Origin of the sequence: Methylobacterium sp. C1, from assembly GCF_001854385.1 — a bacterium.
Taxonomy (GTDB): Bacteria; Pseudomonadota; Alphaproteobacteria; order Rhizobiales; family Beijerinckiaceae; genus Methylobacterium; species Methylobacterium radiotolerans.
In genome coordinates this window covers 4,168,467-4,224,562 of the sequence record NZ_CP017640.1, presented here as the reverse complement: position 1 = coordinate 4,224,562, position 56,096 = coordinate 4,168,467, and the positions used below count along the sequence as shown (strand labels likewise).

General features: G+C 71.6%; 51 protein-coding genes (2 of these 51 cut by a window edge). 23 read left to right on the top strand and 28 right to left on the bottom strand.

The genetic code is table 11. From position 1 onward, the window contains the following. Positions 1–283 carry the 3' end of a flagellar hook basal-body protein gene (locus tag BKE41_RS19520; protein WP_012320624.1) on the top strand. It extends 509 nt beyond the left edge of the window, so the window shows 283 of its 792 coding nt (coding positions 510–792); its start codon lies off the left edge, out of view; its stop codon occupies positions 281–283. A gap of 10 nt (positions 284–293) precedes the next feature. On the opposite strand, the gene BKE41_RS19515 is transcribed toward BKE41_RS19520, so the two are convergent. The 3 genes from BKE41_RS19515 to BKE41_RS19505 form a co-directional block, all read right to left on the bottom strand. Next, on the bottom strand, positions 294–1,829 hold the full coding sequence (locus tag BKE41_RS19515) for an efflux transporter outer membrane subunit (protein ID WP_029360236.1): 1,536 nt from the start codon (positions 1,827–1,829) through the stop codon (positions 294–296). Between the two features lie 152 nt (positions 1,830–1,981). Then, positions 1,982–5,131 (bottom strand): CusA/CzcA family heavy metal efflux RND transporter, encoded by a 3,150-nt coding sequence (locus BKE41_RS19510; protein WP_070999999.1) that lies wholly within the window; start codon positions 5,129–5,131, stop codon positions 1,982–1,984. A 16-nt stretch (positions 5,132–5,147) separates the two neighbouring features. Next, positions 5,148–6,470: an efflux RND transporter periplasmic adaptor subunit gene (locus BKE41_RS19505; RefSeq protein ID WP_012320621.1), complete on the bottom strand. Its 1,323-nt coding sequence runs from the start codon at positions 6,468–6,470 to the stop codon at positions 5,148–5,150. 293 nt (positions 6,471–6,763) lie between these two features. Here BKE41_RS19505 and BKE41_RS19500 point away from each other — a divergent pair, with 293 nt between their 5' ends. The 3 genes from BKE41_RS19500 to BKE41_RS19490 all read left to right on the top strand — a co-directional run bounded on the left by BKE41_RS19500 (position 6,764) and on the right by BKE41_RS19490 (position 12,549). Further along, positions 6,764–7,771 carry a GTP-binding protein gene (locus tag BKE41_RS19500; RefSeq protein ID WP_012320620.1) on the top strand — a complete coding sequence of 336 codons (1,008 nt, stop codon included), beginning with the start codon at positions 6,764–6,766 and terminating at the stop codon, positions 7,769–7,771. 113 nt (positions 7,772–7,884) lie between these two features. Then, positions 7,885–9,159, top strand: coding sequence for an O-antigen ligase family protein (locus BKE41_RS19495; protein WP_070999998.1), 1,275 nt, complete (start codon positions 7,885–7,887; stop codon positions 9,157–9,159). A gap of 54 nt (positions 9,160–9,213) precedes the next feature. Further along, positions 9,214–12,549 carry a GAF domain-containing hybrid sensor histidine kinase/response regulator gene (locus BKE41_RS19490; protein WP_071000722.1) on the top strand — a complete coding sequence of 1,112 codons (3,336 nt, stop codon included), beginning with the start codon at positions 9,214–9,216 and terminating at the stop codon, positions 12,547–12,549. 33 nt (positions 12,550–12,582) lie between these two features. On the opposite strand, the gene BKE41_RS19485 is transcribed toward BKE41_RS19490, so the two are convergent. From BKE41_RS19485 to maiA, 4 genes are all read right to left on the bottom strand, one after another. Next, on the bottom strand, positions 12,583–12,897 hold the full coding sequence (locus BKE41_RS19485; RefSeq protein WP_024829175.1) for a hypothetical protein: 315 nt from the start codon (positions 12,895–12,897) through the stop codon (positions 12,583–12,585). Then, positions 12,894–13,205 (bottom strand): EthD family reductase, encoded by a 312-nt coding sequence (locus tag BKE41_RS19480; RefSeq protein WP_012320616.1) that lies wholly within the window; start codon positions 13,203–13,205, stop codon positions 12,894–12,896. Before BKE41_RS19480 ends, BKE41_RS19485 begins: the two co-directional genes overlap by 4 nt. A gap of 65 nt (positions 13,206–13,270) precedes the next feature. Further along, complete coding sequence (locus BKE41_RS19475) at positions 13,271–14,602, bottom strand: NAD(P)/FAD-dependent oxidoreductase (RefSeq protein ID WP_024829176.1); 1,332 nt, start codon at positions 14,600–14,602, stop codon at positions 13,271–13,273. 140 nt (positions 14,603–14,742) lie between these two features. After that, on the bottom strand, positions 14,743–15,390 hold the full coding sequence (maiA, locus tag BKE41_RS19470) for a maleylacetoacetate isomerase (RefSeq protein ID WP_029359836.1): 648 nt from the start codon (positions 15,388–15,390) through the stop codon (positions 14,743–14,745). 154 nt (positions 15,391–15,544) lie between these two features. On the opposite strand from maiA, the gene moaB reads away from it, so the two are divergent. After that, positions 15,545–16,102: a molybdenum cofactor biosynthesis protein B gene (gene moaB / locus BKE41_RS19465; protein WP_012320613.1), complete on the top strand. Its 558-nt coding sequence runs from the start codon at positions 15,545–15,547 to the stop codon at positions 16,100–16,102. Between the two features lie 7 nt (positions 16,103–16,109). On the opposite strand, the gene BKE41_RS19460 is transcribed toward moaB, so the two are convergent. Beyond that, positions 16,110–17,558 carry an amino acid permease gene (locus tag BKE41_RS19460; protein ID WP_070999997.1) on the bottom strand — a complete coding sequence of 483 codons (1,449 nt, stop codon included), beginning with the start codon at positions 17,556–17,558 and terminating at the stop codon, positions 16,110–16,112. 149 nt (positions 17,559–17,707) lie between these two features. Beyond that, positions 17,708–18,238 (bottom strand): hypothetical protein, encoded by a 531-nt coding sequence (locus BKE41_RS19455; RefSeq protein ID WP_012320611.1) that lies wholly within the window; start codon positions 18,236–18,238, stop codon positions 17,708–17,710. Positions 18,239–18,395: 157 nt separating this feature from the next. Between BKE41_RS19455 and BKE41_RS19450 the strand changes: the two genes are divergently transcribed. After that, positions 18,396–19,511 (top strand): PA0069 family radical SAM protein, encoded by a 1,116-nt coding sequence (locus BKE41_RS19450; RefSeq protein WP_070999996.1) that lies wholly within the window; start codon positions 18,396–18,398, stop codon positions 19,509–19,511. Positions 19,512–20,255: 744 nt separating this feature from the next. After that, positions 20,256–22,358 carry a HAMP domain-containing methyl-accepting chemotaxis protein gene (locus BKE41_RS19445; protein ID WP_070999995.1) on the top strand — a complete coding sequence of 701 codons (2,103 nt, stop codon included), beginning with the start codon at positions 20,256–20,258 and terminating at the stop codon, positions 22,356–22,358. 15 nt (positions 22,359–22,373) lie between these two features. Here the strand turns inward: BKE41_RS19445 and BKE41_RS19440 are convergent, their stop codons facing one another. The 3 genes from BKE41_RS19440 to BKE41_RS19430 are packed head-to-tail and all read right to left on the bottom strand — an operon-like array spanning position 22,374 to position 24,983. Further along, on the bottom strand, positions 22,374–23,072 hold the full coding sequence (locus BKE41_RS19440; protein WP_012320608.1) for a ribonuclease HII: 699 nt from the start codon (positions 23,070–23,072) through the stop codon (positions 22,374–22,376). A 38-nt stretch (positions 23,073–23,110) separates the two neighbouring features. Beyond that, positions 23,111–24,157, bottom strand: coding sequence for a glycosyltransferase family 1 protein (locus tag BKE41_RS19435; protein WP_012320607.1), 1,047 nt, complete (start codon positions 24,155–24,157; stop codon positions 23,111–23,113). A gap of 10 nt (positions 24,158–24,167) precedes the next feature. Further along, a complete protein-coding gene (locus BKE41_RS19430) occupies positions 24,168–24,983 on the bottom strand; it encodes a UDP-2,3-diacylglucosamine diphosphatase (RefSeq protein ID WP_024829183.1) in 816 nt (271 codons plus the stop codon). Between the two features lie 519 nt (positions 24,984–25,502). On the opposite strand from BKE41_RS19430, the gene BKE41_RS19425 reads away from it, so the two are divergent. The 8 genes from BKE41_RS19425 (at position 25,503) to BKE41_RS19390 (ending at position 36,108) form a co-directional block, all read left to right on the top strand. Beyond that, positions 25,503–26,711, top strand: a complete 1,209-nt coding sequence (locus BKE41_RS19425) for an aminotransferase class V-fold PLP-dependent enzyme (RefSeq protein ID WP_012320605.1) — start codon at positions 25,503–25,505, stop codon at positions 26,709–26,711. A gap of 103 nt (positions 26,712–26,814) precedes the next feature. Further along, entirely contained in the window at positions 26,815–27,759 is a 945-nt protein-coding gene (locus tag BKE41_RS19420) for a D-2-hydroxyacid dehydrogenase (RefSeq protein ID WP_012320604.1), read from the top strand. A 179-nt stretch (positions 27,760–27,938) separates the two neighbouring features. Continuing rightward, a complete protein-coding gene (locus BKE41_RS19415; protein WP_012320603.1) occupies positions 27,939–28,802 on the top strand; it encodes an NADP-dependent methylenetetrahydromethanopterin/methylenetetrahydrofolate dehydrogenase in 864 nt (287 codons plus the stop codon). 10 nt (positions 28,803–28,812) lie between these two features. Continuing rightward, positions 28,813–29,454: a methenyltetrahydrofolate cyclohydrolase gene (fchA, locus tag BKE41_RS19410; RefSeq protein WP_070999994.1), complete on the top strand. Its 642-nt coding sequence runs from the start codon at positions 28,813–28,815 to the stop codon at positions 29,452–29,454. A gap of 434 nt (positions 29,455–29,888) precedes the next feature. Continuing rightward, complete coding sequence (locus BKE41_RS19405; RefSeq protein WP_012320601.1) at positions 29,889–31,067, top strand: malate--CoA ligase subunit beta; 1,179 nt, start codon at positions 29,889–29,891, stop codon at positions 31,065–31,067. 16 nt (positions 31,068–31,083) lie between these two features. After that, entirely contained in the window at positions 31,084–31,974 is an 891-nt protein-coding gene (gene sucD / locus BKE41_RS19400; protein WP_010687110.1) for a succinate--CoA ligase subunit alpha, read from the top strand. Positions 31,975–32,197: 223 nt separating this feature from the next. Continuing rightward, the gene (locus BKE41_RS19395) at positions 32,198–34,948 is read left to right on the top strand and encodes a phosphoenolpyruvate carboxylase (RefSeq protein WP_070999993.1); all 2,751 of its coding nucleotides are present in this window, start codon (positions 32,198–32,200) and stop codon (positions 34,946–34,948) included. Positions 34,949–35,136: 188 nt separating this feature from the next. After that, entirely contained in the window at positions 35,137–36,108 is a 972-nt protein-coding gene (locus tag BKE41_RS19390) for a CoA ester lyase (RefSeq protein WP_012320599.1), read from the top strand. 189 nt (positions 36,109–36,297) lie between these two features. Here the strand turns inward: BKE41_RS19390 and BKE41_RS19385 are convergent, their stop codons facing one another. The 4 genes from BKE41_RS19385 to BKE41_RS19370 all read right to left on the bottom strand — a co-directional run bounded on the left by BKE41_RS19385 (position 36,298) and on the right by BKE41_RS19370 (position 38,974). Beyond that, positions 36,298–37,149, bottom strand: a complete 852-nt coding sequence (locus tag BKE41_RS19385) for a galactosyltransferase-related protein (protein WP_012320598.1) — start codon at positions 37,147–37,149, stop codon at positions 36,298–36,300. Further along, positions 37,146–37,739: an SAM-dependent methyltransferase gene (locus BKE41_RS19380; protein ID WP_029359844.1), complete on the bottom strand. Its 594-nt coding sequence runs from the start codon at positions 37,737–37,739 to the stop codon at positions 37,146–37,148. The genes BKE41_RS19385 and BKE41_RS19380 overlap by 4 nt, the downstream gene beginning before the upstream one ends. Continuing rightward, positions 37,736–38,473 (bottom strand): PIG-L family deacetylase, encoded by a 738-nt coding sequence (locus BKE41_RS19375; RefSeq protein ID WP_012320596.1) that lies wholly within the window; start codon positions 38,471–38,473, stop codon positions 37,736–37,738. The genes BKE41_RS19380 and BKE41_RS19375 overlap by 4 nt, the downstream gene beginning before the upstream one ends. Positions 38,474–38,650: 177 nt before the next feature. Further along, on the bottom strand, positions 38,651–38,974 hold the full coding sequence (locus tag BKE41_RS19370; RefSeq protein WP_024829187.1) for an XRE family transcriptional regulator: 324 nt from the start codon (positions 38,972–38,974) through the stop codon (positions 38,651–38,653). A 221-nt stretch (positions 38,975–39,195) separates the two neighbouring features. On the opposite strand from BKE41_RS19370, the gene BKE41_RS19365 reads away from it, so the two are divergent. Further along, positions 39,196–39,711, top strand: coding sequence for an META domain-containing protein (locus tag BKE41_RS19365; protein WP_012320594.1), 516 nt, complete (start codon positions 39,196–39,198; stop codon positions 39,709–39,711). A gap of 94 nt (positions 39,712–39,805) precedes the next feature. After that, entirely contained in the window at positions 39,806–39,970 is a 165-nt protein-coding gene (locus BKE41_RS31700) for a hypothetical protein (protein WP_165851008.1), read from the top strand. A gap of 29 nt (positions 39,971–39,999) precedes the next feature. Here BKE41_RS31700 and BKE41_RS19360 read toward each other — a convergent pair whose 3' ends face one another. Next, entirely contained in the window at positions 40,000–40,215 is a 216-nt protein-coding gene (locus BKE41_RS19360; RefSeq protein WP_029359845.1) for a hypothetical protein, read from the bottom strand. A gap of 106 nt (positions 40,216–40,321) precedes the next feature. Further along, positions 40,322–40,600: a hypothetical protein gene (locus BKE41_RS19355; protein ID WP_012320591.1), complete on the bottom strand. Its 279-nt coding sequence runs from the start codon at positions 40,598–40,600 to the stop codon at positions 40,322–40,324. Between the two features lie 157 nt (positions 40,601–40,757). Between BKE41_RS19355 and BKE41_RS19350 the strand changes: the two genes are divergently transcribed. Further along, a complete protein-coding gene (locus BKE41_RS19350) occupies positions 40,758–41,291 on the top strand; it encodes a gamma carbonic anhydrase family protein (RefSeq protein WP_024829190.1) in 534 nt (177 codons plus the stop codon). A gap of 42 nt (positions 41,292–41,333) precedes the next feature. Here the strand turns inward: BKE41_RS19350 and ppa are convergent, their stop codons facing one another. Together ppa and BKE41_RS19340 are read right to left on the bottom strand one after the other, a co-directional pair. Beyond that, entirely contained in the window at positions 41,334–41,867 is a 534-nt protein-coding gene (gene ppa / locus BKE41_RS19345) for an inorganic diphosphatase (RefSeq protein WP_012320589.1), read from the bottom strand. 111 nt (positions 41,868–41,978) lie between these two features. Further along, positions 41,979–42,485 (bottom strand): N-acetyltransferase, encoded by a 507-nt coding sequence (locus BKE41_RS19340; protein WP_012320588.1) that lies wholly within the window; start codon positions 42,483–42,485, stop codon positions 41,979–41,981. 209 nt (positions 42,486–42,694) lie between these two features. Here BKE41_RS19340 and BKE41_RS19335 point away from each other — a divergent pair, with 209 nt between their 5' ends. Then, complete coding sequence (locus BKE41_RS19335; RefSeq protein ID WP_012320587.1) at positions 42,695–43,420, top strand: tyrosine-protein phosphatase; 726 nt, start codon at positions 42,695–42,697, stop codon at positions 43,418–43,420. Between the two features lie 4 nt (positions 43,421–43,424). Here the strand turns inward: BKE41_RS19335 and BKE41_RS19330 are convergent, their stop codons facing one another. Together BKE41_RS19330 and BKE41_RS19325 are read right to left on the bottom strand one after the other, a co-directional pair. Further along, entirely contained in the window at positions 43,425–44,282 is an 858-nt protein-coding gene (locus BKE41_RS19330; RefSeq protein WP_012320586.1) for a prephenate dehydratase, read from the bottom strand. Positions 44,283–44,306: 24 nt separating this feature from the next. Then, positions 44,307–45,050 (bottom strand): 3-deoxy-manno-octulosonate cytidylyltransferase, encoded by a 744-nt coding sequence (locus BKE41_RS19325; RefSeq protein ID WP_012320585.1) that lies wholly within the window; start codon positions 45,048–45,050, stop codon positions 44,307–44,309. A gap of 354 nt (positions 45,051–45,404) precedes the next feature. Between BKE41_RS19325 and BKE41_RS30405 the strand changes: the two genes are divergently transcribed. Both BKE41_RS30405 and BKE41_RS19315 read left to right on the top strand, forming a co-directional pair. Next, complete coding sequence (locus BKE41_RS30405; RefSeq protein ID WP_083374386.1) at positions 45,405–46,376, top strand: cytochrome c family protein; 972 nt, start codon at positions 45,405–45,407, stop codon at positions 46,374–46,376. A gap of 215 nt (positions 46,377–46,591) precedes the next feature. After that, the gene (locus tag BKE41_RS19315; protein ID WP_051252358.1) at positions 46,592–47,707 is read left to right on the top strand and encodes a multidrug effflux MFS transporter; all 1,116 of its coding nucleotides are present in this window, start codon (positions 46,592–46,594) and stop codon (positions 47,705–47,707) included. Between the two features lie 37 nt (positions 47,708–47,744). Here BKE41_RS19315 and BKE41_RS19310 read toward each other — a convergent pair whose 3' ends face one another. Continuing rightward, positions 47,745–48,254 (bottom strand): N-acetyltransferase, encoded by a 510-nt coding sequence (locus tag BKE41_RS19310; RefSeq protein ID WP_012320582.1) that lies wholly within the window; start codon positions 48,252–48,254, stop codon positions 47,745–47,747. A 64-nt stretch (positions 48,255–48,318) separates the two neighbouring features. Next, positions 48,319–49,515 carry an MFS transporter gene (locus BKE41_RS19305; protein WP_059408566.1) on the bottom strand — a complete coding sequence of 399 codons (1,197 nt, stop codon included), beginning with the start codon at positions 49,513–49,515 and terminating at the stop codon, positions 48,319–48,321. 80 nt (positions 49,516–49,595) lie between these two features. On the opposite strand from BKE41_RS19305, the gene BKE41_RS19300 reads away from it, so the two are divergent. Continuing rightward, the gene (locus BKE41_RS19300) at positions 49,596–50,396 is read left to right on the top strand and encodes a helix-turn-helix transcriptional regulator (RefSeq protein WP_245295812.1); all 801 of its coding nucleotides are present in this window, start codon (positions 49,596–49,598) and stop codon (positions 50,394–50,396) included. 7 nt (positions 50,397–50,403) lie between these two features. On the opposite strand, the gene hmpA is transcribed toward BKE41_RS19300, so the two are convergent. Continuing rightward, entirely contained in the window at positions 50,404–51,645 is a 1,242-nt protein-coding gene (gene hmpA / locus BKE41_RS19295; RefSeq protein ID WP_070999991.1) for an NO-inducible flavohemoprotein, read from the bottom strand. A 187-nt stretch (positions 51,646–51,832) separates the two neighbouring features. Here hmpA and BKE41_RS19290 point away from each other — a divergent pair, with 187 nt between their 5' ends. Then, entirely contained in the window at positions 51,833–52,324 is a 492-nt protein-coding gene (locus BKE41_RS19290) for an Rrf2 family transcriptional regulator (RefSeq protein ID WP_012320578.1), read from the top strand. Between the two features lie 19 nt (positions 52,325–52,343). On the opposite strand, the gene BKE41_RS19285 is transcribed toward BKE41_RS19290, so the two are convergent. The 3 genes in view from BKE41_RS19285 to BKE41_RS19275 are tightly spaced (at most 14 nt apart) and all read right to left on the bottom strand, a layout consistent with a single transcriptional unit that may run on beyond the window. Next, positions 52,344–53,450: a microcin C ABC transporter permease YejB gene (locus BKE41_RS19285; RefSeq protein ID WP_012320577.1), complete on the bottom strand. Its 1,107-nt coding sequence runs from the start codon at positions 53,448–53,450 to the stop codon at positions 52,344–52,346. Between the two features lie 4 nt (positions 53,451–53,454). Next, positions 53,455–55,302, bottom strand: a complete 1,848-nt coding sequence (locus tag BKE41_RS19280) for an extracellular solute-binding protein (protein ID WP_043343275.1) — start codon at positions 55,300–55,302, stop codon at positions 53,455–53,457. Positions 55,303–55,316: 14 nt separating this feature from the next. Beyond that, positions 55,317–56,096: the 3' end of an extracellular solute-binding protein gene (locus tag BKE41_RS19275; RefSeq protein ID WP_244632973.1), read on the bottom strand. Its footprint extends 1,050 nt past the window's final position; only the last 780 of its 1,830 coding nucleotides appear in the window; its start codon lies beyond the right edge, outside the window; its stop codon occupies positions 55,317–55,319.

Sequence of the window (56,096 nt, the reverse complement as noted above, 5' to 3'; positions counted from 1 at the left end):
CAGCACCCTGGCCCTCGGCACGCTGCAGCTGGCGCAGTTCGGCATGCAGGACAACCTCGCCTCCCTCGACGGCGGCACCTACGTGGCCACCGGCCAGTCCGGGACGCCGAGCTACGGCCTCAACGGCGCGACCGTCACGGCCGGCTCGGTGGAGCAGTCGAATGCCGGGATCTCGGATCAGTTCTCGAAGATGATCGAGACCCAGCAGGCCTACACGGCCAACACCAAGGTCATGAGCACCACCGACCAGATGCTGCAGGACGCCATCGCGATGTACACCTGACGCGACCCCGTCAGAGGAACTTCAGCGGGTCCTTCTCGGGCGGGGGCGGCGCCACGTCGGCGCGGTTCCACCAGCCGCCGCCCAGGGCCACGAACAGGGCGGCGGTGTCGGCGTACTGGGTGGCCCGCGCCGCCGCCGAGGTCACCAGCGCCGAGAGATAGCCCTGCTGGGCGATCAGCACCTGCGAGGAGGTGATCGCCCCGGCGGTGTACTGCTTGCGGATCAGCGCGAGGCTCTGGTTCGTGGCGCTCACCGCGGCGTCGGCAGCGGCCACGGCCTTCGCGTCGGCCTGGAGCGCCCGCAGCGCGTCCGCGACGTTCTGGAAGGCGGTGATCACCGTCGCCTTGTACTGCGCCTGCGCCTCCGTCAGCGATTCCTCGGCGGCGCGCTGGCGCCGGAACAGGGTGCCGGCATCGAAGATCGGCGCCGTCGCCTGCCCGATGATCGTGAAGAACGCCGCGCCCGGACTGGTCACCTGCGCGATCCGCGTGGCGCTGGAGCCGCCCGTGGCGGTCAGGCTGAACTGCGGCAGGCGGTTCGCCACCGCGACGCCGACATTGGCGCTCGCCTGCTGCACCAGGGCCTCCGCCGCCTTCACGTCGGGCCGCTGCTGCACGAGCCGCGAGGGCAGGCTCACCGGAAGCCGGGTCGGCAGGCGCAGGGCGGCGAGGTCGAAGGTCTCGGAGACCTCGTCGGAGGGCAGGCGTCCTGCCAGCGCGGTCAGCAGGTTGCGCTGCTGGGCGAGCGCCTTCTCCAGCGGCGGCAGCAGCTGCTGCGACAGCGCCAGCGCCGCCTGCTGCTGCACCACGTCGGCCCCGGCGATCTGACCCAGCGACAGCTGCTTGTTGTAGAGCTGCAGCACCTCGGTCTGCGCCTGGATCACCTTGCGGGTCGCGTCGATCTGCGCGCGCAGGGACGCTTCCTGGATCGCGGCGGCGACGACGTTGGCGGTCAGGCTCAGGTAGGCCGCTTCCAGCTGGAACCGCTGGTTCTCGGTGGTGGCCTCCAGGGACTCGATCTGCCGGCGGTTCCCGCCGAACACGTCGGGATTGTACGAGACCACCGCCTGCGGCGTGGACAGGCTGTAGAGATACTGGTTCTGGTTGTTGAGGGGCGATTGCAGGTCGAGGCCGGGCGCCTGCGCCCCCTGGATCTGCGGCGTCGCGGTCAGGCTCGGGTAGAGCGTGCCCTTCTGGGCGAGCACGTTCTGCTGCGCCACCCGCAGGGAGGCCTGCGCCGCCTCCAGCGTCGGGTTGTTGGCGAGCGCCTGCTCGACGAGGCGGTTCAGCGCCTTCGAGTGGAACAGGGTCCACCACGAGCCAGGAATATCGGCGCCGGAGACGAAGCTCTGGTCGGCCGAGCCGCCCTGCCGGGTCCGGATCTTGTCGGCCGCGGAGGGATTCTGCAGCGGTTCCTTGGTGTAGCGGCCGACCGGCGGAGCCTCGGGCGCCACGTAGTTCGGGCCGACCGCGCAGGCCGACAGGCCGAGGGAGGCCGCCAGCCACGCGGTCGCCCGTCCGCACCGTCTCGGCGCAAAGCTCACCATCCCGCCCCCGAAAAGCTCACCTCGGTAGAGCGGCGCGACCCGCTGCCAAGTCAATCCGACCGTTCCCAGATGGCGCGCGCGGCGAGGCCTTTGTGGCGCCCCTGCAACGGGCGGGGCCACGACGGCCTCGCCGCGCGCGCTCCTGAGCCGGCTCACGCGGCGGCCCGGTGCGCGGGCCGCGCCTTGGCGTCCGGGTTCGGGCGACGCCGGGAGAACAGGGAGATCAGCACCGGGACGATCACGAGGATCAGGTTCGGCGCCAGGATGATGCCGCCCACCACCACGAGCGCCAGCGGCTTCTGCACCTGCGAGCCGATGCCGGTGGAGACCGCGGCCGGCAGCAGGCCGACGCAGGCCGCCACGCAGGTCATCATCACCGGGCGCATGCGCACCACGGCGGCGTGCCAGACCGCCTCCTGCGGCTTCCAGCCCTCGTCGAGCAGCTGGTTGTAGTAGGCGAGCAGGATCACGCCCTCCATGGTCGAGATCCCGAACAGCGCGATGAAGCCGATCGCCGCCGAGATCGAGAACGGCGTGCCGGTCAGCGCCAGGGCGAAGATGCCGCCGATCATCGCCATCGGGATGACCGACAGGGTCAGCAGCATGTCGGCCACCGACGAGAAGTTGATGTAGAGCAGCAGCGCGATCAGCAGCAGCGTGATCGGCACCACGAGGCTGAGGCGAGCGGCCGCCTCCTTCAGGTTGGTGAACTGCCCGACCCATTCCAGCCGGTAGCCCGGCGGCAGGTCGACCGCATCGGCGACCTTGCGCTGGGCCTCCAGCACGGCGCTGCCGAGGTCGCGGCCGCGCACTGAGAACTTCACCGGGATATAGCGCTGCTGGTCCTCGCGGTAGATGAACGAGGCGCCGGAGACGAGGTCGACGTCGGCGATCTCGGAGAGCGGCACCTGGATCACGCCGCCGTTGGGGTTCTGGGCGCCGACCGCGATGTTGCGGATGCCCGCGAGCGAGGAGCGGTACTCCTTGGCGAGCCGCACCCGCATCGGGAAGTGGCGGTCGGAGCCGTACTCGTAGAGGTCGCCCGCGGTCTGGCCGCCGATCGCCGCCTGGATCGTGGTGTTCACGTCGCCGATCGACAGGCCGTAGCGCGCGGCCTTGTGGCGGTCGACGTCGATCCGCACCGTCGGCTGGCCGAGGGATTCGAACACCGACAGGTCGGTGACGCCCGGGACGGTGGCGAGCGCGGCCTTGACGGCGTTGGCGGTCTTGGTGAGCTGGGCGAGGTCGTTGCCGTAGATCTTGACCGAGTTCTCGCCCTTCACGCCCGAGGCCGCTTCCTGGACGTTGTCCTCGATATACTGCGAGAAGTTGAACTCGATGCCGGGGAATTCCGCCTCCAGCTTCTTGCTGAGGTCCTGGATCAGCGTCTCCTTGTCGAGGCCCTTGCGCCACTGGTCGATCGGCTTGAGCGGCGCCAGGATCTCGACGTTGAAGAAGCCGGTGGCGTCGGTGCCGTCGTTCGGGCGGCCCTGGTGCGACAGGACGGTGGTGACCTCCGGAACCTCCTGGAAGATCTTGCGCATGCGCTGGACGTAGGCGTTGCCGGCCTCCAGCGAGATCGAGGACGGCATCGTCCCGCGCACGTAGAGGTTGCCCTCCTCGAGACGCGGCAGGAACTCGAGGCCGAGATTGCGGGCCGTGAGGCCCGAAACCAGGAGCACCGCCAGCATCACGGCGATCGCCAGGACGCGGTTGCGCAGGCCGAAGCGCAGAGCCGCCTCGTGGCCGACGCGCAGCACCCGCACGATCAGGGTGTCGCGCTCCTCGAGCTTCTTCGGCAGCATCAGGGCCGAGAGCGCGGGCGAGACCGTGAAGGTCGCGAGCAGGCCGCCCAGCAGCGCGTACGCGTAGGTCTTGGCCATCGGCCCGAAGATGTGGCCCTCGACACCGGTCATCGTGAACAGCGGCAGGAAGCCGACGATGATGATGGTCGCCGAGAAGAAGATCGCCCGGTTCACCTCGCGGCCGGCGACCGCGATGGTGCCGAGCCGGCCCGTCAGGCCGCTGGGCGGAGCCTCGCCCTTCACGTGGTCGGGCTCGGCGATGTGGCGGAAGACGTTCTCCACCATGATCACGGTCGCGTCGACGATCAGGCCGAAATCGATCGCGCCGAGCGACAGGAGGTTGGCCGAGTCGCCGCGCACAACCAGGATCAGGATCGCGAAGCCGAGCGCGAACGGGATCGTGGCCGCCACGATGATCGCGCTGGTGAGCGAGCCGAGGAACAGCCACTGCACCACGAAGACCAGCACCACGCCGAAGACGAGGTTGTGCATCACCGTGTGGGTGGTGGTGTGGATCAGGCCCGAGCGGTCGTAGATCCGCTCGATCTTCACGTCGGGCGGCAGGATCGTGGAGCTGTTGATCTTGTCGATCTCGGCCTCGACCCGCTCCAGCGTCGGCAGGCTCTTGCCGCCGCGGGTCATGAGCACGATGCCCTCGACGATGTCGGGCTGGTTGTCGTGGCCGACGATGCCGAGGCGCGGGGCGTTCGACACGCGCACCTCCGCCACGTCCCGCACCAGCACCGGGGTGCCGTTGACGAGGCTGATCATCGTGTCCCGGATGTCGTCCATGTCGCGGATCAGGCCGATGCCGCGCACCACCGCCGATTGCTGCCCGACGTTCAGCGTCTGGCCGCCGACGTTGATCGAGGCGTTGTTCAGCGCGTTGGTCAGTTGCACCAGGGTCAGGCCCTGGGCCTGGAGGCGGTTCAGGTCGACCGCGACCTCGTACTCCTTGGCCTTGCCGCCGAAGGCCGTGACGTCGACGACGCCGGGGATCGCCTTGAACCGGCGCTGCAGCACCCAGTCCTGCAGGGTCTTCATGTCCATGGGCGAGTAGCCGGCCGGGCCGACGAGCTTGTAGCGCATGATCTCGCCCACCGGGCTCGTCGGCGAGATCTGCGGCGTGGCGCCGTTGGGCAGCGTCGGGGCCTGCGACAGGCGGTTGAGGACCCGCTGCAGCGCCTGCTCGTACGTGTACTCGTAGTTGAACTGGACCTTCACGTCCGAGAGGCCGAACAGCGAGATTGTCCGGACCACCTGGGCGTTCGGGATGCCGGCGAGCGCCACCTCCAGGGGAATGGTGATGTAGCGCTCGATCTCGTCGGCCGACTGGCCCGGGTTCTGGGTGATCACGTCGACGAGCGGCGGGACCGGATCCGGGTAGGCCTCGATGTTGAGCTGCGTGTAGGCGCCGTAGCCGACGCCGAGCATCACGACGAACAGCAGCACCACCAGCACGCGCTGGCGCAGCGAGAAGGCGATCAGGGCGTTCATCGGACCGGATCCCCGCTCAGGACGCCTTGTCGCCGGTGGCCGCCCGGTCGATGAACAGGGCCCCCCGGGTGACGACCTGCTCGCCCGCGCGCAGGCCCTGCACGACCTGGGCGTTGTCGCCGTTGATCAGGCCGAGCTTGATGTCGCGCGCCTCCACGGCGCCGTCCGGCCGGGCCACCCAGACGTGGGTGCGGTCGCCCTCGTACACGATGGCGGCCACCGGCACGCTCGGGCTCGGCTCGCCCTTGCCGGTGATGATCGTGTAGGTGGCGAACATCTCCGGCCGCAGCACCCGGTCCGGGTTGTCGACCTCGCTGCGCACGGCGAGCCGCCGCGTCGCCGGGTCGAGGCTGGAGGCCATGTAGTTCACCCGGGCCTTGAACACCCGCGCGCCGAAGCCCGCCACCTTCGCCTCGACCTCCTGGCCGATGCGGATCTTCGGGATCTCGCTCTCGCGGACGTTGGCCACGAGCCAGACCGTCGACAGGTCGCCGATCACGAAGACCGGGTCGCTGGAGGCGGAGAGGTACTGTCCGATGCCGACCTTGCGCTGGACGATCGTGCCGGCGATCGGCGCCCGGATCTGCGTCTCGGCGCTCATCGTGCCCTTCTTCTCGAAGGCGGCGATCTCGGCGTCGGTCTTGCCCAACAGGCGCAGGCGGCTCTTCACCGCGTCGAGGGCGCCCTCGGCGGTCTTCAGGTCGCTCTGGGCGGCGATGACGTCGTTCTGCGCCGACTGGTAGTCCTTCAGCGCCGTCGCGTGGGCCTGGAACAGCTCCTGCTGGCGCTGCGCGATGGTCTGGTCGAGCTTCAGGAGCGCCTGCTGCTTCTGGAGGTTGTTCACGGCCGCCTGATAGTCGTTCTGCGCCTGGACCATGTCGGTGGCCTCGAGCGTCAGCAGCACGTCGCCGGCCTTCACGTCGTCGCCGGCGCGGACCAGGACCTTCGTCACCCGGCCGGCATAGGGCGAGACCACCGGGACGTTGTCGTCCTCGTTGAGGGCGATGCGTCCCTCGGCCGTGCCCTCGGGCCGGAACACGAGGTTGGCGACCGGCAGGATCTCGAAGGCGGCGCGCTGCTCCTTGGACGGCCGGAACACCCGCTCCACCGGACCGGCCTTCTCGACGTCGATGCCCGGGTCGGGGTTGCCCGGGGCGAACAGCCCGGTCACCGCCGCGACGAGGTGCGCGACGGTCTCGCGGGTCCGGTCGGGAAACGCGAAGGCGGCGCCGAGGGCGAGCGCGAGCAGCACGACGGCGACCAGCAGGCCGGGCCACCGGCGCCCGCGCGCGGGCACGGTGACGGCCTCGTCCTGGTCCAGCGGATTTCGGGCGTCCATGCGGATGATCTTCTAGGTCCGGGCCGAGAGTCCGGGCTGCGTGACGAGAGTACGATTCGTGACCGGGCGACGCCTACATCAATGCGGTCGCTGGTGCTTTTCTATGGCGCGCCGCGGGAAGATTCCGGCGGTCCCGCGTGCCTAGAGCAAAGCTTGTCAGACAGGCAATCGATCCGGCGCCCCGGTCGCGAAACCGTGTGGCCCCGTCTTCCTTTGACGGGATTTGTTACAATATGACAACGCTCGCGGGTCCAGGCCCGCGCGATCCCGCACCTGCCACCGAAGAACCCGTCATGTCCGATACGAGCAACGCTTCCGTCCCGGCCGCTCCCGGTTCAGCCGCCGGCAAGATCCCGGTCACCGTGCTCACCGGCTATCTCGGCGCGGGCAAGACCACGCTCCTCAACCGGATCCTCACCGAGAACCACGGCAAGCGCTACGCCGTGATCGTCAACGAGTTCGGCGAGATCGGCATCGACAACGACCTCGTCGTCGGCGCGGACGAGGAGGTGTTCGAGATGAACAACGGCTGCGTCTGCTGCACGGTGCGCGGCGACCTGATCCGGATCATGGACGGGCTGGTCAAGCGCCGGGGCAAGTTCGACGCGATCATCGTCGAGACCACCGGGCTCGCCGACCCGGCCCCCGTGGCGCAGACCTTCTTCGTCGACCAGGATGTCGGCGAGGCCGCCCGCCTCGACGCCGTGGTGACGGTGGCCGACGCCAAGTGGCTGTCCGACCGCCTGAAGGACGCGCCCGAGGCGAAGAACCAGATCGCCTTCGCGGACGTGATCCTGCTCAACAAGAGCGACCTCGTCTCCCCGGCCGACCTCGACCGCGTCGAGGCCGAGATCCGCACGATCAACCCGCTGGCCAAGCTCCACCGGACGCAGAACTGCGCGGTGCCCCTCGACGCCGTGCTCGAGCGCAACGCCTTCGACCTCGACCGCATCCTCGACGTCGAGCCCGACTTCCTGGAGGCGGGTCACCACCACCACCACGATTCCGACATCCGCTCGGTCTCGGCGAAGATCGAGGGCGCGGTCGACCCGGACAAGTTCATGCCGTGGATCTCGAACCTGACCCAGTCGCAGGGGCCGGACATCCTGCGGTGCAAGGGGATCGTGGCCTTCCCGGACGAGCCGAAGCGCTTCGTCTTCCAGGGCGTGCACATGATCCTCGACGGCGACGTGCAGGGCGACTGGGGCAAGGACGAGGAGCGGGTCTCGCGGGTGGTGTTCATCGGCCGCAACCTCGATCCGGCGGCGATCAAGGAGGGCTTCGAGGCCTGCCGCGCCTGAACCGGCGGTGCGCCGCCGAGGGGCGCGGCGCGCCGGGAAGGCGATTCTCAACGTTTGGATGGCATCACCGACGGCGCGGGCCAGCGTAACCGGCCCGCGGAGCCCGCGTATCCATGGCCCACACCGCAGCGCCCGCAGGCCCGGTCCCGTCCGGGTCGGTGGGCGGAGTCCCGCTCATCGCGGCCGTCGAGGGGCTGGCCAAGGCGCTGTTCGCGGCGTTCATCTTCTTCGCCTGCTTCGCCTTCTCGGAAACCTCCCCCTACGACGCGGTCGCGATCCCCACGATCCTGCTCTGGCTCTGCCTCGGCGTGCGGCTGCACCGCGGGGCGGTGCCCCTGGTGGCGCTCCTCCTGCTCTACCTCGCGGCCATCGTCACCGCGCTGCTGCCGTACCTGAACGAGGACTTCCCGGTCACCTGGACCGTGCAGCTGATCTACCTCTCGATCACCTGCATCTTCTTCGCCATGTTCTTCGCGGACGACACGCACGCCCGGATGGAGCTGGCGCTCAAGGCCTACACGGCGAGCTGCGTGTTCTCGGCGGCGCTGGGCATCGTCGGCTACCTGCAATGGCTCGGGATCGAGGACCTGTTCTACAAGTACGACCGGGCCTCGGGCACCTTCCAGGACCCGAACGTCTTCGGCTCGTTCCTGACGCTGGGCGCCCTCTACCTGATGCACGGCCTGCTCACCGGCTCCACCCGCCGGCCGCTCGTGTCCCTCGCCGGCCTGCTGGTCATCGTGGCCGGCATCTTCCTGTCGTTCTCGCGCGGGTCCTGGGGCGGGAGCGTCGTCGCGGTGCTCCTGATGGTGGGATCGATCTATGCCGGCAGCGCCTCCCCGCGCCTGCGCCGCCGCATCGTGCTCCTGACCCTCGCGACCCTCGTCCTCGGCACCGCCGCGGTGATCGGGCTGCTCTCGGTCGACCACGTCCACAAGATGTTCGAGACCCGGGCGGCGCTGACCCAGGACTACGACCAGGGCGAGACCGGGCGCTTCGGCAACCAGATCCGCGGCTTCGCCATGCTGCTGGAGCGGCCGTTCGGGATGGGGCCGATGCACTGGCGGCTGACCTTCGGGCTCGAACCGCACAACTCCTACATCGGCTCCTTCGCCAACGGCGGCTGGCTCGGGGGCGCGGTGTTCATCGGCCTCGTGGCGGCGACCGGCCTCGTCGGGTTCCGGCTCCTGGCCCGGCCGTCGCCGGTCCGGGCGCACGCCCAGATCGTCTGGCCGGCGCTGCTGATGTTCTTCCTGCAGGCGGTCCAGATCGACATCGAGAAGTGGCGCCACGTCTACATGATGCTGGGCATGGTCTGGGCGCTGGAGGCCGCGCGGTTGCGCGCGGGCACGCCGCCGCAGGCGGGCGCGCTTGAAACGCGGCGCTAGGCGCGGCATCGCTCGGTGGCGGCCGAGCTGCCGATCGGCACCCGGAGACGGTACGTGAACACACAGCCGGACAGCGAGCGCGACCGGCTCGCGGCCCTCGAGGCCCTCGCGATCCTCGGGACCCCGTCCGAGCCGCATTTCGAGGCCGTCTGCCGGACGGCCCGCCGCCTGTTCGGTGTGCGCACCGCGTTCGTGGCCTTCCTCGACGACACGCATCAGTGGCTCAAGACCCCCTGCGCGGAGGTGCCGACCACGCTGCGGCGGGCGGAGACCTTCTGCCAGCACACGATCCGCAGCGACGCCCTCGTGGTGGTCCCCGATGCCCGGCTCGACGCGCGCTTCCGCGACCTGACCATCGCCGCCGCACCGGGCGGGATCCGGTTCTACGCGGGCATCGCGCTGAGTCTCCAGCCGGGCCTCCGGATCGGGACCCTCTGCCTCGCCGATCCCCGGCCCCGCTTCGATTTCTCCCCCGAGGACGCGGCTGCCCTCCGCGACCTCGCCGAGGTCGTCGTGGCGCATCTGCGCCTCACGGAGGCCAATGTCCGGCGCGACCGGGAGATCGCGCAGGCGGCGATCCGCGAGGCGGTCATCCGGGAGCAGCACCGGGAGATCAACGCGCGGGCCCGCGCCCAGGAGGCGGCGAACCACCAGCTCACCATGGCCGAGCAGCTCGCCAGCGTCGGGAACTGGCGCATCGAGCTCGGGGACGGGCAGCCGGTCTGGTCGGCCAGCCTCTACGCCATCGCGGGCCGCGACCCCGCGACCCCGCCGCCGCACCTCGACGTCTTCGCGGAGATCTACCATCCCGACGACCGTGCCCGGCTGGAGGCGATCGTCGCCGACGCGGTCGCCCGTCGGACCCGGTTCGATTTCGAGGCCCGGCTGCTGCGGCCGGACGGCGAACTCCGCGACGTCGTCGTGCGCGGCATGGCCCGGGGGGAGGGGGCGAGCGCCGGCCTCTTCGGCGTGCTGATCGACGTGACCGAGCGCCGGCGCGCCGAGGACGAGGTGCGCCGCAGCGAGCTGCGCTACCGGGGCCTCGCCGAGGCTCTGCCGCTCCTCGTCTGGACCATGCGGGTCGGGGACGGCCAGGCGACCTACGTGAACGCGCAGTTCCAGGCCTATTACGGGCCGATCGGGCCCGAGCGCGCGGAGCGCCTCGTCCGGAATCACCCGGAGGATGCCGCCGCCATGGAAGCGGCCTGGATCCGGGCCGTCGAGACCGGCACGGGATACAGCGGCCAGTGGCGGATCCGCCGTCACGACGGCGTCTACCGGTGGCACAAGCTCTCGCTGATCCCGATCCGCCTCGATCCGGCGGACGGCGCGGTGGCGGAGTGGCTCGGTACCGCGCTCGACGTCGACGACATCGTCACGGCGCGGCTCGCCGTCGAGGAGGCCCGCGGCCTGCTGGACATCGCCCTCGACGCCGCTGAGGCCGGCACCTGGGACTGGGACATGCGCACGGGGCTCGCCGTCCTCAGCCCGGAAAGCGCGCGGATGCACGGTCTGCCGGATACCGGCGGTGCCCACACGATCTCGGCGTCCGCGTGGACGGCGCTGATCGATCCCGACGACGTGGCCGATGTCTGGACCGAGATCCGGCGGGCGGTCGAGTCCGGCACCCCCTACGCGGCCGAGTTCCGGGTCGGCGCGCGCTGGCTCTACGCGCGGGGCCGGACGCTCTCCGGAGCCGACGGCCAGCCGCAGCGCATGGTCGGCCTCCATCTCGACATCACCGAGCGCAAGGCGGTCGAGGCGGCCCTGCGCACCGCCACGCGGGACGCCGAGGCGGCCCGCACCGAGGCGGAGCGGGCGAGCGCGGCCAAGAGCGAGTTCCTCGCCGCCATGAGCCACGAGATCCGCACCCCGCTGAACGGCATCCTGGGCTACGCCGATCTGCTCCTCGACGGCGACGCGATCCAGAACGAGGACCGGCGCCGCCTGGAGCTGATCCAGAGCTCCGGCGCGGCCCTGCTGACGGTCGTCAACGACATCCTCGACTTCTCGAAGATCGAGGCGGGCGAGCTGACCCTGGATCCGGTCACCTTCCCGCTGGTCTCGATCGTCGACGGCACGGTCTCGATCGTGCGGGGCAGCGCGCTCCGCAGCGGCCTCGCCATCGAGGCCCGGATCGACCCGGCCCTGCCGACCTTCGTGGTCGGCGATGCCGGGCGCCTGCGTCAGGTGCTGCTCAACCTGCTGAACAACGCCGTGAAGTTCACGCCCGAGGGCTCGGTCACGGTGATCGTGGAGCGGGAGGACGCCGGCGGCGCGCCCGGCGGGCGGCCCGGCGACACGGTCCGGTTCTCGGTGGTCGATACCGGCATCGGCATCGCGCCGGCGCAGCAGGACCGGCTGTTCAAGCGGTTCAGCCAGGTCGACGGCTCGATCAGCCGGCGCTTCGGCGGCACCGGCCTCGGCCTCGCGATCTCCCGGCACCTCGTGACGCTCATGGGCGGCGAGATCGGGGTCGAGAGCCGCGAGGGGGCGGGCTCGACCTTCTGGTTCCGGCTGGTGCTGCCCCGCGCCGAGCAGGGCGCCGCGGCCTCGGGCGCCGCGGCCGACGCGGGTGCGCCGCCGCGGCCGCCGCCGGCCGCGGCTCCGGCGGACGGGGATGCCCGGGGGGCGCCGCTGCGGCTGCTGCTCGTCGAGGACGTGCCGCTCAACCAGGAGCTCGCCTGCGCGGTGCTCGAATCCCAGGGCTACGCGGTGGACGTGGCCGGAGACGGCGCCGAGGCGATCACGGCCGTCGGGTCGTCCGTCGCGGCCGGCCGGGCCTACGATCTCGTGCTGATGGACGTCCAGATGCCCCGCGTCGACGGGCTCACGGCCACGCGCCGCATCCGCGCCCTGGCGCCGCCCGCCTGCGACATCCCGATCGTCGCCATGACCGCCAACGTCCTGCCGTCGCAGATCGAGGAGCTGCGCGAGGCCGGGATGGACGATTACGTCGGCAAGCCGTTCCGGCGGGCCGACCTCTTCGCCACGATCAGCCGCTGGACGGCGCCGGGCGCGCGGCGGCCGGCGCGGGCCGAGGAGCCGCGCCGCCTGCCGCAGGTGGATTCGGCGGTGCTCGACGCGGCTGTGCTGACCGAGATGGAGGCGAGCTTCGGGGCCGACCGCGTCGGGGCGCTGCTCGATCTCCTGGCCAACGAGCTGTCCGAACGGTTCCGGCCGAGCGAGACCGACCGCCTGCAGATCGCCCACGACGCGCACGCCCTGGTGGCGGCGGCCGGGCTCCTGGGCTTCGTCGGGCTGTCGAGCCTCTGCCGCGAGGTGGAGGCCGCCGCCCACGCCGGCGCCGACCTGATGCCGCTGATCCGGCGCCTGGAGATCCAGCGAGCGACCGCGCTCCGCGCCATCCGGCAGCTGCGCGCGGCCTGACCCGGTGCGGCGCCCGCCGGCGCCGCACCGCTCTCAGGGGCCTTCCGCCGCGTCGGTCTCGGGCAGCGGGTCGCCGGTCCAGGTCGTCGCGAAGGCGGCGAGCTCCCGCGCGTCGGCGAAGGCCGCCACGGTGACCTCGCGCGCGGCCGGCTCCGCGCCCGGATAGGGCGCCAGCAGGACGCGCACCCGGGCGAGCCGGCCGCCGGGTGCCTTCTCGGCGATCCAGGCCTGCGCCTCCGGCGTGAAGCGCTCCGGGCCGTCGAGGGCCCGGGCGTCGGTGCGCAGCACGACCACGTAGGTGCCGAGGCTCGGATCGGCCTCCTGCACCGCCTTGACGATGTCGATCACGGGTTCTCCGCGAAGTCGTTGAGCTGGACCTGGGCCTGCGCCGAGGTGAAGTTCGGGATGTCGGCGAAGATCTCCTCGCCGTGGGCGGCCACGGCCTTCTTGAAGGCGTCGACCGATTCGAAGGTGAGCAGGGCCATCACCTGGAACGGGGCGGCGCCGCCGTCCGGCGTGCCGGCGCCCTTGACGACCTTCGCGTCGTGGAGGCCGAGGGACGACCAGCGCTCGCGCACCAGCGGCATGTGGTGGCCGAGATAGTAGCCCATGTCGAAGCTCGGGCCGGCCGGGTACATCACGCTTACCAGGATCATGGTGTTTCCTTCCTGTGGCGCGCCCGGTCGATCCGGGCGCCCGTCCTCGGTTCGTACGGCGACGGTCAGTGCAGCTTCACCCGCGGCTCGGTGCGCCGGGTGAGCGCGCGGGCCAGGGTGTCGAGGGCGGTCTTGGCCGTGCCGTGCAGCGCCCGCTCGTGCATCTTGTAGAGCGAGCGGTACATCATCCGGGCGAACAGACCGGCGATGAGCATGTTCTTGCCGCGGACGAAGCCCATCAGGCTGCCCACGGTCGAGTACTCGCCGAGGGAGACCAGCGAGCCGAAATCCTTGTACCGGAACGGCTTCAGCGGCTTGCCGTCGATCTTCGCCTGGATCTGGCCGATCAGGTGGCTCGCCTGCTGGTGGGCCGCCTGCGCGCGCGGCGGCACCGGCGTGTCGGATCCGGCCTCCACCAGGTAGGCGCAGTCGCCGATGGCGAAGATGTCGGGATCGCGGGTCGTCTGCAGCGTCGGCGTCACCACCAGCTGGTTGGTCCGCGTCGTCTCCAGGCCGCCGATGCCCTGCAGGAAGGGCGGCGCCTTCACGCCCGCCGCCCAGACGACCAGCTCGGACGGGATGAAGGTGCCGTCGGCGAGCTGCACGCCGTCAGCGCGCACCTCGGTGACCCGCGCCTTCACGCGCACGTCGACGCCGATCTTGCTGAGGAGCTGCATCACCTCCGCCGAGAGGCGCTGCGGCACCGCCGGCAGGATCCGGTCGGCGGCCTCGACCAGGGTGATGCGGATGTCCTTGCCCGGGTCGATCTTGTCGAGCCCGGTGGAGACGACGTGGCGCAGGGTCCGGTGCAGCTCGGCGGCGAGCTCCGTCCCGGTCGCGCCCGCGCCGATCACCGTGACGTGGAGCTGCCCGGGCCGGACCGGGCCGGCCTGCGTGTGCGCCCGCAGAGAGGCGTTCACCAGACGCTGGTGGAAGCGCACCGCCTGGTCCTGGGTGTCGAGGGCGATGGCGTGCTCGGCGACGCCCGGCGTGCCGAAATCGTTGGTGGTGGAGCCCACCGCCATCACCAGCGTGTCGTAGGGGACGGCGCGCTCGGGCGTGACCTCGCGCCCTTCCGCGTCGTAGCTCGCGGCGAGCTGGATCGTGCGCGCCTCCCGGTCGAGCCCGGTCATCCGCCCGATCCGGTAGCGGAAGCCGTGCATGTGGGCGTGGTGCAGGTAATCCACCGCGTGGTGGCCGACGTCGAGGCTGCCGGCCGCCACCTCGTGGAGCAGCGGCTTCCAGATATGCGTCCGGGCGCGGTCCACGAGGGTGACGTGCGCGCGCTTGCCGCGCCCGAGCTTGTCGCCGAGCTTCGTGACCAGCTGCAGTCCGGCGGCGCCGCCGCCGACCACCACGACGCGATGAAGGCCCGACTCGTTCTCGACGGATGCCATCGACACTCTTTCTCCCCCCGGACCGGGATCAGTCGCCGGCCTCCTTACACGGCCTGGGTTGCCGAATACCACATCGCCGGCCGCGACCCCCGGTCACGAGTGCGACGTCGCGCACCGGGCGGGCGGCGCGCGGAGCCCGGTCACCCCTGCGGGGCGCCCGGCTGGCGCAGCGGGTGTGCCTCCGCGACCGCCGGCAGGGCGAGGCAGGCCTCGGCGATTCGCGCGACCGTCGGGTAGGCCGCCGTGTCGATGCCGAAGATGCCCGTCCCGACCCAGAGGCTGACTAGGCAGAGGTCGGCGTGACTCACCGAATCGCCCTGGCAGAACCGGCCCGTTCCCGGCTCGGTGGCGAGGCGCGTCTCCAGGGTCCGGAGGCCGGTCTCGAAGGCGTTGCGGAGGAAGTCCAGCATGCGCTCCCGTGGCAGGCCGTAATGCTCCATCAGGAAGGTGCGCACCCGGGGCACGTAGAGCGGGTGGGTGTCGCACGCGACCACCTGCGCCAGCGAGCGGGCCCGGGCCCGCGCCCGGGGCTCCTCGGGCAGCAGGCGGACGCCGTCCCGCGTCTCCTCCAGGTAGTCGAGGATCGCCAGCGACTGGGTGAGCGGCGGGCCGTCGCCGTCGAACAGCGCCGGCACCGCGCCCTGCGGGTTGATCCTGCGGAACTCCGGCTTGTGCTGGTCGCCCGCGTCGAGGTCGATGAAGGTCTCCTCGTACGCGATGCCCTTCAGCTTCAGGGCGATCCGCACCCGGAAAGCCGCGGCCGAGCGCCAGTTGCCGTACATGTGCATGGGTGAGCGATCTCCGACGGGGCCGGACGAGCACAGCCGAGTTTGCGGCGGGCCGCAAGGGGGGCGCGGGGGGGGCGCGGGCGCGGCGGCCCCCGGGGGCGACAAGCGGTCCCGCCGGGCCCATATCGGTCTCCCGCACCGGAGAGCCCGCACGATGGCCGATCAGACCGACGCCCGCCGCTTCATTCCCCTGAACATCGCGGTCCTGACCGTCTCCGACACGCGCCGTCCGGAGGACGACCGCTCGGGCGACACCCTGACCCAGCGCCTCACCGAGGCGGGGCACAGTCTGGCGGCCCGGTCCATCGTTCCGGACGAGATCCCGGCGATCCGCGAGCGGGTGGAGGCGTGGCTGCGCGATCCCGGCGTCGACGTGGTGATCACCACCGGCGGGACCGGCTTCACCGGCCGCGACGTCACCCCCGAGGCGCTGGAGCCGCTGTTCGAGAAGCGCATGGACGGCTTCTCGGCCGTGTTCCACCGGATCTCGTACGACAAGATCGGCACCTCGACCCTGCAATCCCGCGCCACCGCGGGGGTCGCGCGGGCGACCTACGTGTTCGTGCTGCCGGGCTCGCCCGGCGCCTGCCGCGACGCCTGGGACGGGATCCTGGCCCAGCAGCTCGACTACCGGCACCGGCCCTGCAACTTCGTCGAGATCATGCCGCGCCTCGACGAGCACCTGCGGCGCGGCGCGAGCCTCACCGTGTGAGGCGGCGCTAGGCCAGATTCCCCTCCTTGCGGCGCAGGACAGAGTGCTTGCGGCCGTAGAAGAAGTACACGACGAGGCCGATCGCCATCCAGATCACCAGCCGCAGCCACGTGTCGAGGGGCAGGCCGATCATCAGGAGCAGGCAGGACAGGATGCCCAGGATCGGCACGACCGGCACGGCGGGCGCCCGGAACGGCCGCTTCATGTGGCGCTCGGCGCGCCGCAGGTAGAGCACCGAGCCGCAGACGAGGATGAAGGCGGCGAGCGTGCCGATGCTGACCATCTCGCCGAGGATGTGGATCGGCACCAGGGCCGCCACCACGGCGACCGCGGCCCCGATGAGCGCCTGGCTGCGATACGGCGTCTGGTAGGTCGGGTGGACGTGGGAGAACATCTTCGGCAGCAGGCCGTCCTGGGCCATGGTGAAGAAGATCCGGCTCTGGCCGTAGAGCAGGACGAGGATCACCGTGGTCAGCCCGGTCAGCGCCCCGAGCTTGATCAGGAGGGCGAACCAGCCGATGCCGATCATGTCGACGCCCTTGGCGATCGGGTCCGGGACGTTCAGCTCCTTGTAGGGCACGAGCCCGGTGAGCACGGCGGCGACGAGCACGTACAGGATCGTGCAGACCGCCAGCGAGCCCAGGATGCCGATCGGCATGTCCTTCTGGGGTCTGCGCGCCTCCTGGGCGGCGGTCGAGACCGCGTCGAAGCCGATGAACGCGAAAAACACCACGCCCGCGCCGCGCAGGACGCCGCTGGTGCCGAAATGTCCGAAGGTCCCGTCGTTCTCGGGGATCAGCGGGCTCCAGTTGGCGGCGTTCACATGGCTCCAGCCGAGAACGATGAAGGCGATCACGACGGTGAGCTTCACCGCGACCATGACGTTGTTGAAGCGCGCCGATTCCTTCGTGCCCCGCATCAGCAGGATCGTGATCAGCGCCACGATCAGCACGGCCGGCAGGTTGAACAGGGCGGTCCCGCCGCCCTCGATCGGCGTGCCCGGCGCGTTGGCGAACTGCGCGGGGATCACGATGCCGACACTCTTGAGGATGCTGGTCATGTAGCCCGACCAGCCGACCGCCACGGTGGCGGCGCCCATGGCGTATTCGAGGATCAGGTCCCAGCCGATCAGCCACGCGAAGAACTCGCCGAGCGTCGCGTAGGTGTAGGTGTAGCTCGAGCCGGCGACCGGGATCAGCGCGGCCATCTCGGAGTAGCAGAGGCCGACGAAGGCGCAGGCGATGCCGCCGAGCACGAAGGACAGCATGATCCCCGGCCCGGCATACTGGGCCGCGGCGGTGCCGGTGAGGACGAAGATGCCGGCGCCGATGATCGCCCCGATACCCATCGCGGTGATCGAGAGGGCGCCGAGCGACTTCGAGAGCTGCTGCTCGCCCTCGCCGCTCTCGACGATGTCGTCGACCGACTTCCGCCCCATCAGGCCCGACGAATCCATGGCACCATCCTTCCAAGTCGGGGAGATTCAGCGCGCGTCGACACGGCCGGAGGCGGCGCCGTTTCTGCCGCGCTTCCAGAGTTGTAGCGGCAGATCGACCGACAACAACGTGAGCCGGCGCAAGATTCGCACGGTCGCGATTCTTCCGGTCAGGCGCGCTCGATCCGGGCGATCAGCGGCCTGACCTTGAGGCGGCCCGCGAACGCGCCCTCGGCCCGCAGGGCCTCGCGCCGGACGACGTCGCCGGCCCGGGCCTGCCGGGCGCCGGCGACGGTCTCCGTGCGCCTGACGAGGCGGCCGAGCCAACCCCCGGCCGGGCGGTGCAGGCGGCCGAGCGCCGTCTCCGGCCGCGCCGTCCCGACGAAGCGGTCGAGGGTGCGGATCCAGCCCTCGGCCGGGACGTCGCCCGCCTCCAGGCACAGGATCCAGTCCCGCCGGGCCGCGACGGCGCCCGCCGCGTAGGGATTGCCGCCCCGGTGCAGCACGAGGGTCGCACCCGTGGCCTCCGCGACGGCCGCCACGGCCTCGCTCTCGCGGCCCGCGACGATCACCGCGTCGCCGACGAGGCCGCCGGCCACGCCGGAGACGAGCACGCTGAGCGTGTCGGCCAGGCGATCGATCGCGTCCGGCTCGGCCGGGTCGGCCAGATAGGTCACGGCGGAGAGCATGAGCGCGCGCATAGACGATTCTGCGGCGCCGTAAACTGCCCTGCCGTCTCCGCGCGGACGCGCCGCTGCCCGGACGGGCCACGGAGCCGGATTTGCCTGAAAAAGAGGCGATCGCCGGCGGTTTGTTCGTTGTATGTTCCGATCGGTTTCCGGAGTGGGGCGAGTCGGGATGGTGGACACGCGCGACGGAACCGCGTCCGGGACCGTGACGCGACTCGGCCCGAGCGCCGCGGATCCGGCCGCCCGGCGCGGGCGCGGCGCGACGGCCAACCCGACCGGCCGGTACGAATCTGCCCGGCGCGAGGCGTTCCACGACGGGACCTGGACGGCGGACCCTCCGGCGCCCCTGCGCACGCAGGTCACGCCGGAGCGGTCCGCCCGGATCATCGCGCGCAACGGCTCGCCCGACATCCCGTTCGATCGGTCGATCAACCCGTACCGGGGCTGCGAGCACGGCTGCATCTACTGCTACGCGCGCCCCACCCATGCCTGGCTCGGCCTTTCGCCGGGGCTCGATTTCGAGTCGCGGATCTTCACCAAGCCGGACGCCGCCCGGCTCCTCGCCCGCGAGATCGCCGCGCCGGGCTACCGGCCAGAGACGATCGCCCTCGGCACCGCCACGGATCCCTATCAGCCGGTCGAGCGGGAGCACCGGCTCACCCGCGGGGTGCTGGAGGTGCTGCGAGAGGCCCGCCATCCCGTCAGCATCACCACCAAGTCGGACCTCGTGCTGCGCGACCTCGACCTTCTGGCCGAGATGGCGGCGGACGACCTCGTGCTGGCGGCGATCTCGCTGCCGACGCTGGATCCGGACCTCGCCCGCCGCCTCGACCCGCGGGCGCCGCGGCCGGACAAGCGGCTCGCGGCGATGCGGGCGCTGAGCGCGGCGGGAGTGCCCGTCATGGTCAACGTCTCGCCGATCATCCCCGGCCTGACCGATCACGAGATCGAGTCGATCCTGGCCGAGGCGCGCGCGCACGGGGCGAGCCGCATCGGCCACGCGCTGCTGCGCCTCCCCGGCGAAGTCGCCGACCTCGTGGCCGACTGGTTCGCCGAGCACTATCCGGAGCGCCGGGCGCGGACCTTCGCACTCCTGCGGGACGCCCGGGGCGGGCGCGAGAACGACCCGCGCTTCGGCCACCGCTTCCGCGGGGAGGGGGCCTACGCGGCGATGATCGGCCAGCGGGTCCGACTCGCCGGCACCCGTCTCGGCTTCGCCTTCGGACGGATGGATCTGAACCGCGACGCGTTCCGCAAGCCCGGCTCGCAGCTTGTGCTGCTCTGAAACGCGACCGACGCGGTGTCGCCCGCGCGCGAGGCGGCGGATCTGCCCGATTACCATATCTCCTCGATAAATTCAGTAGTTGTTCCATGATCGTCGTCAATATATTAAATACGAGTTATATTTGTTCCGCGGTTGTGAATGTTTTTTATAGCGCGATGTTCTATGATGCATAACCTAGGAACGTAAGGTTGACATCTGTTGTTTTGTGAGTCAAATGCCGGGAATGATGAGCTTTTGTGGTGCATAATGAGTCCGCAACGATTAATATATTGTATTAATGCAAGATACTGAGGTCGATGCTGTGCGTAGAAAAGGGATTGTGTTCGGCGTTTGTGTCCTCCGATCGCGCCTCTGTACCGCGCGCGCGGTGATCCGGTCGCGGGCGAGCCGCGCTCCGCGGCCCTGCCCGATGCGGCCGGTCGCGGCTGCTGGCCTCCCTTGAGGCGGTGGAGTCTCCGGACGCCGACCTCGATGCCGACCGGGCGCGCTTCCTGTCCGATGACCGGACCGGGATCGCCGGCGAGCCCGCGACCTCGCCGCGCCCTCCGGGCGAACCGGGCCGGCGCCGCGTCGGGGTGCCCCTGGGGGCCGGCCGTCCCCGGATCGCGCGGTCACAGCCCCCGGGGGCCGTCGTGTCGCTCAGCCTTTCCGGCGACCGAGGCCGACCGGCCGCCCTGCTCGAACCGGGCAGCCCGGCGGCGGGCCGCATGTCTCGACGCACTGCGAAGAGAGAACTCAACCCTCATGCTGCGTCTTCCGCGTCCTTCAATCGGCACGATCCTGTGCGCGATCCTGTTCTCACTCAGCGCCCTACTGCTGGCCGCGGGCGCCCGGACGGCACACGATGCCCGCGCGCAGGAGCGGGAGAGCCGCCGCGTGGTCGCGCTCACGGAAGGCAGCCGGATCCTCCTCGAGGTCCTGCTCGCCGTGCGCCTCGAGCGGGCACGGACTCTGCAAGCGCTGATCGCCGCGGGCAGGATCCCGCCCGCCGACGCGGCCCTGATCGCCCGGCAGCGCGCGACCCGGACCGAACGGCTGGAGGCTCTCCTGATCCTGGTGCGCGCGATCGACACCGCCGCGGTGGCGAAGACGGTCGATCCGCTCCGACGCGCGCACGAGGCCGTCACCGGCCTGTCCGCGCGGATCGACGCGGCCCTCTCGGTCCCGATCGCGGAGCGCGCCGCCGCGACGGCGGAGGTCGCCGCGACCGCTTTCCGGGATCTGCTCGACGCGCTCTCGGCGACCAGCGGGGCCGTCGACGTCACGATCCCGCGCCGCGACGCGGCGCTGGCCCGCGCCCTGGACATCAAGCGTGCCGCCTGGATCACGCGGGTCGCGATCGGCGGCAACGTGGCGCGGGCCGAGACGGCCGTGACGCGGGGGACGGGCTGGTCCGAGGAGGAGCGCCTCGCCGAGGCCGAGGAGCGCGGCCGCGTCGCGGCGAGCTGGGCGAACCTCGTCGAACACATGGACGACACGCTGCCGCGGGAGGTCCAGGACGCCTTCGTGAGGGCGGGCGCCAGCAACTTCGAGGGCGAGGTCGCGGCGCGGCGGCAGGCCCTGCGGGCGGCCCTGAGCCGGGGCCAGTCGCCGGGCGTCGCGATCCAGGACCTGCGTGACCGCAACACGCGGGAGGTCAACACCATCGCCGACCTCGCCCAGGCGGCGCTGAACGCGATGGTCGCCCGCGCGCAGGCGCTCGCCGCGGAGGCGGAGGCGACGCTGCTCCACACCAGCCTGTTCCTGGCCGCCTCGGTGGTGCTCGCCGGTGTCGGCGCCGTCACGGTCTTCCGCCGCGTGCTCGGACCGCTGCGGGCCATGATCCGGGCGATGCGGGCGCTCGCCTCCGGGAACGTCGCCGTGGAGATCCCGGCCCGCGGACGGCGGGACGAGATCGGCGCGATGGCGGCGGCCGTGCAGGTCTTCCGCGACAACCTCGTCCGCACCCGCGCCCTGGAGGCGGACGCGGCCGAGGCGGCGCGCGCCGCAGAGGCGCAGCGCCGGACGATGACGCACACGCTGGCGCAGACCTTCGAGGCGGCGGTGGCCGGCATCGTCGGGCAGGTCTCCGCAGCCGCGACCGAGCTGCAGACCACGGCCTGGCAGATGACCACGACCGCCCAGGAGACCGCCAGCCAGTCCGATACCGTGGCCGCCGCCGCCGAGGAGGCCTCTGCCGGCGTCAGGACCGCCGCCGCCGCGGTGGAGGAGCTCGGCACCTCCGTCCAGGAGATCGGCCGGCAGGTCCAGGGCTCGTCCGAACTGGCCCGGATCGCGGTCGGCGAGGCCGACCAGACGGCCGCCCTGGTGGCGGCGCTCAACGCGTCCGTCGCCCGGGTCGACGCCGTCGTCGAACTGATCGCCGGCATCGCCGCTCAGACGAACCTGCTCGCGCTCAACGCCACGATCGAGGCGGCGCGGGCCGGTCAGGCCGGGCGCGGCTTCGCGGTGGTCGCCACCGAGGTCAAGGAGCTGGCCGCTCAGACCGGCCGCGCCACCGACGAGATCGGCCGGCAGATCGGCGAGATCCGGACCGTGACCGGTCAGGCGGTGCGGGCGATCGGCACGATCACCGGCCGGATCGGCGAGATCGACACCGTGGCCGCCGCCATCGCGGCCGCGGTGGAGCAGCAGGGGGCGGCCACGCGGGAGATCGTCCGCAACGTCGCCCAGGCCAGTGTTGGCACGCAGGAGGTGACCGGCAACATCGCCGGGGTGGCGCAGGCGGCCGACCAGACCGGGCGCGCGGCCGACCACGTGCTCACGGCCGCCACCGCGCTCACGCGTCAGTCGGAGGAACTCGCCGCGGAGGTCCACCGCTTCCTGGCGGGCGTCCGGGCCGCGTGACCCGTCTTGCCCGGCTCAGTCGAACCCGCGGGTGAAGCTGAGCCGGTGATGCGCGCTGCGCCCGAGCTGCGTCAGGCCGGCGCGGTGGACGGCCGTCCCGTAGCCGACGTTCCGCTCCCAGCCGTAGCCGGGATGGCGCCGGGCGAGGCGCCGCATCAGCTGGTCCCGGAGCACCTTGGCGACGATCGAGGCGGCGGCGATCTGCGGCACGAGGTGGTCGCCGCCGATCACGGCGCGGCCGGGCAGGCCCGGCAGGGCGTCGCGCCCGTCGACCAGCACGGGCGCGGCGAGGCCGAGCCGCGCCACCGCCCGCGCCATGGCGTCGAGGGTCGCGCCGCGGATGTTGATCCGGTCGATCAGGGCGCGCGATCCCGCCGCTACCGCGACCCGCGCGTGGGCGCGGATCAGGGGCGCCAGCCGCTCCCGCACCGGCTCGGGAACGCGCTTGCTGTCGTCGAGGGCCGCGAGCAGGTCGGGCGGGATCGCCGTCGGATCGAACCAGACCGCGGCCACCACCACCGGTCCGCAGAGCGCGCCGCGCCCGACCTCGTCGCAGCCGATCGCCGCCGGATACGCGGCGGCCCGGGCGGGATCGAACGGGCCAGCGCCCGGGGACCGGGTCCTGACGGACGCGCGCGGTCCGGCGGTCGATCCAGTGGGCGGTCCGGCGTGCGGCTTGGCGTGCGGCTTGGCGAACGATTTGGCGGACGGCATCGCGCCGTCCTGCCATCCCGCGCGGGCGCCGTCACGCGTCAGGCGGCGTCCCGGGTGCTCCGGGCACCGCCATGCGCCTCGACGATGTTGCCGAAGAACTGCCGGGCGCTCACGTCCCAGCCGCAGCGCAGCGCCTCGGCCCGGCACTCGGCGCGCGACAGGCGCAAAGCCGCCAGCGCGGCGACCCGCAGATCCGGGTCGAGCACCCCGACCCGGGTGCCGCCGACGACGTCGTTGGGGCCCGGCACCGGGAAGGCCGCCACCGGGAGGCCGCTGGCCAGCGCCTCCAGGAGCACGATGCCGAACGTGTCGGTGAGGCTCGGGAAGACGAAGACGTCGCAGGCCGCGTAGACGGCCGAGAGGTCCGCGCCGGTGCGGGTGCCGAGGAAGCGGGCCTCCGGCGCGAGCGCCTGCAGCCGCGCGCGGTCCGGCCCGTCGCCGACCACCACTTTCGTGCCGGGCAGATCGAGGCTCAGGAAGGCCGCGACGTTCTTCTCCACCGCCAGCCGCCCGACGTAGAGGAACAGCGGCCCCGGCAGGCCGGCGAGTTCCGCCGGCGCGGGCGTCCCGGGCTCGGCCGGCCGGAACCGCTCCGTGTCCACGCCCCGAGTCCAGCGCATCAGGCGGCCGAAGCCCCGCGCCGCGAGCTCGCCCTGGAGCGAGGCGGTGCTGACCATCGTCCCCCGGGCGGCGCCGTGGAACCGGCGCAGATACGCGTAGGACCACGCCTCCGGCACCGGGGCGCGGGCGGCGAGGTATTCCGGGAAGCGCGTGTGGTAGCTCGTCGTGAAGGGCAGGCCGTGCGCGAGGCAGTGCCGGCGCGCCGCGAGGCCCACCGGCCCCTCCGTGGCGATGTGCACGTGGCTCGGCCGCTCGGCCCGCCAGCGCGCCGCCACCCGCTCGCGCCCGGCATAGGCGAGGCGGATCTCGGGGTAGCCCGGCAGCGGCAGCGAGCGGAAATCCGCCACCGACAGCAGGGCCGTGGCGAAGCCGTGCTCCGGCGCGCGGCGGACCATCTGCTCGAGGGAGCGCACGACGCCGTTCACCTGGGGGTGCCACGCGTCGCTGGCGATCAGGAGCTTCACGGCGGCGCCCTCACGCCACCGCGCGCCGGCCCGGCAGGGTCTGCGGCACGATCTCGGCCGCCCGCGCCCGCAGGAGGCTCGGGTAGTGCAGCACCTCGATGCGGCCGTCGTAGTGCTCCACGAGCCCCGTGCAGGATTCCACCCAGTCGCCGGTGTTGAGGTAGCGCAGGTCGCCGATCGGCCGGTCGGCCGCGTGGTGGATGTGGCCGCAGATCACCCCGTCGGCGCCCTGGCGGCGCGCCTCCTCGGCCAGGATCGTCTCGAAGCGGCCGATGAAGCTCACGGCGTTCTTGACGCGCAGCTTCGCCCAGGCGGAGAGCGACCAGTAGGACAGGCCGAGACGCCGCCGCACCTTGTTGATCAGCGTGTTGAGCGAGAGCGCCAGCGTGTAGGCGCCGTCGCCCAGATGGGCGAGCCACGGCGAGTGGCGCACGACCATGTCGAACTGGTCGCCGTGGATGACGAGGTAGCGCTTGCCGTCGGCCGCCTCGTGGATCGCGGTCTCGGCCAGCTCGATGCCGCCGAAGCTCGTGCCCACGTAGTCGCGCAGGAACTCGTCGTGGTTACCCGGCAGGTAGACGATCCGCGCGCCCTTGCGGACCTTGCGCAGGAGCTTCTGCACGACGTCGTTGTGCTCCTGCGGCCAGTACCAGCCCGAGCGCAGCTGCCAGCCGTCCACGATGTCGCCGACGAGGTAGATCGTGTCGGCGTCGTAGTCCTTCAGGAACGACAGCAGCAGGCCGGCCTGGCAGCCGCGCGTGCCGAGATGCAGGTCGGACAGGAACAGCGTCCGCACGCGGACCGGCATCTCCTCAACCTCGGCCACGGCACCCTCTCCCGGCGGCTGTACGGTGCCGGGATCCAGAGCGCGATCCGATCTCAGTTTGATGACGCGGGTTCGGACGGGGCGGAAAGACTTCGGTGTGCGGTGCCGCGAAGCCTCTCAACCGGAGCTCGACTTCGTTGCGTCGCACAAAAAATTTTTTTGGCAAGTTCCGGAAGTTTTTCCGGTTTTCCTTTCGAGCTTCACCGCCTCATAATACCAAGAACCGGCCGCTCGGCACGAGCACGGCCGGACCTTGACAGGAAGGCGGCGAGGACGGCCCTGGAGCCGTTGGACGGGACGGCAATTCGGAGGCGACCGGCGCGCGGGGGCGCGCCGCGACGCGAGCGGCGTGAGGCCGCCTGCCGCTCCGCGGAGACCCCCCGATCACGGCAGAGGATGGCGTTCGAGGGGGTGCGGCGCGAGCCGCTTTCGACGGCGCCGGACCGACTCCCTGAGGACGCTTGGACAACCCGGCGCGGGTTCACGCCCGCGCGCAATGGACTTTTCGGAGGAAACATCATGGCCGCAACCCGGCGCCCCGGTCGCAACCACCTCTTCATCCCGGGCCCCACCAACATCCCGGAGCGCGTCCTGCGCGCCATGCACGTGCCGTCGGAGGATCACCGGTCGCCGAGCTTCCCCGAGCTGGTGAAGCCACTGCTGCAGGACTCCAAGATGGTGTTCGGCTCGACCAACGGGACGGTCATCCTGTTCCCGTCCTCGGGCACCGGCATCTGGGAATCGGCCCTGTCCAACACCCTCTGCCGCGGCGACAAGGTGCTCACCGCCCGCTACGGCCAGTTCAGCCACCTCTGGGTCGACATGGCCCAGCGCCTCGGCCTCGACGTGATCGTCCAGGAGGAGGAGTGGGGCGCGGGCGCCGACCCGCAGAAGATCGAGGAGGCGCTGCGCGCCGACAAGGACCACGCCATCAAGGCCGTGATGGTCGTCCACAACGAGACCGCCACGGGCGTCACCAGCGACATCGGCGCGGTGCGCAAGGCGATCGACGCCGCCGGCCACCCGGCGCTGCTGTTCGTGGACGGCATCTCGTCGATCGGCTCGCTGCCGTTCAAGATGGACGAGTGGGGCGTCGACTGCGCCATCGCGGGCTCGCAGAAGGGCTTCATGCTCCCGGCCGGCCTCGGCCTGATCTGCATCAGCCCGAAGGCGCTCAAGATCGCCGAGGGCGGCACCGGCCGCAACGACCGGCTCGGCCACGCCTACTTCGCCTGGAAGGACCAGCTGGCCGCCAACGCCACCGGCTACTTCCCCTACACCCCCGTCCTGCCGCTGCTCTACGGCCTGCGCGAGGCGCTGGCGATCGTGAAGGAGGAGGGGCTGGAGAACGTCTACCACCGCCATCACGTGCTCGCCGAGGCGACCCGTCAGGCCGTGGCGGCCTGGGGCCTCAAGCCCTGCGCCAAGGAGCCCAAGTGGAACTCCGACACGGTCACGGCGATCGTGGTGCCGGAGGGTGCCGACGCCGCCAAGGTGATCACCCACGCCTACGAGCGCTACAACCTGTCGCTCGGTGCCGGCCTGTCGAAAGTCGCCGGCAAGGTGTTCCGCATCGGCCACCTCGGCGACCTGAACGAGCTGTCGCTGCTGGGCGCCATCGCGGGCGCCGAGATGGCCATGCTCGATTGCGGCATCAAGGTCACGCCGGGCTCGGGCGTCGCCGCCGCCTCCAGCTACCTGCGCGAGAATCCGCTGCATAAGGCGTGAACTGCGCACGCGATCGGGGCGGGACCGGGTTGCCGGGCCCGCCCCGACGCGCAAGTAAGAACAAGACTATCGAGGAAACCGCCCGTCGTTCGAGAGGGGTCCTATGACCAAGAAGATCGTGTTCCTGGATCGTGAGTCCCTCGATGCCAGGGTCCGACCGTTCAACTTCCCCCACGAATACGTCGAGCACGAGTCGACCTGGACGCCGGAAGAGATCGTCTCGCGGCTCCAGGGGGCGGAGATCGCGCTGATCAACAAGGTTCCGATGCGGGCCGAGACGCTGAAGCAGCTCCCCGACCTGAAGCTGATCGCGGTCGCCGCCACCGGCACCGACGTGGTCGACAAGGCCCAGGCCAAGGCCCAGGGGGTCACGGTCGTCAACATCCGCAACTACGCGTTCAACACCGTGCCGGAGCACGTGGTCGGGCTGATGTTCGCCCTGCGGCGGGCGATCGTGCCCTACGCCAACTCGGTGCGGCGCGGCGACTGGGCGAAGTCCAAGCAGTTCTGCTACTTCGATTACCCGATCTACGACATCGCCGGCTCGACCCTCGGCATCGTCGGCTACGGGGCGCTGGGCAAGTCGATCGCCAAGCGCGCCGAGGCGCTCGGCATGAAGGTCATCGCCTACGACGTGTTCCCGCAGGACGGGCTCGTGGATTTCGAGACGATCCTCACCCAGTCCGACGTGATCACGCTGCACGTGCCGCTGACCCCGGACACCAAGGGGATGATCGGCGCCGCCGAGCTCAAGAAGATGAAGAAGAGCGCCATCCTCATCAACACGGCCCGGGGCGGGCTGGTGGACGAGGCGGCCCTGCTCGAAGCGCTCAGGGACGGCACCATCGCGGGCGCCGGCTTCGACGTGGTGGCGCAGGAGCCGCCCAAGGACGGCAACATCCTGTGCGAGGCCGACCTGCCGAACCTGATCGTCACGCCGCACGTCGCCTGGGCGAGCAAGGAGGCGATGCAGATCCTGGCCGACCAACTCGTCGACAACGTCGAGGCGTTCGTGGCGGGCAAGCCGCAGAACGTGGTCGAGAGCTGAGGGCGGCGCGCAGCGCGCCATCATTCCGGGGCGCCGCGGGCGGGCTCGGAACCCAGTGTCGCCGACGGTGTCGGCAGAGAACCACCTGAGCGTCTCGATTCCGGGTCCCGCCTCGCGGACCCGGAATGACGGGGTGGAGTGTTCACGTCGATGATGCCCACCCTGGGCCGAGGTAGAGAATGACCAAGAAGCTGCTGTTCCTGTTCGACACCGATGCCGTGCCGAACGTGTTCGACACGGTCGTCGGCTACGACGGCGGCGCGGACCACATCACCGGCTACGGCGGCGTGAATCCCGACAATGTCGGCGCGCTCGTGGACGGCACGATCTACACCCGCGGCGGTTCCGAGAAGAAGTCGACGGCGATCTTCGTCGGCGGCGGCAGCATGGCGGCCGGCGAGGAACTGTTCACCGCCGTCAAGAAGCGCTTCTTCGGCCCGTTCCGGGTCTCGGTGATGCTCGATTCCAACGGCTCCAACACCACGGCCGCCGCGGGCGTCGCGCTGGTGGCCAAGGCCGCCGGCTCGCTCCAGGGCAAGAAGGCCGTCGTGCTGGCGGGCACCGGCCCGGTCGGCATGCGCTCGGCCGCCCTGCTCGCCGGCGAGGGCGCCGAGGTCACCATCGCGGGCCGCGCCCTCGACAAGACCCAGGCCGCCGCGGACCAGATCAACAAGCGCTTCAAGGTCAACGTGAAGGCCGCCGCGACCCCCGACGAGGCCTCCCGCGTCGCCCTGGTGAAGGGCACCAACCTCGTGTTCACGGCCGGCGCGATCGGCGTCGAGCTGCTGCCCGAATCCGCCTGGGCGCAGGAATCGTCCATCGAGTTCGTCGCCGACTACAACGCCCAGCCTCCGACGGGCATCGGCGGCATCGACGTGATGGACAAGGGCAAGGACCGCAACGGCAAGCAGGCCTTCGGCGCGCTCGGCATCGGCGGGCTGAAGCTCAAGCTCCACCGGGCCTGCGTCGGCCAGCTCTTCGAGAGCACCGACAAGGTGCTCGACGCCGAGGAGATCTACGCCCTCGCCAAGACGATGGCTTGAGGAGGCGCCGGTGACCGAGACGCATCGCCCCGAGAGCGACAGCATCGAGACGTTCCTGACGGAGCTGGCGAGCGCCGCCCCGACCCCCGGGGGCGGCGGCGCGGCGGCGATCTCCGGCGCCATGGGCGCGGCCCTGGTGTCGATGGTCTGCAACCTCACCATCGGCAAGAAGAAGTACGTCGAGGTCGAGGCCGAGCTGAAGGACGTCCTGGCCAAGTCCGAGGGCCTGCGGGTCGTGCTGACCGGCATGATCGGCGAGGACGTCCAGGCCTTCGACGCCGTGATGGGCGCTTACGGGATGCCCAAGAACACCGACGACGAGAAGTCGGCCCGCGCGGAGAGGATCCAGGCGGCGCTCAAGACCGCCTGCGACGTGCCGCTCGCCTGCTGCCGGGCCTGCCGCGCGGTGATCGACCTCGCGGCGATCACCGCCGACAAGGGCAATCTCAACGTCGTGTCGGACGCCGGCGTGGCGGTGCTCTCCGCCTATGCCGGCCTGCGCAGCGCGGCGCTCAACGTCTACGTCAACGCCAAGGGTCTCGAGGACCGCGACTTCGCCGACGAGCGGCTGAAGGAGCTCGAGGAGCTGCTCGGCGAGGCCGGTGCGCTGACCGAGAAGGTCTACGGGATCGTGAAGGCCAAGGTGAACTGAGAGGGACGCCCTCCGTCCCTGGCAGGGGGAGGGCGCGTGCCCGCTGCGGCGGCGCCAAGCTGGACAGCGTGTCCGGTTGATCCCGTCGACGCCGCCGTCTCCGCGAGCGAAGCGAAGCAATCCCGTCGGCGGTACGATCTCAGAAGTCGCGCTGCCCTGGGCCACTTCGGTGCGCTCGCGATGACGGAGCGGGCGCCTTCGAACGAAGCGTTCTGAAGAAAAGTCCGTCGGATCGACAATCGAGGCCGGGTGCATCATGCCCCGGCCTCGTTGTTTTTCTGTATGTTGCGTCGCAATATCGAATACGATCCGTGCTGCGGATGCGAAAAAGCCGTCGTCAAGCCCGAGATCAAAAAATTTGACGGGCGTAATCTTTCGACTCAACTAAAGTAGATGGCGTCAACGGCGGCAACGAACCGCGGAGGAGGCGCCGAATGGACGTCCACGAGTATCAGGCCAAGGAGCTGCTCGCGAGCTTCGGCGTGGCCGTCCCGAAAGGCGCGATCGCCTTCAGCCCGGACCAAGCGGTCTACGCGGCGACCGAACTCGGCGGCTCGTTCTGGGCCGTGAAGGCGCAGATCCACGCGGGCGCCCGCGGCAAGGCCGGCGGCATCAAGCTGTGCCGGACCTACAACGAGGTCCGCGACGCCGCCAAGGACCTCCTCGGCAAGCGCCTCGTCACGCACCAGACCGGGCCCGAGGGCAAGCCGGTGCAGCGCGTCTACGTCGAGACCGCGGACCCGTTCGAGCGCGAGCTCTACCTCGGCTACGTGCTGGACCGGAAGGCCGAGCGCGTCCGGGTCATCGCCAGCCAGCGCGGCGGCATGGACATCGAGGAGATCGCCGCCAAGGAGCCGGATTCGCTCATCCAGGTGGTGGTCGAGCCGGCGGTCGGCCTGCAGCAGTTCCAGGCGCGGGAGATCGCCTTCCAGCTCGGGCTGAACATCAAGCAGGTCTCGGCCGCGGTGAAGACGATCATGAACGCCTACCGGGCGTTCCGCGACTGCGACGGCACCATGCTGGAGATCAACCCGCTCGTCGTGACCAAGGACGACCGGGTGCTGGCGCTCGACGCCAAGATGAGCTTCGACGACAACGCCCTGTTCCGCCGGCCGGGCATCGCCGACATGCACGACCCGTCGCAGGGCGACCCCCGCGAGGCCCAGGCCGCCGAGCACAACCTCAGCTACATCGGCCTCGAGGGCGAGATCGGCTGCATCGTCAACGGCGCGGGGCTGGCCATGGCCACCATGGACATGATCAAGCACGCGGGCGGCGAGCCGGCGAACTTTTTGGATGTCGGCGGCGGTGCGTCCCCTGAGCGGGTGGCGACGGCCTTCCGGCTCGTGCTCTCCGACCGCAACGTGAAGGCGATCCTGGTCAACATCTTCGCCGGCATCAACCGCTGCGACTGGGTCGCCGAGGGCGTCGTCCAGGCCGCCCGCGAGGTGAAGATCGACGTGCCGCTGGTGGTCCGGCTCGCCGGCACGAACGTGGAGGCGGGCAAGAAGATCCTGGCCGAGAGCGGCCTGGATCTCATCACCGCCGACACCCTGGCGGAGGCGGCCAAGAAGGCGGTCGACGCCTGCGCCGCCGCCAAGACCCAGCACTGAGAGGGGAGACCGCGCCATGAGCATCCTCATCGACGAGACCACCCCGATCATCGTCCAGGGCATCACGGGCGACAAGGGCACCTTCCACGCCAAGGAGATGCTCGACTACGGCACGAACGTCGTCGGCGGCGTCACCCCGGGCAAGGGTGGGCGCACCCATCTCGGCCTGCCGGTGTTCAACACCGTCAAGGAAGCGGTGGCGGCGACCGGGGCCACGACCTCGATCACCTTCGTGGCGCCCCCCTTCGCGGCCGACGCGATCATGGAGGCGGCCGATGCCGGGCTGCGGCTGGTCTGCTCGATCACCGACGGGATCCCCGCCCAGGACATGATGCGGGTGAAGCGCTACCTCTACCGCTATCCCAAGGAGAAGCGGACGATGGTGGTCGGCCCGAACTGCGCCGGCATCATCTCGCCCGGCAAGGCCATGCTCGGCATCATGCCCGGCCACATCTACCTCCCGGGCAATGTCGGGGTGATCTCGCGCTCGGGCACGCTCGGCTACGAGGCGGCCTCCCAGCTCAAGGAGCTGGGGCTCGGGATCTCGACCTCGGTGGGCATCGGCGGCGACCCGATCAACGGCTCGTCCTTCCTCGACCACCTCGCCCTGTTCGAGACTGACCCGGACACCGACGCGGTGCTGATGATCGGCGAGATCGGCGGCCCGCAGGAGGCCGAGGCCTCGGCCTGGATCCGCGAGAACATGTCGAAGCCGGTGATCGGGTTCGTGGCCGGACTCACGGCTCCGAAGGGGCGCCGCATGGGGCACGCCGGCGCGATCATCTCGGCGGCCGGCGACAGCGCCGCCGAGAAGGCCGAGATCATGCGCTCGTACGGGCTGACCGTAGCGCCGGATCCGGGCTCGTTCGGCCAGACGGTGGCCGACGTGCTCGCCCGGGCGGCGTAGCCGCGCTGCACCCCTTCCCCCTCTGCGGGGGAGGGTGCCCCCGGATGCGCGGCGGGAGAGGGGCAGCGCGACGGTGCGGGCTTTCAGCTCCCGTCGCGACCTCTCCGGAAATGGCGCTCCCCTCTCCCGACCCCCGCTGACGCGGGGGCCACCCTCCCCCGCAGAGAGGGGAGGGGGCGCGTCGCGCCTCGTCCTTCAAGAAAGAGCGCCACGAGGTGGCCCCATGACCCGCACGCTTCACGCAACCCCCGGTCTCGTCGATGCCACGGCCTTCGCGCCGCCGGTGATCGTCGGCACGTCGTCGGAGCAGGCGCTGGACATCCTGTTCCAGGCGCTGCTCGACGTCGCCCGCCGGCACGACCCCGACCTCGAGGCGGTCCTGCACGGCACGGCCGACATCTCGCGCTTCTCGCCGCAGATGCTCGCACGCGCGCTGCAGGTTCAGGGCATCTGGTTCCAGCTGATCTCCATCGCCGAGCAGAACGCCGCGATGCGCCGCCGCCGGCACGTCGAGCGCACGGAGGGGCGGGCCGCGCTCAGCGGCTCGTTCGCGAAGGTCTTCGCTGACGCGCGCAAACAGGGGGTGCCGCCCGAGAAGATCCAGGCGCTGCTCACCGACCTGCGCATCCGCCCGACGCTGACCGCCCATCCCACTGAGGGCAAGCGCGTCACGGTGCTGGAGAAGTTCCGCCGGATCTACCTCGTGCTGCGCGAGCTGGAGATGCCGCGCTGGACCGATCGCGAGCGCAACGGGCTCATGAACGAGCTGCGCGACCAGATCGAGCTGGTCTGGATGACGGGCGAGCTGCACCTGGAGAAGGCGACCGTCGAGCGGGAGGTGGCCTGGGGCCTGCACTTCTTCGACGAGACCCTGTTCGAGATGCTGCCCGAGACCCTGGAGGCGCTGCACGAGGCGCTGGCCGAGACCTATCCGGGCACGGAGTTCAGGGTGCCGCCGTTCTTCCAGTTCGGCTCGTGGATCGGCGGCGACCGGGACGGCAACCCCTACGTCACCGCCGCGGTCACGCGGCAGACCCTGCACCGCAACGCGCTCGCCTCGCTCACCCGTTACCGCGACCGCGTGCGCGAGTTGGGCCGGACCCTGTCGCTCACCGAGCGCTCGCTGCCGCTGCCCGAGGGCTTCCGCGCGGAGCTCGACCGGCAGCTCGCCGAGAGCGGCCAAGCCCGCGCCATCACCCGGCGCAACCCGGGCGAGCCCTACCGACAGTACCTGTCCTGCGTCCTGCGCAAGATCGAGGCGACGGTCGCCCGCAACGAGGGCGAGCACCCGTCCGGTCCCGATTATGCCAGCGCGGACGGGCTGATCGAGGATCTGCGCACCCTGGAGCGCGGCCTGACCGAGGCCAAGTGCGGGGCGCTGGCGCGCGATCTCGTCCGCCCGGTGCGGCGGATGGTCGAGATCTTCCGGTTCTCGACGGTCCGTCTCGACCTGCGCGAGAACACCACCCGGACCACCGACACGCTCCACGCCCTCTGGCGCCAGCGCAACGGCGACGGCGAGCCGCCGGCCCTCGGCTCGGCCGCGTGGCGCCAGTGGCTCGACGCGGAGCTCGCCCGGCCGCGTGATCCCGAGCGGTCCTTCGAGGATCTGCCCGACGCCGCCCGCGAGACGCTCGCCACCTTCGCCCTCGTGGCCGAGATGCGCGAGGCCCTCGACCGCGAGGCGTTCGGCGCCTTCGTGCTGTCGATGACCCGCTCGGTGGAGGACGTGCTCGGCGCGTACCTGCTGGCCAAGGAGGCGGGGGTGTTCCTCGACGCCGCCGGCACGGAGATCTGCCCGCTGCCGATCGTGCCCCTGTTCGAGACCATCGACGACCTGCGCGCCGCCCCGGCGATCATGCGGGCGCTGCTCGGGACGCCGGTGGTGCGCCGCTCGACCCGCTGGCAGGGCGGGGTGCAGGAGGTGATGATCGGCTACTCCGACTCCAACAAGGACGGCGGCTTCGTCGCCGCCAACTGGGAGCTCTACAAGGCGCAGAGCAAGCTGACCCGCCTCGGCGAGGAGCTCGGCGTCGGGATCGCCTTCTTCCACGGGCGCGGCGGCTCGGTGAGCCGCGGGGGCGTGCCGACTCACCGGGGCATCATGGCCCAGCCGCCGGGCTCCATCCGCGGCCGGTTCCGCACCACCGAGCAGGGCGAGGTCGTCTCGTTCAAGTACGCCAACCGCGGCACCGCCGCCTACCAGATGGAACTGCTGGCGGCCTCGGTGTTCGAGCACGCGCTGGCGGGCGACGGCGAGCGGGCGGGGCCGGGCCACGACGACGCCCTGGAGGCATTGGCCGGCGCCTCGCGGGCGGCCTACGTCCAGCTGCTCCAGACCGACGGCCTCGTCGACTACTTCCAGGCGGCGAGCCCGCTGGACGAGATCGCGCTCCTCAACATCGGCTCCCGCCCGGCCCGCCGCTTCGGCGCGCGCGCGCTCTCGGACCTCCGGGCGATCCCCTGGGTGTTCGCGTGGTCGCAGAACCGGCACGTGATCACCGGCTGGTACGGGGTCGGATCGGGGCTCGCGAGCTTCATCGACGTGCGCGGTCGGGACGGCGAGGCGGCGCTCAAGCGGCTGTTCACCGAATCCCGCATCCTCCGCCTCGTCCTCGACGAGGTCGAGAAGACGCTGATGATGGTCGATCTCGACATCGCCCGCGCCTACGCGGGCCTCGTCCCGGACCCGGGAACCCGGGACCGGATCTTCTCGATGATCGAGGCCGAGTACGCGCTCACCCGCGAGATGGTGCTGCGGGTGAGCGGCGGCACGGAGCTGGCCGAGCGCTTCCCGCTGTTCCGGGACCGCCTGAAGGGCCGGCTCCCGACCATCAACCAAGTGAGCCGCGAGCAGGTCGAGCTGCTCGCCCGCTACCGCGCGGAGACCGACGAGGATCGGCGCGAGGCGGTGAAGTCGGCCCTGCTCCTGTCCATCAACTGCATCGCGGTCGGCTTCGGGGCGACCGGGTAGGCGAGGGCAGAACGTGCGCCCTCTCCCGCTCGGGAGGGGGAACCCGCGCTGCGGCCGGACGCCGGTGGAACCGGTCCATTCGCGCGTCCGCGCTCTGTCAGAGCGTCCGGCGCGCGCCATTTGCCGCCGGTGAACGGGATCGCATCCCGCAACGGCACCAGAACCGTCACCAGGAGAGAGAACCCAAGATGAGCTTCACCCTGATCCAGCAGGCCAAGCCGCGCCTGCACCGCTCCGAACTCGCCGTGCCCGGCTCGAACCCGACCTTCATGGAGAAGTCGGCTTCCTCGGCGGCGGACGTGATCTTCCTCGACCTCGAGGACGCGGTCGCCCCCGACGACAAGGAGAAGGCCCGCACCAACATCATCCAGGCGCTGAACGACCTGGATTGGGGCAACAAGACCATGATGATCCGCATCAACGGTCTCGACACCCACTACATGTACCGCGACGTGGTCGACATCGTCGAAGCCTGCCCGCGGCTCGACATGGTGCTGATCCCCAAGGTCGGCGTGCCGGCCGACGTCTACGCCATCGACGTGCTGGTCACGCAGATCGAGCAGGCCAAGAAGCGCGAGAAGCAGATCGGCTTCGAGGTGCTGATCGAGACGGCGCTCGGCATGGCCAACGTCGAGGCGATTGCCCAGTCCTCCAAGCGCCTGGAGGCGATGTCCTTCGGCGTCGCCGACTACGCCGCCTCGACCCGCGCCCGCTCAACCGTGATCGGCGGCGTGAACCCCGACTTCTCGGTGCTCACCGACAAGGACGAGTCCGGCAGCCGCCAGACCCACTGGCAGGACCCGTGGCTGTTCGCCCAGAACCGCATGCTGGTGGCCTGTCGCGCCTACGGTCTGCGTCCGATCGACGGACCGTTCGGCGACTTCTCGGATCCGGACGGCTACCGCTCGGCCGCCCGCCGCTGCGCCGCCCTCGGCTTCGAGGGCAAATGGGCGATCCACCCGAGCCAGATCGAGCTCGCCAACGAGGTGTTCACCCCCTCGGAGGCCGAGGTCACCAAGGCCCGCCGCATCCTCGAGGCCATGGAAGAGGCCGCCAAGGCCGGCCGCGGCGCCGTGTCCCTGGACGGTCGCCTCATCGACATCGCCTCGATCCGCATGGCCGAGGCGCTGATCGAGAAGGCGAACGCCATGAAGGGCTGAGGCCGCCCGCGGGCGCGCCGAGCTTCGACGCGCCCGAGGCCGGGGCTCTCTGGGAGGCGGACCGCGGTCACGTCCGCGATCCGCCCGACACGTTCGGTTGAGGGTGGAGAAGGCCCCGGAGCGGGCGCGTCCCTCACCTGTCCCTTCGGGCGAAGGGACCAACTCTGCGGCGCGGCGGCCGCGACGGCCCTAGAACGGCCGATCGTCCGGCAGCCGCGCCGCAGCCATCTCGTCCGGCGTCGGATCCCGGTGAACCACGATCCCGGTCGACCGATCCGCCGCGATCAGCCCGAGCCGGGCGAAGCCGTCGAGCCACCCATCCATCGGCCAGAGCCCGTGACGGTCGCGAAAGCGGGCCGCGTTGGCGACGATGTCGCGGAAATGCTGCAGCGGCGGGTCGTAGCCCGGATGGTGCTGGTGGTAGGCCCGGGGCCCGCCGAGGAACAGGATCGGCACGCCGGCCCGCTCGGCCCGGAAGGCGAGGTCGGTATCCTCCGCGCCGTAGCCCGAGAAGGTCTCGTCGAAGCCGCCGAGCCGGTCGTAGGTCGCGGCCCGCACCGCGAAGGCGAGGGACCAGAACAGGCCGGGCTGCGGCGCCGGGGCCACCGCACCGGCCGGCGGGAAGACCCGCACGGGGTGCGGCCGGCCGAGCCGCTCCAGATCCGCCGCGCGCCACCCGTCCGTGACCGCACCGGCCGGCAGATAGCCGATCTCGCAGCAGATCAGGCCGTCCCGCTCGGCCACCGCCCGCGACAGGCCGGCGACGAGCCCCGCCGAGGGGATGCAGTCCACGTCGAGGAAGATCAGCGTGTCGGCACCGGCCGCCCGGCGCCCGGCATTGCGCGCCGCGGCGAGCGGCAGGCCGGCATGCGGGAACGGCACGCGCTCCACCGGGAAGGGCAGGTCCGGATAGGGCGCCGCGTCGCCGCCGATCTCGACGACGACGCAGCGATCGGGCGGATCGCCGCGGCCCAGGCCTTCGAGCAGGCGGGTCAGGTGCGCGCGCCGGCCCTTGTTGAGGGTGATGACCGCGACGCTCACGGGGCTGCTCCGGCGCTCAGGACGTCGATCCGGTAATCGGCGGTCCGCACCTGCGCCCGGACTTGGGCGAAGGGCGCGGACAGCCGGATGAACGCCTCGGCGGCACCGTCGCCCGACAGCGGGTAGTCGGTCTCGCCCAGCCAGTGCACCAGCACGATGTCGCCGTCCGGCTCGATCGTCTCGCCGGCCCGGCGGACGAGCGCGGCGAAATCCGACGGCGCCAGGAAGTACAGGAACTCGGAAAGAACGATCAGGTCGAACCGTTCCGCGGGCCAGTCCGCAGGCATCGCGCCTTGCCGGACCTCGACATGGGGGCGATCCGCGCAGCGCGCCCGTGCGGCCTCCACGGCGGCCGGGACCAGATCGGTGGACAGGAGTCGATCGCAGCGCTCAGCCAGGGCGTGCGTGAAGACGCCGATGGAGCAGGCCGGCTCGAACCCGGCCCGGTAGCGCGCCCTCGGCAGCGCCGCCAGCGTCGCCGCGTACTTGTCGCGCTCGTAGGACGACGTGGTGAAGCGCCAGGGATCCGGGTCGCTGGCGTAGATGCCGAGGAAGTAATCCTCCGGGAGGGTCTGGGTCCGCCGGGTCATGCGGGCACGGCGACGAAGCGTTCGTAGGGGCCGCAGAGCCGGTCGATCATGGCGGGCTCGAGACGGAAGCCCTCGGGATCGTCCGCGATCAGGTTCGTGGTCTGCGATTCGTGGGCCGCGACGGCGCGGGCCTTGGTTTCGCGATAGGCGGAGACGTCGAGGCGCAGGCCGGCCGGGCTCGGCCCGACCTCGGTCTCGGGCGGCAGGGTCCAGCCCCAGACGGGGTACTCGTAGACCCGCACGCCCGGCATCCGCGGCCGGGCGAGGGCGACGATCGCGGCGGCCGCCTTGTGATCGCAGTGGGGATCGTGACGCCACGTGACGAAGACCGCGCCGGCCCCGATCGCCGCGGCCGCGCTGGCCACCGCGGACGCGGCCGCCTCGGCCTCCGGCCCGTCGCTCGGGACGTGCGCGTCCGGCAGGCGCAGGAAGGTGACGGCGTCGGGCCCGAGGCCGAGGACGGCCACGGCCCGCCGGGTTTCCGCCTCGCGCAGGGCGCGCAGCTTCTCCGGTGGGTAGAGGCGGGAATGCGTGTGCGAGCCGCAGCCGTCGCTGACCACGACGAGGTGCACGGGCCGTCCCGACGCCCGGGCGGCGGCGATCAGCCCGCCGCATCCGAGGCTCTCGTCGTCGGGATGGGGCGCGACGACCACGAGCCCCCGGCTCCCCAGGAGGGCGTCGAGGCTCGCCACGGGCAGCGCGTCGGCGGCGGCCAGGAAGGCGTCGGCGCGCATCAGTGGCCTCCGATCCGGTCGGGGGCCGAGGGAGAGCGCTGGTCGCACCGCGACGGACTGCAGACGGGATCGATCACGGGACGCTCCAGGGACGGTGCGCGGGTTCGGGCGTCCCCGGTTCTCGGGTGCGGCGCATGAACGCGCCATGAGCGGCGCGTTCGGGAAGGCCGGCGGGTGTTAGCGGTCGTTCTCGGTCGTCAGATCGTCGGCGCGGGTGCCCTCGTCGACGCCCCGGCCGGCAGCGAGGTGGACGCCGGGCGTCGGCGCGTCGCTGAACACCGCCCCGGCCGCGCCGAGAGCGCTGCGCAGGGCCTCGACCTGCCCGCTGGGCGCATCGCTGTAGCCGCCCTCGAAGTCGCGCACGAATCGCTCGTCCAGGCCGACCTTGCCGGCGAGATCGGCCTCCGACCAGCCGAGCAGCCCGCGGGCCGCCCGCGACTGCGCCGGGGTCATGGCGAGCGCCCGGCTCCCGCTCTGCGCCCCCTCGTCCGATCCTGCCAAGGTCATCCTCCTGCTTCGCGATCATCAACAACGATTGCGGTCCCGGATCGTTTCCGGGCGGTCTTCGGCCGAGCGCGACCATAATTGTGCTGAAATCCTGTCGCATCCGCCAGGGCGCAAGGATTCGGAGCGGCCTCGCGAGGGGCCGGACCGCGCGGCCGGCGCGGCGCTTCCGGACCGGGGTGACCTGCGCGCGGCGCGCGCGACATGGGGACTGGACGATGAGAGGGGTGCTGATCGCGAGCTTGGCCTGTGCCGTGCTGGCCATGGACCTGTCCGCGGCGACGCAGGCGCAGGCGCAGATGGGCGGCTCGCCCACGGGCTTCGGCCGGGGCAACCGCCGGCCGGGCGGCGAGGAGGAGAAGAAGCCCCAGTACGTGCCGGGGACCAAGGCCAGCGAGAAGATGTTCCCGCTGGATTCGACCTGGACCGCCGTGAGCCTGAACGGCAAGCCGTTCACGGGCGGCGACCGGCCGAGCTTCATCATCGACAAGCAGTACCGCGCCCGCGGCTACGGCGGCTGCAACACCTTCGCGGCCACCGCGTTCCCGCTCAAGGAGCAGCACATCGCCGTCGGCCCGCTCGCGCTGACCAAGAAGAGCTGCGACAAGGGCCTCGCGGCCACCGAGCAGGCCTTCTTCATCGCCCTGCGCACCTCGGCGGTGTGGGACATGGTCGGCTCGCAGCTGGTGCTCAAGAGCCCGAACGGCGAGCTGAAGTTCGACCGGGCCCTTTAAGGTCCGGTTCACCACGCCGGACGAAGGCGGCCGCCGATTCAGACGCCCTTGAGAGGCGTCGAGGCTCACTCCTCGCGGATCGAGGAGGCCACGGATGCCAGTCGGGATCGGGATCGGACGCGGGGACTCCCTGCGTCCCGCGGTGACGCGGACCTCGCGCTTCTCGGGGCCCGAGGGGTTCCACCCCGGCGCCCTCTGGCTCGCCACGGCGGTCCCCGTCGCGGCGACGCTTCTCCTGCTCGTCCGGCTCGCCGCCTGAGGCGGATACCGCTCCGCGCGGGCCGCCCGTCACCGGGAGCCGGTCGTGTCCCGCGACTGGCCGGTTCCAGAGGGGCGACGCGGTTCCGGCGCCGTCTCCGACCGCAGCATGACCGGCGGGAACAGGGCGGCCAGACCTGCGGCCACGCCGTACAGGACGGGATCGGCGTTCGGGCCCGCTTCGGGCGGACGCAGATCGCTCGTCAGCCCCGTGCGCCTGCGGGCATCGCGCGCGTTCGCGAGCATCTGTCCGCGTCCCCTTGTTCACCTGTTCGCGAACGATCAATGCCGCGTTCCGCGTTTCGTTGCCGCGGACGCGGAATTTCGCCCGGGGAGCGGTCGCGGCGGGATCTCAGCCGCGGCGCCGGAGGACCGTCAGGGGCCGGCCCTCGGACAGCGGGCAGGCGGCCGGGACGACCTCGACGATCGACGCGCTCGGGCAGCGCGCCCGGCAGCCCTGGGCCGCCGCGATCTGGTCGCCGCCACAGGCATCGGCGAAGCAGAAGGTCCCGAGATCCTCGCAGGTCGCCCGGAACCGCCCGAGCGGTCCGGCCTCCCGCAGATCCGCGGCCCTGGCCCCCTGTGTCAGCAGGAGCGCCGTCAGACCGATCAGGGCCGGGAGCCGTGCCATCTCTGTTTCCCATCCGGGTCGCGACCGCTTGCGGAGCCAGCCTAGCATTGGCAGCCTGGGCGCGCCGTACCATTCCCGCGACAGGCGCTGCGCGTCATCCGTCGCGATCCCGGCCGCGCCGCGCGGTCGGGACGACCACTCCCTCCGAAAGGCCGCCATGCCGCTCTACGCCCTCGACGATCACGTCCCCGACCTCGCCGACCCTGACCGGGTCTGGATCGCGCCCGACGCGCAGGTGGTCGGCCGCGTGCATCTCGGCCTCGATGTCGGGATCTGGTTCGGCGCGGCCCTGCGCGGCGACAACGAGCCGATCCGCATCGGCGACCGCACCAACGTCCAGGAAGGCGTGATCATGCACGTCGATCCCGGCTTTCCCCTCGACATCGGGACCGACGTCACGATCGGGCACGGCGCGATCGTGCACGGCTGCACCATCGGGGACGGCAGCCTCGTCGGCATGGGGGCGACGGTTTTGAACGGGGCCCGGATCGGCCGCGGCTGCCTCGTCGGCGCCAACGCGCTGGTCACCGAGGGCAAGGAATTCCCGGATCACAGCCTGATCGTCGGGGCGCCGGCGAAGGCCGTGCGCACCCTCGACGAGGCCGCGATCGAGGGCCTGCGGCAGGCCGCCCAGCGCTACGTGGAGAATGCCCGGCGCTACCGGGCGGGCCTGCGCCGCATCGACGGCTGACGGGTACGGGCCGCTCCCCGGGCGGGAGCGGCCGGGCCGCCCTTACTTCTTGGCCTTGCCGCGCTCGATCGCCTCCTCGATCAGCCGGTGGGCCTCTTCCTTGTCGCCCCAGCGGACGAACTTGACCCACTTGCCGGGCTCCAGGTCCTTGTAGTGCTCGAAGAAGTGCTGGATCTGCTGGATCGTGATCTCGGGCAGGTCGGTGTAGTTCTCGACGCGGTCGTAGCGCTTGGTCAGGTGGCGCGAGGGCACCGCGATGATCTTCTCGTCCTCGCCGCCCTCGTCCTGCATCACCATGACGCCCACGGGACGCGCGCTGATGATCGCGCCCGGCAGCACGGCGCGGGTGTTGGCCACCAGCACGTCGCAGGGATCGCCGTCGCCCGACAGGGTGTGGGGGATGAAGCCGTAATTCCCGGGGTAGAACATCGGGGTGTACAGGAACCGGTCGACGACCAGCGCGCCGGATTCCTTGTCCATCTCGTACTTGATCGGCTCGCCGCCGAGCGGCACCTCGACGATCACGTTGACGTCGTGCGGCGGCTTCTTGCCGAGCGGGATGGCGTCGATCTTCATGGCGTGTCGCTTCCGGAATGCGGTCTCGTCCGCTTCCCGGCTCTCTTAGAGGCGCGGCTTGGCAAAGCAAATCAGTCGATGGTGCGGCCCGGCAACGAGCGCTGGAAAACGTTAGCCGAAGAGATAGCCGACCTTGGGGAGCGGGAGGCCCGCCACCCGGTCCAGCACCCGCGGACCGGCGACGCCGCCGAGCCCCTCGTAGAAGGCGCTGGCGCGGGCGTTGTCCTCCAAGCTCCACACGCCGAGCCGCGTGAGGCCGTGATCCGCGAGGTCGTTGCGCACCGCCCGGAACAGGCGCCGGCCCAGGCCGACGCCCTGGTACTCCGGAAGCAGGTAGAGCTCGTCGATCTCGGCCTCGGTCCCGAGCGACCGGCTGCGCGTCCGCCCGTAGGCCGCGTAGCCGACGACGAGTTCGCCCGTCTCGACCACCGCGATCGGCCGCCCGCGGCGCAGGGCGCCCCGCCACCACGCCCGGTCCCGGGTGGCGATCAGCCGCTCCAGGGCGACGCCGGGGATGATGCCGCGATAGGCCTCGCGCCAGGACGCATCGAACACCTTGGACAAGCCGCCGAGATCGGCCTCGCGGGCCCGGCGGATGCTCGTGGTGCGCGTGCTCATGGGCTTCGGGCCTCCGATCGTCCGACCGGCGGATAACTCGCGCGGCCCGCGCAGGTTCGGTGCCGATCCGGGCGGAGTGAAGGCAAGAATGGCGCCGGATCGCGCCGGCTCCGGGGCGTTGCCCGCCCGCCGGTCACCTGCCGGCCGGCGAATTGCGGGGTGGGCGGGTGGCTGGTAGAGCCCGGGCTCGTTCCCTCGGCAGCACGGCCTTGTTCAACCGCTTCCTCAAGCCCGAGACGCGCTACGCGCGGCGCATGGCCCGGATCGCCCGCTTCGAGCGGCCGATCGCCGGCCCCGGCGACCGGCTGATGGCCTGGGCCAACATGCTGCTGATGGACCACGGGGTCTTCCGCCTCGCCTACCTCAATCGGCACCGGGTCGGGTCCGGCGCCCTCTGGCGCTCGGCCCAGCCCGGTCCCCACCAGCTCGCCCGCTTCCGGGCCGAGGGGGTGCGGACGATCATCTCCCTGCGCGGCGGGCGCGAGCACGGGTCCTGGCCGCTCCAGCGCGAGGCCTGCGAGCGCCACGGGCTCAAGCTCGTCGAGTTCGTGCTCCGCTCGCGGGAGGCGCCCGACCGGGCCACCATCCTCGGCGCGAAGGCGTTCTTCGCCGGCATCGAGTACCCGGCCGTGATGCACTGCAAGTCCGGCGCCGACCGGGCCGGCCTCGCCTCGGCCCTGTACCTGATCCTGCACGAGGGCCGCCCGGTGGCCGAGGCCGCGCGGCAGCTCTCCGCCCGCTACGGCCATCTCCGCTTCGCCAAGACCGGCATCCTCGACGCGTTCTTCGCCCGGTACCGCGCCGAGGGCGAGGCGAAGGGCCTCGACTTCCTGACCTGGGTCGAGACCGTCTACGATCCCGAGGCGCTCAAGCGCGACTTCCGGCCGGGCTTCTGGTCGGATCTGGCGGCCGACCGGGTGCTCCGGCGGGAGTGAGGGCTCACTCCGCCGCCGGCCGCGCCGCCTCCCGGAACGGGTGGGCCGGGTAGGTGCCGATCACCCGCAGCTCGCGCGAGAAGAAGCCGAGCTCGTCGAGCGCGCGGCTGAGGCCCGGATCCTCCGGGTGGCCGTCGACCTCGGCGTAGAACTGCGTGGCGGTGAACTCGCCGTCGACCATGTAGCTCTCGAGCTTCGACATGTTGACGCCGTTGGTCGCGAAGCCGCCGAGCGCCTTGTAGAGGGCGGCCGGGATGTTGCGGACGCGGAACACGAAGCTCGTCACGCAGGGCTCGGTGCCCTGGGCGACCGGCACGGGCTCGGGGGAGAAGACCACGAACCGGGTGGTGTTGTGCGCCTCGTCCTCGACGTCGCGCTCCAGGATGTCGAGGCCGTAGACCTCGGCGGCGAGCGCGGGCGCCAGGGCCGCCCGGCTCGGGTCGCCGATCTCGGCGATCTCGCGGGCCGCCCCGGCGGTGTCGCCGGCGACCACGGCCTTCAGGCCCATCCGCCGGATGATCCGGCGGCACTGGCCCAGCGCGTGGACGTGGCTGTGGACGCTCCTCAGCGACTCGCGCTTCGTGCCCGGCAGGACCATCAGCTGGAAGTGGATCGGCAGGAAGTGCTCGGCCACGATGTGCAGCGGCGAGATCGGGATCAGGTGGTGGATGTCGGCGACCCGGCCCGCGATCGAGTTCTCGATCGGGATCATCGCCCGCTGGGCGCGCCCCTCCGTCACCGCCGCGAAGGCGTCCTCGAAGGTCGGGCAGGGGAGGGGTGTCCAGTCCGGGTAGGCCTCCGCGCAGATGATGTGCGAGTTGGCCCCGGGCTCACCCTGGTAGGCGATGGTGCGATCGGTCATGGCGGCGCGGATTCGTTCGGCGTGTCAGTTCAGGCGCCGGCCCTGCAGCAGGGCGCGGGCCCGTTCCAGGTCGGCGGGGGTGTCGACGCCGAGCGGCAGGTCGTCGACGATGGCGGCATCGATGCGCATGCCGGCCTCGAGGGCCCGCAGCTGCTCCAGCTTCTCCCGCACCTCCAGCTCGCCGGGCGGCAGGGCCACGAATCGGCTCAGCGCCGTGCGCCGGTAGGCGTACAGGCCGATATGGTGCCAGAGGGGCCCGTCGCCCCAGGGCGCGCGGGCGCGGGTGAAGTAGAGGGCGCGCAGTCGCCCGGGACCGACCGCGTGGCCGACGAGCTTGACCACGTTGGGGTTGTCGGCCTCGTGCGGATCGGTGATCGGCGCGCACAGGGTGACGATGTCGACGGTGCGGTCGGCGAGCGGCACGATAGCGGCGCCGATGATCGCCGGGTCGATGGTCGGCAGGTCGCCCTGCACGTTGACGACCACGTCGTGGCGCCCCTCCGGATCGACGATCTCCAGCGCCTCGGCGAGCCGGTCGGATCCCGACGGATGGTCGGCCCGGGTCATCACCGCGAGGCCGCCCGCGGCCTCGACCGTGCGGGCGATCTCCGCCGTGTCTGTGGCGACCACCACGGGGCCGATGCCGGCCTCCACGGCCCGGCGCCAGACATGGACGATCATGGCCTCGCCGGCGATGTCGGCCAGCGGCTTGTTCGGCAGGCGGGTCGCGGCGAGGCGCGCCGGGATCAGGACCAGGGGATCGGACATCGAGATTCGGATCCGGATGCGCGGGTCGAGCGGCCGCGGCGGGAGGCGGCCGGCTGCTTAACAGGCCGGCCCCCGGTTGTCGTCCCCGGAAACGGGCCGGTCGAGGGCCGGGCAGAGGGCCGGGCAGAGGGCCGGGATGCGGCCGGACCGCGGTGGAGAAAAGGTGCCACCTGGTGACAAGCTGGGCAATTCGGTGGAACAATCCTGCGCTGGAGCGACGCGGAACGCCCCTGCGGCATTGTCAGGAACCGCCCGGAACCGCTAAGGCAACCTCGAAATCTTCCAATGTCCGGTGTCCGAGCCCGCTCGCCCGTGTCAGGCGCGCGATCGGCACGGCCGAGTTGCGAGAAGAGCATGAACTCGTTCGAGGTGAACAAGGTCCTGGGTGCAGTCCTCGGCGCCCTTCTGTTCGCGGCCGGATCGGGTTTCGTCGCCGAATTGATCTATCACCCGAAGCCGGCGGGCAAAGCCGGCTACGACCTGCCCGAGCCGCAGCCTGAGGCCGCCACCGCGGCGCCCGAGGCCAAGGTCGAGCCGATCGCCGTCCGCCTCGCCAGCGCCAACGTCGAGAAGGGCGAGGCCGGCACCAAGGCCTGCCACGCCTGCCACAGCTTCGAGAAGGGCGGCCCCAACAAGGTCGGTCCCGACCTGTACGGCATCGTCGAGCGGCCGAAGGGCGCGCATGCGGGCTTCGACTACTCGGCGGCCATGAAGGAGAAGGGCGGCACCTGGACCTACGCCGACCTCGACGAGTTCCTCACGAGCCCGAAGGCCTACGTGAAGGGCACCAAGATGGCCTACGCCGGCATCGCCGCGCCGCAGGAGCGGGCCAACGTCATCGCCTACCTGCGGACGCTCGCCGAATCGCCGAAGCCGCTGCCGGCCGTCGAGAAGAGCGACGCCGCGCCGGCGGCCGCGCCCGCCGCGGCCAAGCCCGAAGACAAGCCCGCAGCCGACAAGCCGTCTGCCGACAAGCCTGCCGCCGGCAAGGCGTCCGAGGGCAAGGACAGCCCGGCCAAGCCCGCCGATACCGGCACCGCCAAGCCGGTCGAGGCGAAGTCGCCCGGCAGCCCGCGCACGACCGGCGAGTCGAGCGACCGCAACGCGCCGGCCCCGCCGGCCAGCGCCCACGACAGCGACCAGCAGGGCCAGCCCTCGAGCCTGATCCCCGCCGAGCCGACCGCGCCGACGGCGCCGGCCGCCAAGGAGCCGCCCGCGCAGGCCAATCCCGAGGCCGTCGACCGGGCGAAGGATCTCGAGGTCGGCGGCCCGACCAAGGATCTGAACGCGCCGCTGCCGACCCCGCAGCCGCTGCCGAAGGAGTAGGCGGCACCTCCGGGTCCGGGTCCGGGGCCGGGGACGGTCCCGCCCCTCGCGTGTCTGGCGCGTTCCGCCGGCATGGCTCCGGGCGCGGCCCTTGCTCTAAGGCGGCCGCGCCCCGGCATCCTGCCGGATCGAGAACCGCGTAGGACCCCTTGGCTGATCGAAGTCCCGATGTGGCGGAGCGCCGGGCACCCCTGCCGCTCCTGGTCGCCGTGACCATGACCGGAACGGTGGCGCTGCACATCTTCGTGCCGGCGCTGGCGGCGGCGGCCGTCGACCTCGGCACCAACGCCGCCGGCGCCCAGCTGACGATCACCGTCTACCTGATCGGGCTCGCGGGCGGTCAGCTCCTCTACGGGCCGCTCTCGGACCGGTACGGGCGGCGCCCGATCCTGATCGGGGGACTCGGCCTCTACCTCGCCGGGCTGCTGCTCGCGATCCCCGCGCCGAATATCGGCGTCCTGCTCGTCGCCCGTGTCCTGCAGTCGCTCGGCGCCTGCGGCTCGCTGGTGATCGGCCGGGCGATGGTCCGCGACGTCTCGACCCGCGAGGACGCGGCCCGGAAGCTCGCGATCCTCACCACCGCGATGACGCTCACGCCCGCGCTGGCCCCGGCGATCGGCGGCGTGGTGAACGAGGCCTTCGGCTGGCGCGCGGTGTTCGTGGTGCTGGCCGGCCTCGTCGCCGTGCTGGGCGCGCTCGTGGTCTTCACCCTGCCCGAGACCAACCGCCACAAGGTCGCGCTGCCGGGCTTCGTCGCCGTTCTGTCCGGCTACCTGCGGCTGGTGCGCGTCCCGGTGTTCCGCGCCTACCTGGTGGCGGGGGCCTGCGGCGGCACCAGCCTCTACGCCTTCCTGGCCGTAGCGCCGTTCCTCCTCGTGGACCGGCTCGGGCGCTCCTCGCAGGAGGTCGGGTTCGATTGCCTGATCGTCGTGTTCGGCATGGTCGGCGGGGCCGTCCTGGCGAGCCGGCTCGCCGCCCGGGTGCCGATCCGCAGGGCGGCGCGGAGCGGCAACCTCCTCTGCATCGGCGCGGCGCTGTCGCTGCTGCTCGTGGACCGCACCGGCATGCTCGGCGTGGTCAGCCTGATCGTGCCGCTCTTCGCCTACGCGGTGGGCGTCGGCCTGCTCAGCCCCAACGCGGTGGCGGGGCTGATGAACGTCGACCCGCACGCGGCCGGCTCGGCGTCCAGCCTCTACGGCTTCACGCAGATGACCTTCGGGGCGCTGTTCACGGTCGCCGCCTCCGCGTGGCCCGCGACCTCGGCGACGCCGGTGGCGCTCGCCCTGCTCGCGGCCGGCCTGATCGCCGCGCTGGCGCTCCGGCGGGCCTGACGGGACCGCGCGCGACGGCGGCGCGGGACCGTCTCCGTCACCGCGTCGGGCCGAGCGCCTCCACGGCGCCCGACGCGCCGGCGCCGAAACCGTCGGCCAGTTCCAGCCACAGCAGGCGCGCCGGGTCGACCGGCCCCGGCAGCGTCAGGCGCCCGGGCGGGACCGGCGTGAAGCCGAAGCGGGCGTAGTAGGGCGCGTCGCCGACGAGGATCACCAGGCCCTCGCCCGCCCGCCGCGCCCCGTCGATCGCCGCGCGGGTCAGGGTGCCGCCGATGCCGCGGCCCTCGAAGCTCGGGTCGACCGCCAGGGGGCCGAGCATCACGAACGGGGTCGCCCCGGTCCGCACCGGACCCATCCGGACCGAGCCGACGAGGAAGCTGCCGACCGAGGCGGTGATGCCGAGGTCGATCCGCTCGGCCGCGCCCTCGCGGAGGCGGTAGGCGGTGCGGGCGAAGCGGCCGGGGCCGAAGGCCCGGGCATGGAGGCGCTCGATGGCGGGGGCATCCTCCGGCCGCTCCGGCCGGATGACGAGGGACAGATCGGTCACGGGGTGCTCGCGGGTCGGACGGCCGCCGCGTAGCAGCGCCGGGCCGGACCCGCAAACCGTCGCGCTACTCGGCGGCGGCCAGCGCGGGCCGTTCGCCGCCCTGCGTCAGCCTCAGGAAGCCCAGGGCCGAGAGCCAGATCACCGCGCCGCAGGCGGAGGCGACGCCGAGGACCAGCGCGAAGCCGCCGCGGTCGTGCAGGAGGGCGATCGCCGGCACCACGAAGCCGCTCGCCGTGAAGCCCACGAAGTACCGCACGCTGTAGGCGCGAGCCCGGTAGGCGGGCGGGACGTAGCGGGCGATCATCGCGTCGTTGATCACCACCTGCCCGTAGATCGCCGTCATGGCGAGGACGAGCCCGGCGAGCAGCGGCAGGCCGGTGGAGACGGCCGCGATCCCGAGCCCCAGCGGCTGCAGCACCGAGAGCGCCACGAACAGGGACGGCAGGCTGTAGCGGTCGATCAGCCGGCCCATGGCGAGCTGCATCAGCGCCCCGAACAGGAAGACGCCCGTGGCGAGGGAGCCGGTCAGCGCCAGCGGCAGCGCCTGCCCGACGCCCTCGTCGATCACCTTGGGCAGGCTGATCGTTGTCAGGTTGAAGGTCAGGCCGCCCGCGAAGATCGACAGGGCGAACATCGCCATGAGGGCCCAGGGCCGGGTCACCGGGATCACCGCCGCGCCGCCGGCCTTCCTTCCCGCGGCGTCGCCGTCGCCCGGGACCAGCGCCACGAACGCCGCCCCGCACGCGAGGCAGACGAGGCCGGGAACGACGAAGGCCGCGCGCCAGCCGATCGTGGCGGCGAGCAGCGCGGTGAGGCCGGAGGCGGCGGCCGCGCCGAAATTGCCCCAGACGCCGTTGATGCCGAGATCGTGCCCGAGCCGGCGGGCATGGGTCACCAGCATGGCCGAGCCGACCGGGTGGTAGATCGCCGAGGCGAGCCCGAGGACGCAGAGCCAGAGGGCGAAGCCGAGCGGCGTCGAGGCGCTCGCGACGCCGAGGCAGGACAGGCCGTAGCCGAAGAAGAACACCGCCAGCATGTTGCGCCGCCCGAACCGGTCGGCGAGCGAGCCCATGGGCAGCGAGCACAGGCCGAAGGCCACGAAGGCGCCGGTGGCGAGCCCGATCAGCTCGCCGTAGCCGAGCCCGGTCTGGGCCGCGATGGCGATGACCGCGGTCGGGTAGATCAGCAGCACGAAGTGGTCGAGGGCGTGCGCGACGTTCACGAAGCGCAGGGTGCGGCGGGACAGTGTATCCGAATCCATCGCGGCGTATCCTCCGGGACGGCCCCCTGATAGCCTGACCCGATGGCGGTGTTGGGCCGGATATGTACGCGAACGGGCCAATGTTGACGGGACCGCGCGCCGCCGCGGGGCGGTCGACGGAGGCGGCCGACTATCAGGACGTACCCCGCCCGGTCGCGGTGATGCCCAAGACCTACGCGGCCGGGATGCATCTCGACCGGCACTTCCATCCCCGCGCGCAGCTGCTCTACGCCACGTCCGGGCTGATGATGGCCTTCGCGGAGGACGGCACCTGGGTCGTTCCCGAGGGGCACGCCCTGTGGATCCCGCCGCGGCTGCCGCACGCGGTCGCGACCCACGGCGCGGTCTCGATGTGCTCGGCCTATCTCGATCCCGCCGCGGTCCGGTCCTTCCCGGCGAGTTGCCGGGTGATCGCGGTGTCGCGGCTCCTGGCCTCGGCGCTCACGGCGCTGGCGGAGGAGCCGGTGCTCTACGCGGTCGACGGCCGCGGCGGCCACCTCGCCGCCCTGGTGCTCGACGAGATCGGCCGGGCCCCCGCGACGCCGCTCGCGCTGCCGCTCCCGCGCGACCCGCGCCTGCGCCGCGTCTGCCTCGCGCTGATCGAGGATCCGGCCTCGGAGGCCGATCTGGACGCCTGGGCCGACCGGGCCGGCGCGAGCCGCCGCACGCTCACGCGCGGCTTCCGTGCGGAAACGGGCCTCAGCTTCGGCGACTGGCGGGCCCGGGCCCGCGTGATCCGGGCGCTGGCGCTCGCGGCCGAGGGGCGGCCGCCGCGGGCGGTCGCGGCGGCGGTGGGCTACCGGAGCGCGCAGGCCCTGCGGACGACCGTGGCGCGGGTGCTCGGCCCGGAGCGCCCGCTCCGCGGCGCCGGGCCAGCTTGAGCGCCGCCTAGGCCGCCTGCCGGGGCTTCTCGAACAGCTCGTCGGCCGGGCCGAAGAACTCGAACTTCACCCGCTCGGCCGGGACGCCGCGGCGCAGCAGGCCGGTGGCGAGATCCCGCAGGAACGGCTTGGGACCGCACAGATAGTAGGTCGCTCGGTCGTGCGGCGTGTGCTCGACGAGCCAGTCCGCCGTGATCAGGCCCTGGACGTCGTAGTGCTCACCCGGCCGGTCCGCGGCTTCGGGCTCCGCGTAGAAGGTCACGAGCCGCGCGTTGCGGGCCCGCGCCGCGAGCGCCCGGGCGTGGTCGCGCAGGGCGTGCACGCGGCCGAACAGGGCGCCGTGCACGTACCAGGTCGGCCGGTCCGGGCTGTCCGCCGCGATGGTCTCGAGCATGCTGATCATCGGGGTCAGCCCGACGCCGCCGCTGACCAGCACCACGGGCGCGTCGCCCTCCGCGTCGAGGCTGAAATCGCCCGCCGGGGCTGCGACCTTCAGCACGGTGCCGGGATGTGCGTGGTCGTGCAGCCAGTTCGAGGCGATCCCGGCCGGCCGGCCCGGCGCCGCCTCGCGCTTGACGGTGATGCGGTAGGCCCGGTCGCTCGGCGCGCAGGACACCGAGTAGTTCCGCTTCAGCACGCCGCGGCCCGGCAGGTCCAGGAGGAAGCCGAGATACTGGCCCGGCCGATGCCGCAGCACCGGGCCGCCATCGGCCGGGACCAGGACGAAGGAGCGGATCGTCTCGCTCTCCTGGGTCACGCTCTCGACCACGAAGTCGCGCCAGCCGTTCCAGCCGCCCGGCTCGGAGGCGTGGTCGCGGTAGATCGCGGCCTCCCGGCCGATCAGCAGTTCCGCCAGGAACCAGTACGCCTCCCCCCAGGCCGCGGCGATCTCCGGCGTGGCGGCCTCACCGAGGACGTCCCCGATCGCGCCGAGGAGCGCGTCGGCGACGTGGGGATAGTGCTCCGGCAGGATGTTCAGGGCGACGTGCTTCTGCGCGATGCGCTCCACCGCTCCGGCCAGCACACCGAGATTGTCGATGTTGCGGGCGTAGGCGAGCACGGCCTGGGCCAGGGCCTTCGGCTGCGCGCCGGTCTCGCCGTGATGGGACTGGTTGAAGAGGTCGCGGATCTCGGCGTTCTCGAACAGGCGCTCGTACATGCGCTTCGTGATGGTGAGGCCGTGGGCCTCCAGGGCCGGCACGGTGGCCTTGATGAGAGCGACGGTGGCAGGGGAGAGGGGCGCGGGCATGGCACGGCTCAAAAGGTGCATACGTCATGCATCTTCTAGCGCGCCCCTCGAAAAGGTGCAATCAAAATGTATCTTATGGGGCGGCGATCGGCCCCGCGTCGGCGGTGGTGCCGCTCCTCCGCAGGGCGTACGGACGCGGCTCGCGGCGCGCACCGCCCCACGGCAGAGATCGTCTTCTGGAGTTGAGATGCGCCTGACCCGCTACACGGATTACGCGCTGCGCACGCTGATCTACGTCGGGCTCCACGAGCCCGAGCAGAGCTCCATCGCCGCGATCGCCCGCGCCTACGGCATCTCGGAGAATCACCTGACCAAGGTGGTCCACCAGCTGGGACGGCTGGGCCTGATCCGGACGATCCGCGGCCGGGGCGGCGGCCTCCGCCTGGCGATGCCGCCGGGGGAGATCGTCGTCGGTGCGGTGGTGCGCCAGACCGAGGACGACCTGGCGCTGGTCGAGTGCTTCGGCGGCGGCGCCTGCGCCATCACGGCCCCGTGCCGGCTCCGGCGGGTGCTGGGGGAGGCTCTGGCGGCGTTCCTCGCCGTCCTCGACCGCTACACCCTGGCGGATCTGCTCGGCTCGCCGGACGGCGACGCGATCGCGGCGCTGCTGGGCCTCGCCGGGCCTCCGGGCGGCGAGCCGCCGATGCCGGCCGGTGCCGCGGGCCTGCCGGAGGCCTGACGGCCCGCGCGCCGCGCGGTCAGGTCGCCCGGGCCGAGAAATCGATCCGCGGGTCGATCCAGACGTAGATCAGGTCGGACAGCAGGTTCACCGCGAGCCCGAGCAGCGAGAAGATGTAGAGCGTGGCGAACACCACCGGATAGTCGCGCCCGACGATCGCCCGGAACGACAGCTCGCCCAGGCCGTCGAGGGAGAAGATCGTCTCGATCAGCAGCGAACCGGTGAAGAAGGCCGAGATGAAGGCGCCCGGAAAGCCCGCGATCACGATCAGCATGGCGTTGCGGAACACGTGCCCGTAGAGCACGCGCCGCTCGGAGAGCCCCTTCATCCGTGCGGTCAGCACGTACTGCTTGCGGATCTCGTCGAGGAACGAGTTCTTGGTGAGCAGGGTCGAGGTGGCGAAGGCGCCGATCACCAGGGCTGTCAGCGGCAGCACCATGTGCCACGCGTAGTCGGTCACCTTGTGCCAGGGCGAGAAGCTCTCCCACCCCTCGCTGGTCAGCCCGCGCAGCGGGAACCACTGGTAGAACGAGCCGCCGGCGAACAGGATGATGAGCATCAGCCCGAACATGAAACCCGGGATCGCGTAGCCGATGATCACCACGAAGGAGGTCGCGCGGTCGAAGCGCGTGCCGTCCGCCACGGCCTTGCGGATGCCCAGCGGGATCGAGATCGCGTAGGACAGCAGCGTCATCCACAGGCCCAGCGAGATCGAGACCGGCAGGCGCTCCTTGATCAGCTGGATGACCGTGACGTCGCGGAAGTAGCTGCGGCCGAAATCGAACCGGACATAGTCCCACAGCATCTTGGCGAAGCGCTCGGGCGCCGGCCTGTCGAAGCCGAACTGCTTCTCGAGCTTGGCGATGAATTCCGGGCTCAACCCCTGGGCGCCGCGGTAGCGGGAACTGGCGTCTCCGCCGCCGCCCGACGGCCGGCTGGCGCCGCCGAGGTCGCCCGAGCCGCCGGTGACGCGGGACATGGCCCCGTCGCGCTGGCCCTGGAGCTGCGACAGCACCCGCTCCACCGGTCCGCCGGGGGCGAACTGCACGATGGTGAAGGTGATCAGCATGATCCCGAACAGGGTCGGGATCATCAGGCCGATGCGGCGCAGGATGTAGGCGAGCATGGCGTCAGTCCCGCCCGATCCGCTTGGCCTTGTCGGCGTCGAACCACCACGTCCCAGGGGCGCCGAGGTCGTATTTCGGCGGGGTCGCCGGGCGGCCGTACACGTCCCAGAGGGCGAGGCGGTGGGTCGAGGCGTACCACATCGGCACCCAGTAGCGCCCGGCCCGCAGGACCCGGTCGAGGGCCCGGCAGGCGGTGGTCAGGTCCGCCCGCGACGTCGCGTCGGCGACGGCGGTGAGCAGCGCGTCGATCGCCGGGCTCGCGATTCCCGCGAGGTTGTTCGAGCCCGCGGTCCCGGCGGAGCGGGACCCGTAGGTCTCGCGCAGCTCCGCGCCGGGGGTGAGCCCGCTGCTGTAGCGGCGCGGCGTGACGTCGAAGTCGAAATCCTTCAGCCGCGCTTGGTACTGGGACGGGTCGACCGTGCGCAGGCTCGCCCTGATGCCGAGCAGTCCGAGGTTGCGGATGAAGGGCTGCGTGACCGCCTGGAAGACCGGATCCTCGTCGAGGAACTCGAGGGTCAGGGGCTGGCCGCCGGGCAGCAGCAGGTTGCCGCCCTGGCGGGTGCAGCCGGCCTCCCGCAGGAGCGCGTCGGCGCGCTTCAGCAGCGCCCGGTCCTGGCCGGACCCGTCGGAGACCGGCGGCGCCCAGGCCTCGCCGAACACCTCGGGCGGCAGGTCCTTGAACGGCTCCAGCAGGGCGAGTTCCTCGGCCGAGGGCTTGCCGGTCGCCTTGAGGTCGGAATTCTCGAAGAACGAGGCCGTGCGCGCGTAGGCGCCGTACATCAGGTTGCGGTTCGACCACTCGAAATCGAAGCACAGGCCGATCGCCTCGCGCACCCGCGGGTCGCGGAACGCCGCGCGGCGGGTGTTGATCCACCAGCCCTGCGTGCCGCTCGGCCGCGCGTCCGGCACCGTCTCGCGGACGACGCGACCCTCGTTCATCGCCGGGAAGTCGTAGCCGGTGGCCCAGACCCGGGCGGTGAACTCCTCGCGGAACGTGAAGGCGCCGCTCTTGAACGCCTCGAACGCCACGGTGCGGTCGCGGAAATACTCGTAGCGGATCGCGTCGAAATTGTTCTGGCCGACATTCACCGGCAGTTCGGCGGCCCAGTAATCCGGGACGCGCTCCAGGCCGATGGACCGGCCCGCGTCGACGGCGCCGACCCGGTAGGGACCGGAGCCGAGGGGCGCCTCCAGGGTCGAGGCCTCGAAGTCCCGGCCGGCGTAGTAGGCGGCGGAGAAGAGCGGCAGCTGCGCGACGAACAGCGGCAGGTCCCGGGCGCGGCCCGGCTCGAAGGTCACCACGAGCCGCCCGTCGCCCTCGGCCCGGGCGTCGGTCATGGGACGGATGACCTCGGCGATCTCGGGATGGCCCTTGTCGCGCAGGAGCTTGAGGCTGAAGGCCGCGTCCCGCGCGGTCAGCGGCGAGCCGTCGTGGAACCGCGCCTGCGGGCGCAGCGCGAAGGTGTACGTCAGGCCGTCCGGACTGACCGTGACGGCGCGCGCGACCAGCCCGTAGAGGGCGTCCGGCTCGTCGAGGGCCCGGACCATCAGACTGTCGAAGGTCAGGTTCATGCCGGCGGCCCCGTCGCCGCGCAGCACGTAGATGTTGAGCGTGTTGAAGGTGTTGAGCGACTGGTTGCCGGTCGTCGCGGCGAGCTGCGCCGAGAAGCGCCCGCCGCGGGGCGCCATCGGATTGACGTAGTCGAAATGCGCGAAGTCGGGACCGTATTTCAGCTCGCCGAAGCTGGACAGGCCGTGGCGCTCCGCCCCCTCGGCCGCGCGGGCGCGGCGCCACGGCGGCATCGCCGCGAGGGCGCCGGCCCCGAGGACCAGGCCGCGCCGGGTCGGCATCCCGGGCGCCCCCGTCAACGGGGCGCCCCGGTCTTGGCCGCGAGCTTCTCGTCGTACCACCACGTCGTCGGGAAGCCGGAACTGGCGTAGACCGGCAGGATCGCCGGGTGGCCGAACCGGTTCCAGCGCAGCGTCCGCTGCTGGTCGGAGGACCATTGCGGGACGACGTAGTCGTGGGCGAGGAGCACCCGGTCGAGGGCGCGCGTCGCCGCGATCACGGTGTGCCGGTCCTTGGCGAAGATCACCTTCTCGATCAGGGCGTCGATGCCGGGATCCTTGATCCCGATCAGGTTGCGCGAGCCGGGCTTGTCGGCCGCCGCCGAGCCCCAGTACTCGCGCTGCTCGTTGCCGGGCGAGAGCGACTCGCCCCACGACGCCGTGGTGACGTCGAAGTCGAAGTTGCGGATGCGGTTCTGGTACTGCGCCTGGTCGATCACCCGGAGGGTGGAGTCGATGCCGATCAGCTTCAGCTGCGCCGCGAACGGCAGGATGACCCGCTCGAAGGTGTTCTGGAACTCCAGGAACTCGACGGTCAGCGGCTCGCCGGTGGCCTTGCTGACCATCTTGCCGCCGCGCAGCTCGTAGCCGGCCTCGCGCAGCAGGCCGACGGCCTCGCGGAGGTTCTTGCGCACGGCCTCGGGGCCGTCGTTGACCGGGTTGGCGTAGGGGGTGGTGAAGACCGAGGCCGGGACCTTGTCCTTGACGCTCTCGAGGATCGCCTTCTCCTCGCCCTCGGGCAGGCCGGAGGAGGCCAGCTCCGAGCCGAAGAAGTAGGAGTTGATCCGCTTGTACAG

Bases quoted from the DNA above. Each gene is read 5' to 3' on its own strand.
- BKE41_RS19515 (WP_029360236.1), bottom strand. From the start codon at position 1,829: ATGGTGAGCTTTGCGCCGAGACGGTGCGGACGGGCGACCGCGTGGCTG.
- BKE41_RS19510 (WP_070999999.1), bottom strand. From the start codon at position 5,131: ATGAACGCCCTGATCGCCTTCTCGCTGCGCCAGCGCGTGCTGGTGGTG.
- BKE41_RS19505 (WP_012320621.1), bottom strand. From the start codon at position 6,470: ATGGACGCCCGAAATCCGCTGGACCAGGACGAGGCCGTCACCGTGCCC.
- BKE41_RS19500 (WP_012320620.1), top strand. From the start codon at position 6,764: ATGTCCGATACGAGCAACGCTTCCGTCCCGGCCGCTCCCGGTTCAGCC.
- BKE41_RS19495 (WP_070999998.1), top strand. From the start codon at position 7,885: ATGGCCCACACCGCAGCGCCCGCAGGCCCGGTCCCGTCCGGGTCGGTG.
- BKE41_RS19480 (WP_012320616.1), bottom strand. From the start codon at position 13,205: ATGATCCTGGTAAGCGTGATGTACCCGGCCGGCCCGAGCTTCGACATG.
- BKE41_RS19475 (WP_024829176.1), bottom strand. From the start codon at position 14,602: ATGGCATCCGTCGAGAACGAGTCGGGCCTTCATCGCGTCGTGGTGGTC.
- maiA (WP_029359836.1), bottom strand. From the start codon at position 15,390: ATGCACATGTACGGCAACTGGCGCTCGGCCGCGGCTTTCCGGGTGCGG.
- moaB (WP_012320613.1), top strand. From the start codon at position 15,545: ATGGCCGATCAGACCGACGCCCGCCGCTTCATTCCCCTGAACATCGCG.
- BKE41_RS19460 (WP_070999997.1), bottom strand. From the start codon at position 17,558: ATGGATTCGTCGGGCCTGATGGGGCGGAAGTCGGTCGACGACATCGTC.
- BKE41_RS19455 (WP_012320611.1), bottom strand. From the start codon at position 18,238: ATGCGCGCGCTCATGCTCTCCGCCGTGACCTATCTGGCCGACCCGGCC.
- BKE41_RS19450 (WP_070999996.1), top strand. From the start codon at position 18,396: ATGGTGGACACGCGCGACGGAACCGCGTCCGGGACCGTGACGCGACTC.
- BKE41_RS19445 (WP_070999995.1), top strand. From the start codon at position 20,256: ATGCTGCGTCTTCCGCGTCCTTCAATCGGCACGATCCTGTGCGCGATC.
- BKE41_RS19440 (WP_012320608.1), bottom strand. From the start codon at position 23,072: ATGCCGTCCGCCAAATCGTTCGCCAAGCCGCACGCCAAGCCGCACGCC.
- BKE41_RS19425 (WP_012320605.1), top strand. From the start codon at position 25,503: ATGGCCGCAACCCGGCGCCCCGGTCGCAACCACCTCTTCATCCCGGGC.
- BKE41_RS19420 (WP_012320604.1), top strand. From the start codon at position 26,815: ATGACCAAGAAGATCGTGTTCCTGGATCGTGAGTCCCTCGATGCCAGG.
- BKE41_RS19415 (WP_012320603.1), top strand. From the start codon at position 27,939: ATGACCAAGAAGCTGCTGTTCCTGTTCGACACCGATGCCGTGCCGAAC.
- BKE41_RS19405 (WP_012320601.1), top strand. From the start codon at position 29,889: ATGGACGTCCACGAGTATCAGGCCAAGGAGCTGCTCGCGAGCTTCGGC.
- sucD (WP_010687110.1), top strand. From the start codon at position 31,084: ATGAGCATCCTCATCGACGAGACCACCCCGATCATCGTCCAGGGCATC.
- BKE41_RS19395 (WP_070999993.1), top strand. From the start codon at position 32,198: ATGACCCGCACGCTTCACGCAACCCCCGGTCTCGTCGATGCCACGGCC.
- BKE41_RS19390 (WP_012320599.1), top strand. From the start codon at position 35,137: ATGAGCTTCACCCTGATCCAGCAGGCCAAGCCGCGCCTGCACCGCTCC.
- BKE41_RS19380 (WP_029359844.1), bottom strand. From the start codon at position 37,739: ATGACCCGGCGGACCCAGACCCTCCCGGAGGATTACTTCCTCGGCATC.
- BKE41_RS19375 (WP_012320596.1), bottom strand. From the start codon at position 38,473: ATGCGCGCCGACGCCTTCCTGGCCGCCGCCGACGCGCTGCCCGTGGCG.
- BKE41_RS19365 (WP_012320594.1), top strand. From the start codon at position 39,196: ATGAGAGGGGTGCTGATCGCGAGCTTGGCCTGTGCCGTGCTGGCCATG.
- BKE41_RS31700 (WP_165851008.1), top strand. From the start codon at position 39,806: ATGCCAGTCGGGATCGGGATCGGACGCGGGGACTCCCTGCGTCCCGCG.
- BKE41_RS19360 (WP_029359845.1), bottom strand. From the start codon at position 40,215: ATGCTCGCGAACGCGCGCGATGCCCGCAGGCGCACGGGGCTGACGAGC.
- BKE41_RS19355 (WP_012320591.1), bottom strand. From the start codon at position 40,600: ATGGCACGGCTCCCGGCCCTGATCGGTCTGACGGCGCTCCTGCTGACA.
- BKE41_RS19350 (WP_024829190.1), top strand. From the start codon at position 40,758: ATGCCGCTCTACGCCCTCGACGATCACGTCCCCGACCTCGCCGACCCT.
- ppa (WP_012320589.1), bottom strand. From the start codon at position 41,867: ATGAAGATCGACGCCATCCCGCTCGGCAAGAAGCCGCCGCACGACGTC.
- BKE41_RS19340 (WP_012320588.1), bottom strand. From the start codon at position 42,485: ATGAGCACGCGCACCACGAGCATCCGCCGGGCCCGCGAGGCCGATCTC.
- BKE41_RS19330 (WP_012320586.1), bottom strand. From the start codon at position 44,282: ATGACCGATCGCACCATCGCCTACCAGGGTGAGCCCGGGGCCAACTCG.
- BKE41_RS19325 (WP_012320585.1), bottom strand. From the start codon at position 45,050: ATGTCCGATCCCCTGGTCCTGATCCCGGCGCGCCTCGCCGCGACCCGC.
- BKE41_RS30405 (WP_083374386.1), top strand. From the start codon at position 45,405: ATGAACTCGTTCGAGGTGAACAAGGTCCTGGGTGCAGTCCTCGGCGCC.
- BKE41_RS19315 (WP_051252358.1), top strand. From the start codon at position 46,592: ATGACCGGAACGGTGGCGCTGCACATCTTCGTGCCGGCGCTGGCGGCG.
- BKE41_RS19305 (WP_059408566.1), bottom strand. From the start codon at position 49,515: ATGGATTCGGATACACTGTCCCGCCGCACCCTGCGCTTCGTGAACGTC.
- BKE41_RS19300 (WP_245295812.1), top strand. From the start codon at position 49,596: ATGTTGACGGGACCGCGCGCCGCCGCGGGGCGGTCGACGGAGGCGGCC.
- hmpA (WP_070999991.1), bottom strand. From the start codon at position 51,645: ATGCCCGCGCCCCTCTCCCCTGCCACCGTCGCTCTCATCAAGGCCACC.
- BKE41_RS19290 (WP_012320578.1), top strand. From the start codon at position 51,833: ATGCGCCTGACCCGCTACACGGATTACGCGCTGCGCACGCTGATCTAC.
- BKE41_RS19285 (WP_012320577.1), bottom strand. From the start codon at position 53,450: ATGCTCGCCTACATCCTGCGCCGCATCGGCCTGATGATCCCGACCCTG.
- BKE41_RS19280 (WP_043343275.1), bottom strand. From the start codon at position 55,302: ATGCCGACCCGGCGCGGCCTGGTCCTCGGGGCCGGCGCCCTCGCGGCG.